The sequence below is a fragment of the Streptomyces sp. NPDC001970 genome (assembly GCF_053594115.1).
In genome coordinates, this window is the sequence record NZ_JBSFDW010000027.1 from 86,950 (window position 1) to 133,062 (window position 46,113).

A 46,113-nucleotide genomic window follows, 5' to 3' on the forward strand; every position below is an offset into this window, starting at 1 on the left:
AAAATTACCCCCTGCCCCCCCGGTGATCCCCATTGCCGTTTGGCCGGGGGGATGTGCTGCTCCAAATTGGGCACCCCCACTTCCGCCAGGACATGACGGGCAAGGTCTAGTGCCAGTTGCTGATCTTGACGTCGTGCGGCGCCGGCTCACCCTTGCCGGTTTCGACCAGCTTCTTGAGGCTCATCAGGAAAGTCGCCCACTTGGTGCTGCAGTGGTACATGAACTCCACCGGCTCCTTCCAGCCTTCGTGCCGGAACAACACGATCGTGAAGCCGTCCTCCTGCTTGAGCTCGAAGCGGATCTGCGTGCCGATCCACTCCTCGGGACCGTCGACGACCTCCCAGAGCACGCGCTCGGCGGGCTGAGCCTCCAGGACCTTCATGTCGAACCCGCCGGGCTCGAAGCGGAACCGGATTACTCCCCCGACATTGCCGTCGCCGTCCGTGTCCTCCGTCCACCAGCTCGCCAGCCCATCGACCGTGGTCAAAGCTGCGTAGACAGCGTCGGGAGACGACATGACTCCGATCCTGTGCAGGATGTCCACCATCTCGATACCTCATTCTCGTGTAAGCGCCCGCATTCGGGCGCGGTTCATCAGCGCCGCCACGGATGCGGCGACGTTCGTTCGTGAGGTGTCAGCCCTCCTGGCTGCGCTGGATTGTTTCGGCGATCTGCTTGATGCGACGCAGCCGGGCGTCCCATGTGGCCCCGACCGACGACAACTGCGCGACCGCGCGGGCGAGCTGGGCCTCGTCCACCTCGTAGAGGCGCTCGCGTCCGGATGGCGTGACGTGGACCAGCCCGACCCGGCCGAGTACGCCGAGGTGTTTGGCGACCGCCTGCCGTGTGACCGGCAACTGCTCGCTCAGCGTGGTTGCCGTCCCGCCGCCCGCCAGCAGCAGGTCGAGCATCCGCCGCCGGACGGGGTCCCCCACCGCCGACCAGAGCTCGTCGTCGATGGTGACGCTCATGGCGTCGACACCAGCCGAGCGACATACGTGACGAGGCGGGGCAGGAAGTAGTCCCAGCCGGTGACGTGCTCGCGGTACTGCTCCTCGAGCACGGCCGCCTCCCAGCCCTTCTCCCGGAACCCCTCCTCGGTGAAGCGCAGCAGCGTGCCCGCACCCGACGGGACCAGCTCGAAGGTCACCAGGAGCGAGTTGGCCGACGTCGCGGCCTCACCCTCGTCGTACACCCACCGGAAGGAGAACCGCCGGGGCGGGTCGGCCTCCACCACCGTGACTGGTGCGACCTGCGCCTCCGGCGTAGTCCTGTCGCCAAACGAGATGACCCCGGTGGCGCCGGGCACCGGCTCGAGTTCTGCTTCGTCCGGCCACCACTCCCGCAGGTGTTCGGGCTTGCTGATGACCTCGTAGACCACCTCGGGCGTGGCCTCGACGTGGATCTCCCGCTCGATGCTGCCGTACTCCATCCCACTCCCCTCCTCGTGCAACCTTTGGTTGCGTATTACCGTATGGCATTCCTCCAGCATGCGCAACCATTGGCTGCTCTAAGGATTCCCCAGCAGCAGATCAACCATCTGCGTCGCCGCGCCGTCGCTGCTCCTCATACTCGACACGCGCCTCGATGGCCGCCTCGCGAATCTGGTCCAGCGCGACCCCGCCGCGCTGGACCCGCATCCAGGGCGTCCGAACAGCGAGCGCGACACCCTTGCGCACGCCGGGTGCCGGAACAAGTCGGACTCGGTGAGGCGGTCCTGGCGCGTCCGCACCGGAGCCCGATGCGAACGCGGCCACCTCGTCGAACACCCCGAGCTCATCGCCGCCTGATCAGAACTCAACAGATCCACAGGTCTTGATGCGATGAAGGGGCGGGGCCTTTGCCCCCGCGGGGCGGGTACATACCCGGTGTTCACGTTCGTCATGGCGAAGGAGGCCTCTGATGAGCGAGTACGACGGACATCAGTACGTCGGCATCGACCTGCATCGCAGGCGCTCCGTGATCGTGCGTCAGACCGCGGACGGCACGCAGCTGAGCGCAGTGCGTATCGCCAACGACCCTGTCGCGCTGGGCCTGCAGATCGAGCAGGCCGGCAGTCGCCCGGACGTGGTCGTGGAGGCTACCTACGGCTGGTACTGGGCAGTTGACGTGCTTCAGGCCGCCGGGGCCGAAGTCCACCTGGCCCACCCGTTGGGTGTGAAGGGCTTCGCCTACCGGCGCGTCAAGAACGAAAGCAAGGACGCCTCAGACCTCGCCGACCTGCTGCGCATGGGGCGCCTTCCGGAGTCCTGGATCGCCCCGCCCGACCTGAGGGAGTTGCGCGAACTGGTCCGCTACCGGGCCAAACTGGTGGCTCTGCGCAGTGGACTGAAGGCCCAGGTGCACGCGGTGCTCGCGAAGGCCGGGGTCCTCATCGCCGTCTCCGACTTGTTCGGGACCGACGGCCGCCGCCGGTTGGGGCAGACCACGCTGTCCGGTGCCTACGCCCAGCGCGTGGTCTCGCTGCTGAAGCTGATCGACATCCTCGACGCCGAGGAAGCCGTCTTCAACACCCGGATCGCCGAGCGGCTTCGTGGCCACGCCGGCTGTGGGGCCATCCGGTGCCTGCCCGACATCGGACCGGTCCTGGCCGCCGTGCTGGTCGCCGAGATCGGCGACGTGCACCGGTTCCCCTCCGCCGACCGGTTGTGCTCCTGGGCCGGACTGACCCCGCGCCACTACGAATCCGACACCGTCGTGCGCCGCGGGCACGTCACCAAGCAGGGCAGCAAGCTCGTGCGCTGGGCCGTCGTGGAGGCCATCCAATGCGCCACCACACCCAAGATCGCCGAAGACCGGGCACGGATCGAGGCCCGCCGCGGCAGGAACATCGCGAAGGTCGCCGCGGCCCGCAAACTGCTCACGCTGGTCTACTACGGGCTGCGCGACGGACACATCCGCGCCCTGGCCCGCCAGGCCGCGTGAGCAGCTCGGTGGCGGCAGGCGCGCGGCCGGGCAATTGTCTGGCCCCTCAACGGCGCGGCCGTGGATTTGATTGGCCCCGCCTGCCCCACGTCGTATCGCTCCATGCGGCCCAGCGTCGCGAAGGAATGACCGGCAGCCGAGTACGGCCCTGCCCTCCCGCATCGCGGGCTGGAGAACAGCGACACCCACAACAGCATGCTCACACCTCCTCGGACCACACTCCCGGCCACGAGTCGGTCAGCCTTGCCCGATACCGCCAACAACCAGCAGAAACACCACCGTTGACAGAACCCGCCCCTTCAGGAATGACAATTACTCGCCGTCTCCTTCACGCGACGTTGCTCGACACCTCGAAGCGTGAAGAACGGCCGTCCTAACTGTCTCAGGAAGACGCCAAGATCAGCAGGTCAGGTGACCTGGCGAGGCTAAACAGAAAGCTCAGTCGCGGATCCCGACGACGCCCACACCCGCGCCCTGCAGGTCGCCCATGTCCTCGCGGAGGTCGTTGAACGGCTCGGGGAAGACAGCGGCCGCCACAAGCAGTTCGTAGCGACGACGCGGTGGGTCCTGAGGGAGATGGGCCGGTGGTGAGCGGTGCAGGATCGCGGTGGCGCCGGGTGGTTCGGGGAGCATGAGGTGGTCGGGCAGGAACACGGTGTCGGCGACGAGGGTGTTGCTTCCTGTGGCGGTCAGGCCGGCTACGTACCAGGTGTCTTTGATCGTCAGTGCGGTCATCGGCAGGCATGCGGCGCCTGTTTTCGGGCCGTCGTCGTCACCGTCGATGCGGACGGCGAGGATGGCCTGGTCGGCGTGGAGGCAGCCTGATGCGAACCCCCACGAGCCGGTGACGAGGTATCCGCTGTCCACCCGCTGCGCCTGACCGCCCAGGCTGTTGACGCCACACGCCACAGGCAGACGCGTCGAGCCGCCGAACACCTCCTCGATGCCCTGCTCGGGCAGGAGCGCCAAGAGCCCGGTTGCTCCGGACAGGACACTGCGGACCCATGCTGTCGAGGTGCAGCCATGGGCGAGTGCCGCTGATATCTCCATTTCGCTGAGCATGTCGATTCCACCACCGCCCAGGTGAGGCGGCAGTTGCGTGTGGACGAACCCCGCCTCGGCCAGCTCCGCCACGGTCTCGTCGGTCAGCCGCCGGTCGGACTCAGCCTGAGCTTGCCGCTCGACGAGCCCCGGGGCCATCCGGGCGGCTGCTGACTTGAGGTCCTCGGCGGTGGGTGCGCTGGTGCTCACGAAACCCTCCTCGGGTGCTTGACCGGATAACGCCTTGTCCATCGGTCGGAAACAGGTGCGTAAGAGTATTGACGCACTTGAAAAATTGGTGCAACCATTCCGGCACCCGCAACCGCGGACCGGTCGAGGCCCCCTCCCACACGATCAGCGTTCGGACAGCACGGGCCACCGGAAGCCATGACCCGAGGAGACAAGAGACCCGATGGGCAGCAAACTCGTCGAAGAGATCGTCAAGGCCACCGAGCCGAGCGCAGAGTTCCGCAGCATCTGGACCGATCTGCGCAACGTGGCGTTCGAGCAGGGCTGGCTCGACGTCAAGGGCACGAAGATCCGCTACCTGCGTTCCGGAGCCGGTAAACCACGGAAGATCATCATGCTGCCGGGCACCGGCGGTCACGCGGAGACCTTCGCGCCGAACCTCGGTCCCCTGGGTGAGCAGTTCGAGTGCTGGGCCATCGACATACCCGGCTGTGGCTACAGCGACAAGCCTGACGTTCCCTCATACGACAGTCGGTACATCGCCGCGTTCCTGAAGGACATGGCCGAGGTGATCGGCGCCGAACAGGTCGACCTGGTCGGTTGTTCGGTCGGCTCGTGGGCGGCCCTCCAGGCTGCGCACCTCTACCCGGAACTGGTGCGTCGGTTGATCATCGTTTCGCCGGGCGGCGGCCCGGTGCCCGACGAGAACGACGAGTGGTACGAGTTCTGGAACCTGCCCGACATCGTCGGCACGATGGGCGGCAGCGAAGGCGAGGCCCGCCGAGACATCGTCAAGCACCCGACGTGGGAAGCAGCCGAGACCATCCTCACCGGTCTCATGCCCGACCGGCGCCGGCTGCCCGACGACATGATCGCGTCGAGGCTCGACGTCAACCGCCAGCCCGGCGCCGCCGACGTATACCCGAAGGTGAACTGGTGGGTCGACTACGACCTGCGCCAGGCCAACGGCCTCACCCGCGACGACCTCCGCAACATCCAGCAACCCGTCCTGGGCATGTGCGAACTCGACGACCGGGTCCTCGTCATCATCCAGGCCATGTTCGAGGCCCTACCCGACAGCAAGCTCTACCGCCTCGAAGGCGTCGGCCACTGGCCTCAGTACGAAACACCCGACCAGTTCAACACCTGGGCACTCGAACACCTCACGGCGTGACCGCGACGACCACCACCGCGCCGAACCGACCAGCTTGACTGCAATCCCGTTCCGACCGGCCTGCTCGCCTGATGACGGGCAGGCCGCTATCCCGATCAATTACACAGGAGGTAAGGATCATGACCACCGGAAGCGACGTTGAGGGTATCTGGGAGTTCGTCGCGCAAACGCCCAGGGGGCCGCAGCGGTGCACCTTGTCCGTGCTGGCGGACGGCGACCGCTTCACCGGGACGGTGAATGGCGACTTCGGCGAGCTCGAGGTGACCGACGGGCAGATCGAGGACGGCCCGGTCCCGGTTCTGCGCTGGGCGATGAAGCTCAAGGATCCTCTTCCCCTCACCGTCAAGTGCAACGTCGAACTGGCCGGCGACGAACTCAAGGGCACGATCACCGCCTTCGGCATCGGTAGCTTCCCGGTGGTCGGCGGGCGGGCCTCCTGAAGCGCTTCGCGAGCCCCTGTCCCCTCGAGTAGAGACGGTTTCCATGAAGCTAGCTTCCTACGTCCGGTCCGGTGCCCCGTCCTACGGGATCTACACCGATGCGGGACTCGTCGACATCGGTCAGCGTCCCGATCGCCCCGCGGAAACTCTGAAAGACGCCCTGGGCGAGCTGAGCGCCTTGGCGGCGTTCTCCACGCAGGCGCCCACCATCGGCCTCGACGAGGTCGAGTTCCTGCCACCCGTCTGGAACTCCGACCGCATCATCTGCGCCGGCCTGAACTACAAGGAACACATCCGGGAGCTCGGCTTTCCCGAGCCTGAGGTGCCGATGCTGTTCGTGCGGTTCGCCGACAGCCTGGTCGGCCACGGTCAGCCGATCGTAAGACCTACCGCTTCCGTGGAGTTTGACTTCGAGGGCGAACTCGCAGTCGTCATCGGAGTCGGCGGCCGCCACATCGCCGCGGACCGGGCATCGCACCACATCGCGGGATACTCGTGCTTCAACGACGGCTCGTTGCGGGACTTCCAAACGCGTGGCATGCAGTTCCTGCCCGGCAAGAGCTTCTGGCGGTCGGGGGCGTTCGGCCCGTGGCTGGTCACGCCGGACGAGGCCGGCGATATCAGCCAGGCGAGCCTTGTGACCACGGTCAATGGCGTCGAGAAGCAGCGTGCCAGGCTCGATGACCTTCTTTTCGGTGTCGACCGCCTTATCGAGTTCATCTCCACCTTCATGCCGCTGCGGCCAGGAGACATCATTGCGACCGGCACGCCCGGCGGCGTCGCGGCGGCCGGCAGACCCCCCACATGGCTGGTGCCCGGCGACCTCGTCGAGATCGCCATCGACGGCATCGGGGTACTGCGCAACACGGTCACCGACGAATCCCCGATGCACACTCACCACAGCACGGAGTCGACGCCATGACAAAGACAGATCCCCGCGTGAAGATCTTCGATGTCCTCTTTCCCCGGCTCGCCGTTCCCGACCTGGGTTTGGCAGAGGAGTTCCTGAGCGCACTCGGCCTGGTCACGGTGGAGCGGACCGAGCGTCAGCTGTTCCTGCGCGGTACCGGCTCCGCCAACCACATCTATGTGGCGGAGCTCGGCGAGCCGCGGTTCATCGGTATGGCGTTCACCGTCACCGACGAGGAGGACCTGCATCGGCTGGCCAAGCTGCCGGAGGCCAGCGCCGTACACGAGCTGGACGAACCAGGCGGTGGGCGCCGGGTGACGCTGACCGAGCCGAACGGCTACCAGATCGAGGTCATACACGGAATGGCGCCCCGCGAGCCGCTGGTGGTCCCGCCGCTGCTGTCCAACTCAGCGCTGGTGCCGGCGCAGCGCATCGGTGTCGGACCCTGGGGCCCCGATCAGCCGCCGCACGCCTGGCGGTTCGGCCACGCCGTGCAGAAGACGGAGAAGTTCGCCGAAACCACGGCGTGGTACCAGAATACCCTCGGCCTGGTGCCGTCGGAGTTCGGCGACGACGGCGAGGGCGAGATCAACGGCGTCTTCTTCTGCCCCGACGGCGGCGAGCGCTGGGTCGACCACCACTGCCTGCAGATCGCCGCGATCCCGCAATCGGGATGGCACCACGTCTCCTTCGAGGTGCAGAACTGGAGCGAGGTGTTCGAAGGCGCCGCTTACCTCGCCAAGCAGGGCCGCTACAAGGTGTGGGGAAGCCCGCAGCGTCACCTCGTCGGCGGCCAGGTGGGCATCTACGTCTCCGATCCGTGGGGACGGCTGCACGAGTTCTGGTCCGACGGCGACCGGGTCGACAACACGCACAAGCCGCGCACCTGGAAGATGGCAGACATGATCGACGGTCCACTCTGGGGCGAGGCGCCTGACTTCGAATTCTTTATGCAGGTGGCGCAATGACCGCCAGGCCGGCATTCAACCACGTGGGGATCTTCGTCCGTGAACTCGCGCCGATGATGTCGTTCTACCGCGACGCACTCGGCATGGTGGTCACCGACCGCGGCAAGACGTTCGACCGTGACGTCGCGTTCCTCAGCTCCGATTCCGCACACCACCACCAACTCGTGCTTGCGGAGGGGCGTGGCCAGGGGTACGTGAGCCAGCCACACGCCGAACGGCTCGACCTGGACATGTCCCACGAAGAGATCTGGGCGGCCACCGATGCTATGTGCCGCCAAGATCCGACGTTCAAGTCGATGCAGGCGTGGGACGACGAACTGGCGCTGGCCACAGGTCGTCAGCTGCAGGCCTGACGTAGGTTCCTCGTCCCGGCGCGGTTGGGACGACGCACATGTCCACCACCAGGGGTCACGAACGGAAAGGTTCCGCGACATGCGCAGCACGATGATGGACAACCCACTGCAGGTCTCGCGGCTTCTGGAGCACGGCCGTACAGTACACGGCGCTTCCGAGGTCGTGACCTGGACCGCCGAAGGAGCCCGCCGGGCCACCTTCGCCGAGGTCGGCTCCCAGGCGGCGAGGCTGGCACATGCCCTACGGACCGACCTCGGCGTCACCGGGGATGAGCGGGTCGCCACGCTCATGTGGAACAACGCCGAGCACATGGTCGCCTATCTGGCCGTCCCCAGCATGGGGGCAGTCCTGCACACGCTGAACCCGCGCCTGTTCCCCGAGCAGTTGGCCTACATCGTCAACCACGCCGAGGACCGGGTGATCATTGTCGACTCGACCCTGATCCCGCTGCTCGCTAACGTGCTGCCGCAGCTGACCACGCTGCACCACGTCATCGTCGTCGGCGATGGCGACACGAACAACCTCGTCCGCGACGGACTGACGGTGCACCGCTACGACCACCTGATAGCTGGGAAGTCCGATCACTTCCCATGGCCCGAGGCAGACGAGCGCGACGCCGCGGCTCTGTGCTACACGTCCGGCACCACCGGCGACCCGAAGGGCGTCGCCTACAGCCACCGCTCCATCTACCTGCACTCAATGCAGATCTGCTTGGCGGAGGCGTTCGGCATCGGCCCAGCGAGCAAGGTGCTTGCCGTGGTGCCGATGTTCCACGCGATGGCGTGGGGCCTGCCGTACGCCGCCTTCATGTCGGGCGGATCGCTGCTGATGCCTGACCGGTTTCTGCAGGGGGCCCCACTCGCGGCAATGATTGCCGCGGAGCGGCCCACGCTGGCTGGCGCGGTGCCGACGATCTGGACCGACCTGCTCGCCCACCTCGACGCGAATCCGACCGATGTCTCGTCGATGAAAGAGGTGATCGTGGGTGGGTCGGCCTGTCCACCCTCGCTCATGCACGCCTTCTCCGAGCGCTACGGCGTCGAGGTCATCCACGCCTGGGGCATGACCGAGACGTCGCCGCTGGGCTCGGTTGCGCGCGCCCCGGCCGGGTTGGCCGGTCCCGAGGCATGGGCTTACCGCTATACACAGGGCCGCGTGCCGGCGAGCGTCGAAGCCCGCATCGTCGGCCCGGCAGGCGAGGTCATGCCCGCGGACGGTAAGGCCGTCGGCGAACTCGAGGTACGTGGCCCGTGGGTCACTGGTACGTACGTCGGGGACAGCGAGCCGGACCCGGAGAAGTTCCACGACGGTTGGCTGCGCACCGGCGACGTGGGCAGCCTGTCACCCAACGGATATCTGACCCTCACCGACAGGGCAAAGGACGTCATCAAGTCCGGCGGTGAGTGGATCAGTTCGGTGGAGCTGGAAAACCTGCTCATGGGACACCCGGCGGTGTTGGAGGCGTGCGTCGTAGGCGTGCCCGACGAGCGCTGGGGTGAGCGTCCACTCGCGACGGTCGTGCTCCACGACGGGGCGACGGCGACCGCCGCCGTGCTACGCGACTACCTCGCCGGCTCGATTGCGCGCTGGCAACTGCCGGAGCGGTGGGCCTTCATCGAGGCCGTTCCGAAGACCTCGGTGGGCAAGTTCGACAAGAAGCGGGTGCGGGCACAGCACGCCGATGGCTCAATCACTGTCATCACCGTGTCCTCGTGACCCCGAGTCAGCCAGCCGAACACCTCGGGTAGGCATCGAGGCCGATGCAAGCAGGCGGGCACCAGCTCAAGCTCGTGCGGCCTTCGACGGGACCCCGCGCCCGACATCCGCCAGCTACCTCTTCACCACTGACTTGGCGTCCTCGGGTCGCCGCCGGCGGCTCGGCATTCGCAGGAGAGTCACCACCAGCACCCCCGCAGAAAGAGGTACCACAATGACTCAGCAGAGGCGCGGCAAAGCCGCCAGTCGGGCGGCCATCGTGGTCGCGGCGTCCGTCGCGCTCACCATGACCGGATGTGCCAGCAGCGACGACACCGGCAACACCGACCGCGCTGCTGCGGCGATCGCCGCAGTCCCAGCCTCCTTCGCCGGCAAGGCCGCCACCGGCAGTCCGGTCAAGATCGGGCTGCTCAACCCTGAAGGAAGCGCCGCCGCCAACTTCCCGGAAAGCCGCGTTGCAGCCGAAGCGGTGGTCGCCTACGCCAACGAACACCTGGGCGGACTCGCCGGACACAAAATCGAACTGGTCCGCTGCGATCTCGTCGCGGAGGACCCGTCCACGATGACCGCCTGCGCGAATCAGATGGTTCAGGACCAGGTCGCCGCCGTCGTCGCGACCACGGGTGGCAACGGGGAACTCATGGCTCCCATCATCACCAAGGCCGGCATCGCCTACACGAACTTCCAGGGCACCAGCGCCACCGAGTTCTCCGGGCCGAACGCCTTCTTGTGGAACGGCGGCGTCGCCGCCACGACCCTAAATATGGCGAAGTTCGCCGCGAAGGCCGGGGTGAAGAACATAACCATGTACGTCACAGCGGTCGGTGACATTCCCGCGCATATCGGGGCGGCCACGCCGATCCTCAAGGCGATGGGCGTTGACAGCAAGATCGTCCCGATTCCGCCAGGCTCGCCGGACGTCACTGGCCAGGTCCAGGCGGGCCTGAAGGACAAACCAGGTGCGATCACCGTCCTCGGTGACGTCTCGACCTGTATCGCCACACTCAAGGGTCTGAAGCTCCTTAACGCGGACGTCGATCGCTACCTCACCCAGAAGTGCGCGGACCCCGCGGTTTACGAAGCCGTGCCGGATGCCCTCGACGGCGCGTACCTGTTCACCACCGCGGAGGGGACCAGCGATCACGATGAGGCCAAGATCTACCGCGCCGTGATGGCCAAGTACGCCCCCGCCGATGCGAACCTCGGTGGCAACGCCACCGCCGGCTACCAGACCATGCTGGCCATCACCCGGATGGTCAACGCCGGCATCGGCACCAATGAGCCGACTGCGCCCAACATCATCGCCGCGCTCAAGGCGGCCAAGGCAGTCCCGCTTCCCGTCGGCCACGGAATCACGCTGACCTGCGATGGCAAGGCCCTCCCCAAGCTGCCCAACGTCTGCTCGGTCGGGGGCCTCGTCGGCGAGATCAAGCAGGGAACGGCCAACAAGTTCAACGTTCTTTAGTGACCGAGCCAGGACCGGACGAATGGTTCGTCCGGTCCCGGCTCGAATCCGTCAGGCAAAGGAAGCGCACATGACCGCCCATTTCACCTTCCTCCTGCTCGGCCTGGGTAGCGGCGCGGTCTATGCCGCGCTCGCGATGGGCCTTGTTGTCACCTTCCGCAGCTCCGGCGTAGTGAACCTCAGCACCGGCGCGATCGCGCTCTACATCGCCTACACCTTCGCCTACCTCCGTCGCGGTGAGCTGATCAGTCCGATTCCATTCACGCCGACAACGGTCGACCTCGGTGGGCCGATGGCCGTCCTGCCGGCGATGATCCTGGCTCTCGCGATCGCGGTCGTGCTGGGGCTCGCGCTCTACGGGCTGGTGTTTCGCCCGCTGCGTTCGGCTTCCCCGGTGGCCAAGGCGGTGGCCAGCATCGGCCTCATGCTCATGATCCAGAGCCTGCTGTCCGCTCGACTGGGCAACAGCCCGGCGATCGTCCGGTCCATCCTGCCCTCTGGAACCATCACGGTAGGCGGCACCAACCTCGCCGAGGACCGGCTCTGGTTCGCCGGCATCATCGTCGTGGTGGGCCTGGCGCTTGGCGCGTTGGTGCGGTTCACCCGGTTCGGCCTCGCCACCCGCGCGGTTGCGGAGTCCGAGCGGGGCGCACTGGTCAGCGGGCTCTCCCCGGATCGGATCGCCGCCGTGAACTGGGCGCTGTCCGCGGTGGTGGCCGGCCTGGCGGGCATCCTGATCGCACCGATCGTGGCGCCCTCTCCCAGCGCGTACACGCTGTTCATCGTGCCGGCGCTGGCCGCTGCCCTGGTCGGCGGCCTGGCCCGGCTCGGCCCCGCGATCGCCGCCGGCCTGGCGATCGGAATGCTGCAGTCCGAGGCGGCCAACCTCCAGGCCACGGTCCCGCACTTTCCGAAATCCGGCGTCGACACCCTCGTTCCGCTCTTCCTGATCCTCGCGGTGCTGCTCTTCCGCGGCGGGAGCATCCCGCAACGCGCTTCGATCGCCCAGCAGTCCCTGGGGCGGGCGCCGCTGCCGCGCAATCTTCCGCTGGCGGTCGGGATCGGCGTTGTCGTCGGGCTGGTCGCGCTGCTGACCACCAGTGGGAACTGGCGAGCAGCCGTCATCACCTCGATGGTCCTCGGCATTCTCGCTCTGTCCTATGTAGTTGTGACGGGGTACGCCGGGCAGGTCTCCCTCGCCCAGCTGGCCCTGGCCGGTTGCTCGGCCTTCCTGCTGGCTCGGCTCGCCACCGACCTGCACATCCCCTTCCCCCTCGCGCCGCTGCTCGCTGCGTCGGCCGTGACGGTCCTGGGCGTCATAATCGGCCTCCCGGCAATGCGGCTGCGTGGACTCCCGGTAGCCGCTGTCACACTCGCCTTCGCCGCGGCGGCGGAGATGATCTGGTTCCAGAACCCGCAGATCAACGGCGGCACCGCGGGCGCTCCGATCGGTGCTCCTAGTCTCTTCGGCCTTGACCTCGGTATCGGCGAGGGCATGGCCTACCCGCGAATGGCGTTCGGTGTCATGGTCCTCGCCGTGCTCGCGATCACCGGCACCGGGGTCGCGTTGCTGCGCCGTAGCCGGCTCGGCGCGTCGATGCTGGCCGTACGAACCAACGAGCGCTCGGCCGCCGCCTCCGGCATCGACGTGCGCCGAGTGAAGATCGCCGCTTTCGCCATCGGCGCCTTCATCGCCGGCTGGGGTGGCGCACTGATGGGCTACCAGCAGCAGGTGGCCTCCGCATCTACGTACGCGACGCTCACCGGTGTCGCGGTGTTTGCCGCCGTATGCCTGGCCGGGGTCACCTCGGTATTCGGTGGCCTGGCCGCCGGCGTGGCCGGCACTGGTGGCCTGTTCTACTACGCGCTCACCAACTGGATCGACCTGCATCAGTATTGGGCGGTCATCAGCGGACTGGCGCTGGTACTGACCGTTATCAAGTACCCAGAGGGAATGACCGGTCCGATCCAGGAACTCCTACGGCGTCGGCATAACCGGCACAAGGCCCCGGTCAGCGACGACGAGGTGATGTCCACGGCTCGTGCGGTTGACGAGCGTACCGCGCACCCGATCGGCGAGACGATTCTCCAGGTGGACTCGGTCGCGGTCCGATACGGCGGTGTAGTCGCCGTCGATGACGTCAGCCTCACGGTCCGCGACGGCGAGATCCTCGGAATCATCGGCCCCAACGGCGCGGGCAAGACCACCCTGCTCGACGCCCTGGGCGGCTTCGTCGGCAACGCCTCCGGCGTGGTCGCGCTCGACGGTGTGAGCCTCGATGGCCGGCCGGCCTTCCAGCGGGTCCGCGCCGGGCTTGGTCGCACCTTCCAGGCGGTGGAGCTCTACGAGGACCTCACCGTCGAGGAGAACGTCACGGTGGGCACCGTCGGCACCGGCGCCCGTCGACCACTACGTCGACCAGAACTTCGCGCGATCTTCGATGTGCTCGGCCTATCCGTCGTCGCCGACCGCCCAGTCTCGGAACTCTCCCACGGACAGCGGCAACTGGTCTCCGTCGCCCGGGCGTTGGCCACCAGACCACGAGTGCTTCTCCTCGACGAGCCCGCCGCCGGCCTCGACTCAACCGAGAGCCTCTGGCTCGGCGAGCGGCTCAAGGCGGTCCGCGACGCCGGCACCACCATCGTGATGATCGATCACGACATGGGCCTCGTCCTCCAGACCTGCGACCGGATCGTCGTACTCGACCGAGGCAAGAAGATCGCCGACGGCAGCCCCGAGGAGGTCCGCAACGACCCGGCCGTGATCACGGCGTATCTCGGCGCCACCCACGACGGCGCTCAGCCAGTCCCAGCCCAACCCGCGCCACGCCAACCGGACCGGCCTACCATCCCTGCAAGCCATGAGGTCGTGAAATGAGCGCCACCCCCGCACTCGAGGTCACCGCCCTGGCCGCCGGCTACGTCGGCAGCCCGGTGATCCGGGATCTCTCATTCGCCCTCGCCCCCGGCGAGGTGCTCTGCCTGCTCGGCCCCAACGGCGCCGGCAAGACCACAACCCTGCTAGCACTGTCCGGGCTCCTTGCGCGGTCGGCCGGCACCGTCACAGTGAACGGCGTCGCGTTGCCCGCCGGCCGACCCCGTACGGCCGCCCGGGCCGGCCTGGCATTCGTGCCCGACGACCGGTCGCTCTTCCGCACCCTCACGGTCGCGGAGAACCTCGCCCTGGCCGCCACCTCGAAAAGCCGGATCGCCGACGTGCTCGACCTCTTCCCCCTGCTCAGAGAGCGGCTCAACGTGCACGCCGGGCTGCTGTCGGGCGGTGAGCAACAGCAACTCGCGTTGGGTCGGGCCTTGGTCCAGGACCCAAAAGTGCTGATGGTCGACGAACTTTCGATGGGACTGGCGCCCGTCATCGTCGAGCACCTGCTACCGGTGATCCGACAGGTCGCCGACGAGACCGGCACCGCGGTCATCCTCGTCGAGCAGCACTTCCGGCTTGCGCTGGGCATCAGCGACCAGGCGATCGTGCTCGCCCACGGCGCCGAGGTCCTTCGTGGTGCGCCAAGCGAACTGCTGGCCAAGCCCGAACAGATCGAGGCGGCCTACCTGGGCGGCAAGGCGGCCTGAAACGGCAGAGAGAAAGAGAACTGAACAGCTGCAGGAGCGAGCGGCGTCCTGCCGCACGCCAGCGGTAACTCGACGATCGATGAGGCCTGTCCGCCACAGCGCCATGCACGGGACGCGCGGCCAGGCTACCCGGGACCGCAACGAAGGTGAGGCAACGCAGTATGAGCAACAGTGCTCGGGCGGCCGGGCGCCCTCCTGAGCCGGCAGAGTTCCGGGCCGCACTGGCGCACTGTCCGACCGGCGTGGCAGTGGTGACCACTTACCTGCCCGGCACCAGACGGGTCGGCATGGTCGTCGGGACCTTCACCTCGGTTTCGCTCGACCCCACACTGGTTGGTTGGCCGGCTACTCAAGTTCTCCAGATCGGTCGCCGCCTTGGCAATGGCCGAGTGAGAACGCGCACCACACGCCCGGCGGCACAATTCACCCCTTCACCTGGCTCGTCATGGTCCTCGCCTGAGAGGGCGACAGGCCTCAATGGGCTTCTCAACGATTACGGAGACGATGAACGATGAATGTCCTCACCTGGGTGCTGCAGGCCCTCATGGCCGCTCTGTTCCTGGTCCATGGGGCGCTAATGATAGCGCCGCCCGAGTGGCTCGTGCGCCGGATGCGCGAGCGGGGCCGCGAGCCCAGCTGGCCCCACAGCCTGCTCGTCTTCACCGGCATCGCCGAGGTGTTGGCCGCGGTCGGCCTGATCCTTCCCGCGGCCACCGGGATCCTTCCCGTCCTGACCCCGCTGGCCGCTGTAGGCCTGGCGATCGTGATGGTGGGCGGCACCGTCTACCACCTGCAGCGGCGCGAGGGCTCGCTCGCGACGGTGGTCCTTGGCCTGATCTGCGTGGCAATCGCGGTCCTTCGCTGGACTGTGGTCCCGCTGTGACGAGGAGGCGCAGTGCGCCGGCATCGCCACAATGGTCCGCCACCAGATAGCCGTGCAGGTGGCATAAACCGACCGGCACCTCGATCCCACGGCGCACAAGACCGCACCCTCAACCCAGCCGGGTTTCCGAACGACACAGGGCGCAGCGCGACCCGCTGACGCTCGGGCCTGGCCTGGATATCCGGAGCAGCCCTGTTCTCCGCGCGTCGCCTGACCTCAATCCGTTTCCGTGCATCCGCTGCATGCTTGGAGGCCGGGACGCGGGTGAGGAGAACTTGCAACGTGCGGATCTCGTCGGCACCGCGTACGCCGGGCCCGGCAAGACCGACGAGGACCTCGCCGACGCCGTCGCCGCCGGGGTGGACCGCATCCACGTCGAGTCGCCGGCCGAGCTGCGACGACTCGGCGCGCTGGCGGTCTCCGCAGGCACGTCGGCCCGGGTGCTGCTCCGGGTGAACCTGCCAACTTGCAGTCGCGGTCTCGGATCAGGAGCCGGAACACGTGTGCCCGCTCACCGAGGTCGACGATCAGTACGTGACACGAGGTACGTGAGATGAGATACGTGAGCAGAGCACTGCGCGAGGTCTACTCCTCGCTGACCGCCGCGGGGTGGGTCTGGATCGGATTCCCCCCGATGGGGCCACCGCAGCCCATGGCCGCGCCGCGACTGGAAGAACCACCACAGGGCCATCCGGAGCGGCTCTGTCCGGACGTTCCACTGACCAGTACCGAACGCGCGCTCCAACGACAGCTCGTCACACCGATCGAGGAGAGGGAGTGAAGGAGATTCGTCGCCTGGACCGGGTGATCATGCGCTTCGCGGGTGATTCCGGTGACGGTATGGCCAGGTCGTCGTCCCCGAAATGAACCTCGGCCGGGGAACGACAGCTGGACCGTCGTCGGCTGACCGGCGGTCCAGCGCCGTGCGAGCCGCGGTCGAGGGACGCGTCCGCGAGTGGTGTGTCCGCGCTCGTACCGGGGGCGCGAACGACGAAGACGAAGGGTTACGCACCGTGCCGCACCGATCAAGCCCTGCTCCGACCCGGGTTTCGGGCGATCTCCAGGTGGGGGTGCGGGCCTTCTACGCGGCCCAGCTCCCGCTCCTCGAAGACCGCGGCATAGAGGAGTTCGCCGCGATGACCGGGGCGATCCCTTACGTCGGCGACAAGGTGTTCCGGCAGTGGTTCGACGAGTTCGTGATCGAGCAGGTGAGCGAGGACGAGATCAGCGTGGTCTTCCGCTCGCCGAGGAACCGTTCACGACTGGGCCACAAGGTGCGCTACGCGCTGAGCCACCCGCAGCGCGTGGTGCCGTATCTGCGACGGGCCGGCCGGGACGGGTGGCTGCGGCTGCGGCACCGCGGGAGTCATATCGCGTACTACCGGCCGGTGATGGCATCGGACACCGCGTCCACGTGGAAGAAGTCGGTGGCCAGCAGCCGGTGCGCCTGGGTGCGGAGGAAGCGTCTCCAACTGGTGTCCACACCGCGCGGCGCCGGTCCTGTCCGGGTGCGGGCCAGGATCCGGCGGATCGTGCCGGCACCGACCCGATACCCGAGGCCAACCAGCTCGCCTTGGATGCGGCGGTGTCCCCAGCTCGGGTTCTCCCGAGCATGCCGCAGGACCAGATCCCGGACGTCGGCGCTGATCGGCGGCCGACCTGGCCGGATCGGGTAGGTGCACCGGCGTTGGACCAGACGGCGGTGCCAAGCCAGCAGCGTGGCCGGTGTAACAAGGCGATGCTGGCGTAGCCTGCCGGGGAGGAGCCGCGCCAGCGCGGACAGCACCGCCCGGTCCGGCCAGGAGGGTCGCGGCCGGCCGACCTGCCGGCGCAGCACGGCGATCTCGTGCCGCAGGACCAGCAGCTCCGCGGTCTTGGCTGCGTCGCTGCGCGACAGCCGCGCAAGCCAGCCGAACACCTGAACCATGATCAGATACAGCAGCCGGGACAGCATCGTCCAAGCACGCGTCCGATGGGCGAAGCCCCAGCTCACAACCCGTACGACGAGTTATGGCACGGCATAGGTATGCGAACGATCGTGATCGACGGCGGAGTCGCAGGATCTGCTGTCGCGCTGGCGTTGCGGCACATCGGTGCCGAGGTGACCGTCTACGAGGCGTACGAGGATCCGGCCGGCGACGTCGGCTCGTTCGTCAGCCTGGCCAGCAACGGGGTGCGGGGGGCCTGGACGCACTCGGCTGCCTAAAACAGGTCCAGGTCGCTGGAGTCGACATCCCCAGGCAGCGGATGTGGTCGGCCGGTGGCCACCTGCTAGGTGACGTCCCACGCGGCAGGCGCAGCAGCGACCCGCTGCACAACATCACGCTGATGCGCGGCCGGCTCGTGACGGCCCTGCGGCAAGCGGCCCGCGACGCTGGGGCGAAGATCGTGACCGGTGAACGCCTCGTCGACGTAACCGAGACGCCAGAGGCGGTAACCGCACAGTTCGCCGGCACGGGGCGAGACAGTGCCGACCTGCTCGTGGCCGCCGACGGCATCTGGTCGACCGTACGCGGGTTGCTCGACCCGGCGGCGCCCCGCCCTCAGTACGCCGGTCTCTACGCGATCTCAGGCATCTCCCACATGGAGCGCGCGGAGCCTGGAGTGTTCAACCTGACCTTCGCCCGCAACGGCGCGTTCATCCACCTGGCCGCACACGACGGCGAGGTGTGGTGGTCAGCGCAGATCGCCGACCCGGTCGAGCCGGACCTCGACGTGTCAGCGACGCGGACTGGCTGCTCCGCACCGCCGACCTGTATCGCGACGAGGTTGTGCCATCGGCGGTCATCGCGGCCACCACCCGGCTGCACCCGGCCGTGATCATGCACGCGGTCGACCCGATCCCGACCTGGCACAGCAACCGCATCGTCTTGGTCGGCGCCGCCGCCCACCCCGGCGGCGCAGGACAGGGCGCCTCGCTGGCCATCGAAGACGCCCTCGCCCTCGCCGCTGCGCTCCAGGCCGAGCCCACCACCACCGCGGCGCTGGAGACATACGATGCCGAACGGCGCCCGCGCGTCGTCAAGCTCCTCGGCACCGCAGAGGACAACCGCGGCGTCAAGAAGGTCGGCCCGGTCAAACGACGCCAACAGGCGCTGCTAATGGGCGTGTTCGTGCCGCTGTTCTACGAAAAGGCCACCGCGTGGCTGTACAGCTACGAACCCAGCCGACCCCGCGACCACCGGCAGCGTTGACCTCGCCTCGTCCCCCGGGCACCGTAGCTTCACCAGCAACCCAAGGCTCCACATGGGAAAAATCACCCAGATGACAGTCCCGGTTTCTCGTGAGGCCACTTGGGTTCGCGGGAACTGACGGAATTTTGCCAGAACAGCGCGGGCTCCTCCAGCGACCAGCGGCGCAGGCTTTCGTAGTCGCGAGCGCCGGCTCTCCCCCGCTCGTCGAGCCACCGGGCGAAGTCCCCGACCCGTGAAGCCTCCCAGGTTCCTTCCGGCGGCGTCCAGAGGACCCGCGGTCGCGTGCCGGCTGGAGCATCCCGGCCCTCGCCCGAGAGCGTCTGCGGCGCGGCGTGCCGCGTGACGTCGGACATCGTCCTCCTGCCTCCCGTCGCTACTCGGGGAGGCCGGACTTCATGAGCTCGGCGAGGAACTCGGCGTGCCGAGGATGCGGCATGAGGATCTCCGACTCCGGCTCACCGGACTCCACGCGGGCGCACAGCGCCTCGGGGTCGATGAAGACACCGAGAGGGTTGACGTCGAACAGCCCCGTCGAGAACCACGTGTTCAGCTCTGCCGCGGACTTGAACGCACCGACGCTCAGCTCGATCTGGTTGTCGTCGGGGTCCCGGTAGTACAGGGACGTTGCCACGCCGTGGTTGATGCAGCGTTCGGGGACGATGCCCTTCGCCTTGAGGTCGCGGTAGTGGCCGGTCAGCTCCTTGAGCGAACCGACCTCGAAGGCGGCGTGGTCCATCCCGGTCGTCTTCCTCGTCGACGGCACGGCTCCCTGGGTGGGCAGGATCGCCAGCCGGTCCTGCGACTCGTCCCACGTCAGAAAGATGATCAGCGGGTGTCTCATGACGACCTGCATGCCGAGCACGGTGCAGTACCAGTCGACGAGGGCGTCGGGTTGTGCGGTGCGCAGCACGATGTGGGCGTACTCGGCGGGCCGGAAGCCACCGCGAGCTTGCGGAACGTGCGCTTCGACGTTGGTCATCGTGGTACCTCTCTGGTTCGTCGGACGTGATGGGTCGACAGGTAGGCCGGTGTGCTCCTGCGTGGGGCGTCAGCGGGGAACGTGACCGGTGCACAGACGGAGAACGAGATTGCCAGGGTGAGCCCGACGGGACCGGCCCCGACCACGACGACCCCTGGGCCGCCGTCGGTCGGGTACTCACTGCTCACGGTCATGCTCGTCGACCTCCTTGTCGTCACCGCCGGTCGGCTCGTTCTCGACCCGGTTGCGCAGCACGCCGACGCCGGAGACCGCGATCTCCACGCGGTCCCCGGCGCGTAGCCACGTGCTCGTGAGGGCCCCGATCCCGGCCGGCGAGCCGGTGAGGACGACGTCCCCCGGCTGGAGCGCGAAGACGGTCGAGATGTAGGAGACCAGCTCGGCGTGGCTGAAGATCAGGTCGCCCGGTTCCAGACGCTGACGCACCTCGCCGTTGACCCGCGTCTCCAGGGTCAGCGAGGAAGGGTCGGGCACGTCGGAGCTGGTGGTGATCCACGGGCCGAAGGCTGCGCTCGCGGGGAAGTTCTTCCCGGCGGTGACCTGGTTGGAGTGCGTCTGGAAGTCCCGGACACTCCCGTCGTTGTAGCAGGCGTACCCGGCGACACAGTCCATGGCCCGGTCGGGAGCGACACGCCGACCGGACCGGCCGATGACGAGGGCGATCTCGCCCTCGTAGTCCAGGCACGGTGACACCGCGGGCACCAGGACGGCGGCTTCGTGCCCGACGTGGCTGAGCGGGCTGCGCATGAACAAGCGGGGGTACCGGTGGTAGTCACCCGGCTGCCGGCGCATGAGGGAAGCTGTCTCCTCGAAGTGGCTCTTCGTGTTGAGCCCCACTCCGATGACATGGGTGGGGTTGGTGACGGGTGGCAGCCACGTCACGTCGTCGAACGACCAGTCGGCCGGCGCGTCAGCGAACCGTTCGAGGGCGTCGACGCCTCGGGCGAGAGCGGTCCTCAGGTCCGGGGCGCTCGTGCGTTCGGACACGTCGACCAGACCCGACGGCGCGACGATGCCGAAGCGGTCCTTGCCGGCGGCGCGGAAGCTCGCAAGGCGCATGTCCGTCTCCGTATCCCGCTGTCGTGAGAGCCGTCCAGGCATCGGCCTGCCGGGACCGCCTCGTCGGGGATCGGTCGCGACAGCGAGGTCGGCCGGCCACGTGGCGGGTGGCACATCATAAACACATAGGTTTATGATGTGCCAATGAGTCCGCGTCCACCTCATGCCGGCGGCGCCGGCAGCACCGCAGCCCGCGTCCGCTTCGACGCGAGCGTCCCGTTGCACCACCAGGTCTATCTCGAGCTTCGCCGCGACATCGCGGACGGCCTGTGGGAGGGAAGGTCCGACTTCCCCGGCGAGAAGGAGCTCGCGGAACGCCTCGGAATCAGCGTGATCACCAGTCGTGCAGCGCTGGATCGCCTGGTCGGCGACGGATGGATCGAACGGCGGCGCGGTCGACGCCCGCGGGTGCTGCACCGGCCGGAAGCGGCCGCGAAGGACGACAGGCCGGGCATCCTGGAGTTCGGGTCCCTGCGTGCCTACACCTACACGGTGCTCGAGGCGGGGACCTCCATCGCGCCCGTCGAGGCGTGCGCCGCGTTCGGGCTCCCGCCGGGCGAGTATCTCTGGCAGTGCATGAGGCTGCGCCACCACAAGGGTGCCGCGCACAGCGTGACCCACAACGTCCAGCGGCCCGCCGTCGGCGAGCGGCACACGATGCGCCAGCTGGAGAAGGAGTCGATGGCCCGGATCCTTGCGCAGCAAGGGCACTCCATCGCGCACATCCGCCGACGCATGGGGATCACCCATGCCCCCACCGTGGTGACCGAGGCACTGGGGCTCACGGTCGCCGAGCGCGTGCTGGTGTCGACCTTCACCCTGCACGACCCGAGCGACGAGGTGCTCGAGTGGGTACGCATCTTCCTGCACCCAGACCACGACACTCCCGAGGAAACGTTCGACCTCGCGACGGGCACCTGGTCGACGGAGGACGTCATGTAACGCCCTACCATCCATCGGCCAGGTGATCGACGAGGGTCCGGTCTTCGCAGGTTCGAAGGATTCGAACGATGTCCGTTGTCGACGTGTGGATGCAGCACCCGACGCTTCGCCACTCACAGGACGAGATGTTCGACTCGGTTCGTCGGTGGACGGGGAGGGAAGCTCCTCGGGAAGAGCTGCCGGTGTCTGCCACGATCGCGGCAATGGACGAGGGCGTGGGTCTCCACGGGCCTGATCAGCGCCTGGCACGGCCCGCATGGCGTACTGATCAGCAACGACGAGGTGGCCGGGTTCGTGGATCAGGCTCCGGGGCGGCTTCTGGGGCTTGCCGGGGCCGACTTGATGAGACCCCAGGAGGCTGTCCGGGAACTGCGCCGCGCGGTGCGCGAACTCGGCTTCGTGGGGCTGCGACTGGTGCCGTGGCTGTGGGGGCTGCCCGCTCCTGACCCGGCGCCACCGGAATCCGTGGCTCCGGAAACCACAGATCGCACTGCGTGAGCTGCCCCGGCTCGTAAACAACCCGATCAACCGGATCCACACCGGTGTACTCGGGCCGGATCACCTGCAACCGCTTCTTCAACGGCGAGATCGAATACGGCCAGCCGATCCGCTGCGCGATGACCGGCGCCGGCATCCGCGGATACTCCTTCAACAACGCCCGGATCGCCGGCTGGAACCCACCGACCCCCGCGGCGATCGCACGTACTTCGGTGGGCGATCCGACGCCAACGCCGACCGCACCGTGTTCCGAGCCACCCCGAGCCGACGAGCGATCTCCTTGATCGGCACACCCTCAGCCCGGTGCAACCGCCGGATCTCCGCCCAGTCCTCCATCTTGATCACACCCTCCACATCGGTCACGGAGGGGGTCAACTTTCGGAGAACCCCACGGGGTCAGTCTTCAGGATCTGGCCCACTTTTGTTGATCGAGACTGGTCCCTCTGGCGGTCAGGTAGCGACGAGGACTCGCTTACGGAAGCAGGTCGGCCCGTGCTGCGACGAGCACATCGATCGCTTCGTTGCGTGGCTGCGCCTGCCACCGGCGGCCCGCGACGGACGGGATCCCGGCCCTGCCGTCCGCCGAGGGCTGATCCGCTGCGGCTACGGCCGGAAGAGCCGTTGTTGTTCCAGTCCCCGGGACTACTCCTCCGGCGTTCGTCATGCCTGTCGCTGGGGGTGGTCGTCCCCTGGCGTTCCGTGGTCTGTGGTCGCTGGGGCCTGTGCTGTAGCGCTGGGACGGTGGCCTGGTGCGAGGATGCCCATCATGAGTGTCCGAAGTTGCTGCAGTGCGCTGTCCATGGCCCGGCGAGCGTCGTCGTGATCGCGTCGCTCGATGGCATCCACGAGGCTGCGGTAGGCGCCAGAGCTGAGCGGGGGAAGGATCTCGCTTATCCACCGTCGCTGAAGGTTGTGCTCGGGATCAATGGTGGTCTCGAACATCTTCACGTACGTATTGAGGAGTAGCTCGACTGCGACGGAGTGGCCGCTGCGGCACAGGGTTCGTAGGAATGTCCGTTGGGCCGCAACCATCGAGTTACTGTCCCCGGAACGCAACTCCTCGTCGAGGACGCCGAGCCGCTCCCGCATCAGCGCGATGTCGTTGGCATCCGCGTGCATCATGGCCAGCTCGACAAAGCTTCTGAAGATGATGGCACCGACGTCCACGACCGACTCCGCAATCTGGACGTCTGCCTCGCCGCTGCGGTAGAGCAGGTACGGTAGCAGCTCCGTGGAGCCCTTCTCTCGGAAGTCGGTTACCTTGCATCCGGAGCCCTGACGACGTTCGAGCAGGCCGAGCAGCTCCAGCTCAAGCAGCGCGGATCGGAGCGTGTGTCGGTCCACGCCGAACTGGACGGCAAGGTCGCGTTCCGACGGCAGGTAGTCGCCGGGTTTGTAGGCACCCCGCAGGATGGCCGTGCGTAGCTGGCTCGCGACATGTTCGCCGAGAGACCGCCGGGCGACGGCGACAAACCGGTGGTCCGTCGTCTCGTGATTCGAACTCATGGGGGTCCGTCTTCTCCGCATCAGGTGCTGGTCCAGCGCGGATGGAGAGCGCACTCCACCACAAGACGCCCCACGGGAATGGTTGCACCAATCCCGAGGGCCTGTCAACAGCTGGGATACCTCTGAAAATTATACGAGGTATTGGGCGTCTGGTCCCCAGAGCGGGCTGTTGGAGGGTTCGCCGGCAAGGGTTCGGCCGTGGAGGCTCTTACCCCAGCTGAAGACAGACGGCTGGAGATCGGCGTATCAACTCGGATTCGTCGGCCATGTGACTTTGATGCTCGGCGCCTGCCTCGCGGGGCTCGCGCTGAGAAGGAGCGGGGCCGTTCACTTCGAGCTCTGGCGGCCAACGAACCTGCTGACCCGGGCCATGGCCATCCTGGCTGAGGCGGGCGCGATCGCTGGCGCGTTGGCCCTGTCCCACGAGGGCTACGGTCGTCACGCCCCTCTGGATTGGTACCTGGCATCGGCCACGGTGCTGCATGTGGTTCTTCTTGCAGGGGTACCGCTTTCCAGATCTCGGTGACCGGCTCCTCCAGGACGTTGCCGATGTTCAGCCACAGGTCCGGGGCGTCGTACACCGGCCAGGCACGGGCAACGCCGTTCGGCTCGATGCAGATCATGTGACCTTCGTTGTCCGGCGTCCAGGTGGTCAGCCGCAGGGCCGGACTCCACCGGTGCGTGGTGCGCTCGGCGACGAGCCGGTCAGAGGCCTGCTCGGCTTCCTCGTTGCTGATGAACTCGTGCTCGGGGAGCTTGAGGGCATTGCCCTTCCGCAGCGGCATGATGAACTTGATCTTGCCCGCGTCAAGGACGTCGGCGATCTGCGTCACGTACGGCATTGACGGCAGGTAGGAGCGGGTGACGACCGCGGACAGCGAGATCGGGATGCCGCGCTCCTGGAAGGCGCGGATGCCGGCCATCGTCAGGTCGTACTCCTGGCCGCGGATGCGCTGGAACGCAGCGCGGGGGCCCCTTGAACCCGACGTTGGCGTACGCGATCTTCCCGGCGATGTTCTTGGCGTGCTCCATGCCGTGGGTGGCGTTCGTGGGCACGGCGAGGATCGCATCCTTGTGCCACATTTCGACGATGTCGCTGAAGTCCTTGCGCATCATCGGTTCGCCGCCGGAGAGGAACACTCGGGCCACGTCGCTGAGGTTTTCGCGCATCGTGTCGAGCTGGTCGATCGTCGGGTCGGGCATCTGGAGGATCTCGGAGCACATGTTGCAGTCGAAGTTGCAGCGCTTCGTGACCTGCACGATCACCGACAGCGGGACCGCCGCGGCGTCGGCGAGGGCATGAACGTCGAGGTCGACCGGCGCCTCGAAGTAATGGCCGGTATTCGAGAACTCGACTCCGCTGCCCACTGGCCGCCGGGTCTGGGTAGGAACGACGGGGATGCCGAGGTTCGTCATGCGGAACTCCATCCAATGAGGTGTGGATAGTGCTGGTGACGTGGGGGATGTGCCGCTCGGGGCGGTGGTCGGGCGGTCGTGCGGGGTCTTGTCGACGGGCGCTGCTCACCGTCAGTTGACGGGCTCCGAGAGAGCCGAGGCGGTGTGTTCACGTCGTCGTCGAGGCCCCAGCGGGCGGTGTTCCGCAGGCCTCGGCGCAGTTCCTCGATGGCCGCGTCGGTGTAGCCGCGGCGCACCGGGCGGCTGGGCCGGCACGCCGCGGGGCTCGGCGCGGGCCGGGCCGGAGAGGGAGTCTGTGGCAGCCGCTCACAGCTCGGTGTCCTCGACCAGGAACTCCAACACGTCCTGTACGGCGAGGGCGAGAAGTCGAAGGTGCCCGCGTGCCCGTACGAACTCAGGAGGCGGCTTCTCTTTTCCCAGTGCTCGCGCACGGGCGACGGCTGCCGTGACGTCCTCGCTGGTCTTGTCGCAGCCTGGCTCCGCAGCAAGGTCGGCGAGCTGGGGAATCAAGCCGCGCAGCTTCTGCGCCAGCCCGTCAATCTCGGGCTCATCCAGCCGTGCCTGCTCGCCGAGCACAGCGTCAAGGACGTCGAAAGTGGTATCGATGGGCAGCTCGGCCCGGAGCCGTTCCACAACGCGCTCGAGCGTCGCGGTGTCGACGGACCACACGCCCGCGGGCTCCATGCTGGACTCGTCGAGCGTGCACCGGGTAGAGGCCTGCTGAGCCATGGTGCGGGGCATGCGAGGTCTCCATAGGTAAGTGGGCGGTGGGGTGTTGGCAGTTAGGCAGTCGGTGAATCCGCGGCCGCCTGCGGGTGAAGTAGGGAGATCCACACGTCCTTGCCCGTCCGGTTGGGCGAGATGCCGAAACCGTCGGAGATGGCGCGCACCAGGACCAGGCCGCGGCCGCTTTACGGTGTCCGAGGGAGTGAGGAGCGCGGGCTCTCGTGGGTCGTTGTCGCGAATGTTGATGCAGATTCCGCCTGGGATCCTCTGTACGAGGAGGCACGCGCTTCGTCGGCCGCTCGGGTCGCCTACGGTGTGCTCGCAGACGTTGGTCAGCAGCTCGCTCACGGCGAGGAGAGCCCGGTCTGTGAGCGCGTCCAAGCCGTCACCCCACAGCTGCAGGTGGCTGGACACGATGCGCCGAACCAGGGCGATGGCACTCGGCGTCACGTCGAGAGCCATCTCCAACTGCCCAGGAATGCTGGCTGTCAGAGCGCGACCGACAGCATCCCTTGCAGGTGCTTCAGCGTGTTGATGCATCACAGTTCCGTTCGTTCGGCCAGAACCCCGTCCAAGAGCCCTAGTTGCGGTGTGTACTGGTTCCATCCCGTTCCGCAACTATTGAGGCAGCACGGAGAGCAAACGTGCGGTGTCTGATGCCGACACCTCCAGGAATCGGCATCACAGACCCCGAGAGGGCGAAGGAATGCCGCAGCCGGAGAAGCAGCTCAACCCGGGGGAGTACCCCCGAAGCCTGGTTCGGCAGCGAGTTGCGTCACCGCCGGAAACTCAAAGGCATGTCGGCCCGTCAACTGGGCCGGTTAGCGCAGGTCAGCGATGATGTGATCCTTGCGATCGAGAAGGGCAAATACCCCAGCTGTCAGCAGCCGCTCGCCGTCCAGCTCGACGCGGTCCTGAACACCGGAGGCGTCTTCGAGCGGGCCTGGCCAATGGTCTTCGGTGATGCCGATAAGAAGCGGCGCGATGCCGATAAGCGAGCAGATACACCCGAGGAACGAAGTGCCGAGGTCACTCAAGGCCGCATCCTGGGCAGAGATGTATCGCCACTTCTGACCGGGAGTCCTGCGCCCGTGGACCGTCGCCACTTCCTCGCCGCCAGCAGTCTCGCTGCGTTCGTCCCCATAGACCTCGTCCAACTCGTCTCACCCTCCGCCCCCGCTCAACAGCCCGGCACCATCACGCCCCTCGACATCGAACAAGTCCTCGGCGTGGCCTCGAGCATCAGCCGCTGGGACAACTCGTACGGCGGGGGCGGGATGGTCGCAGACATCTCCAGCCGCGCCATGCAGTGGGCGGCCGGCCTGCTGTACGCGGACTGCCCGGACGTACTGCGGCCCGACCTGTTCGCGGCCGTCTCCCGCCTCGGGATCGCCGTGGGCGCGACCGCGTTCGACTCGTACGCCCACGACGATGCCCGGCGGACATGGAAGTTCGCAGCGGACTGCTCCGAGGAAGCCGGCGACTGGCACCTGCGAGCCAAGACGTACAGCCTCCTGGCGCGCCAGGCCGTATGGGTGGGCGAGCCTGACGAGGGCTTGACCCATGCCGAGAAGGGCCTGGTCCGTTCCGACCGGCTGACGGCCACCGAACGGGCCATGCTCCACACAGCACGCGCCAGGGCTTTCGCCAGGATGAAGAACGTAAAGGACACCCTCGCCGCGGTGGGACAGGCCGACGAAGCCTTCGCCGATCGCGACACCTCCGAAGACCCTCCGTGGATGGCCTACTACGACGAATCGCAACACGCCGGCGATACCGCCCACGCGCTCTTCGACCTGCGGTCCTCGCCGGTCAGGACCCGGGAAAGGCTGGAGAACGGTTCTGGGCAGCAGTTCAAGGGCACGACCCCGCGTTTGCCCGGTCTCGAGCGATGTCCAGGACCAAACTGGCGTCCCTGATGATGGCGAAGGGCGACCCCCGGCAGGCCGCTGTGATCGGCCATGACGCCCTGAACGAGGTAGGGCGACTCACCTCACGGCACGCTGCCGACGGTCTCCGTCAGCTCGGCCGGTTCGCCGCCTCTCACCCCAAGCTCAGCGACGCCAAAGACCTGCAGGAGCGGATCGCCGCTACCGTGCGGGCATGACGACGTCTGCCGCCGCACCCGCTCGCCTTGCCCTGGAACAGGCATGTTCCACCGTTGGTCTCGACGCCCGCGATGCCGTCCCCGTCCGGATCGCCGAGAACCAGATATGGCGACTTCCCGGGCGGGGCGTGATCGTGCGGATCGCCCGGCCTGGCCAAGCCGCGGCCGCCCGCCGAGAGATCCACGTCGCCCGATGGCTTGCCCAGAACGACGTCCCCGCCGTACGTCCGATCGACGTTGAGCAGCCTGTCGAAGCCGACGGCCGCCCGGTGACCTTCTGGGCAGAGCTCCCTGCACACGAGCACGGGACCGAGACCGACGTGGCGCTGCTGCTGAAACAGCTGCACGCCCTGCCGACGCCGGACTTCGACATCGGGTACCTCGACCCGTTCGTACGCGTCGCCGAGCGACTGCAGGCGGCCTCGACGCTGAACGAGGATGACCGGCGCTGGCTCCAAGACCTTCACCAAGTCCTCGCGGCAGCGTGGGAGGAGCGGCCGACGGGACTGCCGGATTGCGTGATCCATGGCGACGCGTGGCCGGGGAACCTGGTCCGCACGGGCACCGGGAGGCTGATGATGGACCTCGAGCGGCTCTCCGCCGGCCCGCCGGAATGGGACCTGGTCTCGACAGCCGTGCGCATGACGACGACAGGCGCGGTCACCCCGCAGCAGTACGCCACATACTGCGAGGCCTACGGCATAGATGTCACAGCCTGGCCCGGGTACCGGATCCTCGCCGGGGCTCGCGAGCTGCGCATGGTCACCTACGCGGCCCAACACGCCGCCAGCAACTCGGAGTGGGCGCCACGGGCTCAGCATCGCGTCGACTGCCTACGCGGCCGCGGCGGTCCCCGGCCGTGGAACTGGAAAGGGATCATGTAGCGGCCGGAGCTGCCACGATTGGAGCAGCTCGGCGATCTCGTCGTCGGTGTTCGGTACAGAGGTGGAGAAACGGATCCGCGAACTCGTCCGTCCCGACGTCCTCATCCTCGGCGACTTCGCGATGCGCCAGCTCAATGCCACCCAGGCCGACGACCTCTACGAACTCGTCTCCGAGCGGCAGGGACGGTCTCTGATCACCACCAGCAATCGGGCGCCCAGTGACTGGTATCCCCTCTTCCCCACCCCGGTCGTCGCCGAGTCCCGATCTACGCAGAGCCCTACCAGGTCGGAGACGACTGGCTGGTACGGACGGTCGACAACGACCAGAACATCCACACCTACTTGCTGAGCAACGGCAACGCGGCGGGTTTCGTTCCGCTCCCCGCCGACCTGACGACCGGCATCGCGGTCGACGTCAACGGAGACGGCCGGGCTTCATCCCAAGACTGCCCGTCGCGCCGATTCAAGAAGTAGATGTCATAGCTCACCGCGCGATCGTAGACACACGCACGTTCTGAGGTCAGGGCTTGAGGTCGATGGCCGCTGGTGACTCGGCTCACGGCATCAGCTTGGGAAGCTGCGATCATTTGCGGCCGGGTTGGTCGCTGACCTGGGCGAACGGCCGGTGCAGGGCCTTGTCGGGCTCGGCTGTTTTCACCGTGATTCCCCGCTGTTCCCCGTCTTGCCGCGGCCTCCTCGATTGCCCCCTGTTTGGCCCCCGGGTGGCAGTCATCTCAGGCTGCCACTTCCCAGGGAGTGAGGCGTGATCGCCTGGTCTCAACTCTCGCGCTTCGCCATGGTGTTGATGGCGCATGCCGGGCCACCAGACGGTAGGGGACCTCGCTCAAGGGACTCAGTGGACGACCTGCGTCCACGGGGTGAGAGATGGTCCCTTTCCGGGCGGACTTCTGGGCGTGATTCGGGGGCTTCGAGGGCAGACGTGACCTAGAGCACGTACGAAACGGTTTCGTTTCGATAGATCTAGGGGCTAAGCTTGCCTCTGTACGAAACCGTTTCGTTCGATGAGGAGTGGATGAGCATGGCTGATGCCGCAACGGGGCGCCGCAGCCGGATCACGCCCGAGCGCGAGGCTGAGCTCTACGCGGCCGTGCTCGATCTGCTTCGGGAGGTCGGCTACGACGCCCTGACCATGGACGCCGTGGCCGCCCGCACCCGGTCCAGTAAGGCCACCCTCTACCGCCAGTGGGGGAGCAAGCCGGAGCTGGTCGTCAAGGCGCTCAGGCACCAGAAGCCGGTGACGATAGGCGAGATCGACACCGGGAGCCTGCCCGGCGACTTCCACGCGATGGTCTCGCAGTCCGACGACTGCCAGATGGAGCGGGACACCTCGCTGATGCGGGGCCTGGCCATGGCGGTGCACGAGAACGCCGATCTTCTGCGCGCCCTGCGTGAGCTGCTGTTCGAGCCGGAGATGACCGGCCTCGACCGGATGCTGAGGCGGGCCGTGGAGCGGGGCGAGATCCGCGCGGACAACCCCACGCTGGAGTACGTACCGCACATGCTGGTCGGCGCCCTTGTCGTCCGGGGGCTGATCGACAACCAGCCGCCCACGAAGGCCTTCCTCACCTCGTACATCGACGCCGTGGTCCTCCCCGCCCTCGGCGCCTGACACCCGGGGCCCCGCACCCCTCTCACAGCACCTGACGCGGCCGCTCACGTCGTCCGCCGATGACACCTGCCCATAAGACCCCACGACCTGACCCGGGAGTACCTCCTCGTGGCCACATTGCTCTACAAACTGGGCCGGCTCTCCTTCCGGCGGCGACATTTCATCGCCCTCATCTGGGTGGCTCTGCTGACCCTTGCGGGTGCGGGCGCCGCACAGGCGCCCGCGGCGGGCTCCACCTCCTTCTCGATCCCCGGAACTGAGGCGCAGAAGGCCTTCGATCTACTCGAGGATCGTTTCCCCAGCGCCAGCGCCGACGGAGCCACCGCGCGCGTCGTCTTCAAGGCGCCAGACGGCGAGAAGATCACCTCCTCCGACAACAAGGCCGTCGTCAAGGAGGCTGTCAAGGAGCTCGGCTCGGGCTCCGAGGTCGCCGCCGTCACCGACCCGTTCCAGGTCAAGGCCGTCAGCCAGGACGGTACGACCGCGTACGCGCAGGCGTCGTACAAGGTCTCCGGCAGGGAGCTGGAGGACTCCTCGCGTGACGCGCTCGAGGACACGGCACAGGAGGCGCGGAACGCGGGGCTGACCGTCGAGATCGGCGGTGACGCGCTCGAGACGGTCCCCGAGACGGGCGCCACCGAGGTCATCGGCATCGGCGTCGCCGCGGTCGTGCTGGTGATCACCTTCGGTTCGCTGATCGCGGCTGGACTGCCGCTGCTCACCGCACTGATCGGCGTCGGCATCGGTATCTCCACGATCACCGCGCTGGCGAACACGCTCGAGCTGGGCTCCACCACCTCCACCCTCGCGATGATGATCGGCCTCGCCGTCGGCATCGACTACGCCCTCTTCATCGTCTCCCGCTACCGCGCCGAGCTCGCCGAGGGCCGTGAGCGCGAGGAGGCGGCGGGACGGGCCGTCGGCACCGCGGGCTCCGCGGTGGTCTTCGCCGGTCTCACAGTCGTGATCGCGCTGGTGGGCCTCTCCGTCGTCAACATCCCCGTGCTCACCAAGATGGGCATCGCGGCCGCCGGCACCGTCGTCATCGCGGTCCTCATCGCGCTCACCCTCATCCCGGCGCTCCTCGGATACGCGGGCAGGAAGGTGCGGCCCGCGGGCGTGAAGAGCAAGCTGCTCGGCGGCGGCCGCAAGAAGGCCAAGGGCGAGTCCGGCGGGCACAGCGCGGAGAAGCCCAACATGGGCACGCGGTGGGCGCGCTTCGTCGTCCGCCGCCCCGTCGCGGTGCTGCTCCTCGGCGTCGTGGGCCTGGGTGCCGCCGCGGTCCCGGCCACCTCGCTCGAGCTCGGTCTGCCGGACGACGGTACGCAGCCGACCAGCACCACGCAGCGCAAGGCGTACGACCTGCTCTCCGAGGGGTTCGGGCCCGGCTTCAACGGGCCGCTGATGGTCGTCGTCGACGCGAAGTCCAGCGACGCCCCGAAGACGGCCGTCAAGGAAGTGGCCACGACCATCAAGGGCCTCGACGGCGTGGCCGCGGTGACCCCGGCGACGTACAACAAGGCCGGCGACACCGCGATGATCACCGTGGTGCCGGACTCCAAGCCGTCCTCGGCCGGGACCGAGGACCTGGTGCACGCCATCCGCGACGCGGGCACGGACATCAAGGCCGACACCGACGCGAAGGTGCTGGTCACCGGCTCCACCGCGATGAACATCGACGTCTCGCAGAAGCTCAACGACGCGCTGCTCCCGTATCTGGCGCTGGTCGTCGGTCTGGCCTTCGTGCTGCTGATCGTCGTCTTCCGCTCGATTCTGGTGCCGCTCAAGGCCGCGCTCGGCTTCCTGCTCTCCGTGATGGCCGCGCTCGGCGCCGTCGTCGCGGTCTTCCAGTGGGGCTGGCTCGCCGATCTCATGGGCGTCGAGGAGACCGGCCCGGTGATGTCGACGATGCCGATCTTCATGGTGGGCGTCGTCTTCGGCCTGGCGATGGACTACGAGGTCTTCCTGGTCACGCGTATGCGAGAGGCGTACGTGCACGGGGAGCGGCCCGGTCAGGCCATCGTGACCGGATTCCGGCACGGGGCCCGGGTGGTCACCGCCGCGGCCGTCATCATGATCGCGGTGTTCGCCGGCTTCATCGGCTCCAGCGAGTCGATGGTCAAGATGATCGGCTTCGGTCTCGCGATCGCCGTTTTCTTCGACGCGTTCATCGTGCGGATGGCCATCGTCCCGGCGGTCCTGGCGCTGCTCGGCAGGGCGGCCTGGTGGCTGCCGAAGTGGCTCGACCGCGCGCTGCCGAACGTCGACGTGGAGGGCGAGGGCCTGCGAGACACCCACGACACCTCGAAGAACCCCGACCCGGAGCCCATGGGCACGGCCCTCCCGGCCTCCGGCGACACCGTGCCCGTCGCCGTGAGCGAGCCGGTGGCCGTGGGGGTGGCCGTGTCCGGATCCGATGCCGGGCTCGCGCCGGTGCAGGAGCTCCAGGGGCAGGCCCTGGCCAGTACGGCAGCCGGTTCGGGTGAGGGGCCTTACGGGTCGAACGGCTCTGGCATTCGCGGCACTGTCCGCAACGCGAGCGGTGTGGCCGTCGCGGGTGCCGCAGTGACGCTGATCTCGCCGAGTGGACGGCAGTTGGGCCGCTCTGTGGCGCAGGCTGACGGCTCGTACGCGGTGAATGCCCCCGGGTCCGGCAGTTACGTGGTGATCGTGGCGGCCGAGGGGCACCAGCCGCACGCGTCCACGATCGCTGTGGGCGAGGAGGTGCTGCACGACATCGTGCTCTCCGGGGCGAGCGGTCCGGCGGGCGGGTCGGTGCGGGGCATCGTGTGTGCGGGCTCGGGCGCGGAGAGCCGGCCGCTGCCGGATGCACGGGTCACGCTGGTGGACGCGGCGGGTCATGTGGTCGCCACCGCCACCACCGGTAAGGGCGGCGCGTACGCCTTCACCGACCTGGTCGCCGGTGAATACTCGATCGTCGCCAGCGGCTACCCGCCGGCGGCGAGCGCGCTGCAGGTCGACGGGGCCGGAGTGGACGGCTTCGACATCCGCCTGCACCACGCGGACGAGTAGTCCACCTCACCACCTGAGGGCACATGGTCTCCGAGTCCGCCGAGAGCGGGGTGGACCCCGGGCGCGCCGCCCGTGAGGACGGGGCAGGCGCAAGGGGAAGGGCCCGGCGGCAGCGCGAGCGGCGCTGCCGCCGGGCACACGCGCGCGTGGACGTCCGGACCCCGCCCCGGAGTCCGACTCCGGTGCTCCCACCGTCCGCCGCTCAGTGCGTGATCGGACCCGTGGCCATGTAGGCGTCCGGCACGGCGCTTTGGGCGAGGAATGTTGGGGGCGGGTGCGGGCGTGACGCGGCTTCGGGGATGAGATGAGGCGTGGGGAGTTTGCGCGTCGGCTGAGCCGCCGCGCTCCGGCCGCTGTGTGGGCGGCCAGTAGCAGGCGGCGGTTTCGGGACCGGGGGACGACCGGACGGGGTTCTCACCGTTGCGGACCGTCTGCTCGAACAGCTCCTTCGCCCGCTCCGGGCCGGCCCCGGCGGCCTCGGCGATCCCGGCGGCGGTCGCGCCCATTGCGTCCGCGTCCTCCAGCCACCGCTCGCCCGGATCGAGCTCGTCTCGACGGCGGAAATCGATCGGGCGCAGCAGGCGAGCCGCATCCAGCACATCCGCGAGGGGGCTCTGGCCCGGGTCGGCGTGGCGCACGGCGTTCGACAGCACCGCCGGGCACGGCGAGCCGGTCGCTCAGCGGCAGGGGCTCGCGCAAACCGGCGGTCCGCCCCCTTCTGAGAATCGTTTGTGACACGTCCGGGGCATGACGGACCCTCAAGAGCCTTCCCCGGCCGACGCGGACGACGTCGAGCGCCACCCGTGCCCCCGGTGCACGGCCGAGCCCGGCTCGCCGTGCCGCTCGCGCGGTCGCCGGGATCTACCACACCGGCCCGGTCAAGAAGGTGCCCCGGCTCGCCAAGAGGCTCCGGGTGCCGACTCCGGCCGAGCGGGGACCGGGGCAGCCGTGACGGCCCGGCACCCCGCCCCGGCACCCATCGCCCCGGACACCTCGAGCGCCGACATCCGCATCGGGTACGCGAGATGCTCGACCCTCACCCAGGAACTCCAGTCGCAGCTCGACGCGCTCGTGGGGCGCGGCATCCCGCGAGACAAGATCTTCAGGGAGAAGATCAGCACCCGGGTCCGCGTGCGCCCGCGGTTCGAGGCCGCGCTCAAGGCCGCCCGCGAGATCAAGGCCCAGGCCCCGCACTGCCGGGTCATCTTCACGGTGTACGAGATGAAGCGGCTCGGCCGCGACGCCGCCGAACTGACCGCGCTCGCCGACCATCTGGCCGCCCACGGCCTGGTCCTGGAGATGCTGGCCGGACCGCTCCAGGGGATGCACGACCCGAGCGGGCACGGCAGGCTGCTGTTCGCGTTCTTCGCGGCGATGGCGGAGACCGAGCGGGAGAACATCCGCGAATCGACGCTGGAAGGGCTCGACGCCGCGGCCCGCAAGGGCAAGCACGGCGGCCGGCCCCAGGTCATCACCGACGACAGGCTGCACAGCGTGCTCCGCCGGAAGGCGAACGGCGAGTCGTGGCGCAGCATGGTGAGGCACGGCCTGGGCGCGACTGCGGCTCGACCCGCCCGTGACGAGAAGGCTCCGGTCAGAGGGGACACTCGATGAGCTGTTCGGACCAGATCGTCTTGCGGTTCTGGCCATGGCGGCAGCCCCAGCGCGTGCCGAGTTGCGCGACGAGGAACAAACCGCGTCCTCCCTCGTCGGTGGTGCGGGCGCGCCGCAGGCGAGGCTGGGTGCTGCTGGAGTCGGTGACCTCGCAGACCAGAACGTCGTGGCGGATGAGCCGCAGCTCTGCTGGTGCACGACCGTAGCGGATGGCGTTGGTGACCAGTTCGCTGACGATGAGTTCGGTGGCGAAGAGGAGGTCCTCCAGCCCCCACGTGGTGAGTTGACGGGTTGTCCATTCTCGGGCCTTGGAGACGGCGGCAAGGTCGGCCGGGATTTCCCAGTGAGCGGTATCCTCCGCCGGGACGGCGCGGGTGCGGGCCAGCAGCAGCGTTGCGTCGTCGCGCGGCGCTCGGTCTGTCAGGTCGGCGAGGAGAGCCCGGCCGGTTTCGTCCAGAGCGCGATCCGGACGGCAGGACGCGGCGAGGGCATCCGTCAGGCGCCGCAGGCCTTGGTCGATGTCGCGGTCGCGCTGTTCGACCAGGCCGTCGGTGTAGAGGGCGAGGACGCTGCCCGGCTCGAGGTCGATCATGGTGGTCTCGTACGGCATTCCGCAGACGGCGAGTGGTGGCCCCGGGGAGATCGCGACGACTTCGGCGGTCCCGTCGGGCCGGACCAGGACGGGTGGCGGGTGCCCGGCACTGGCTATGGCGCATCGTCGGGTGACCGGGTCGTAGACCGCGTACAGGCATGTGCCGCCGACGATGTCGTGGTGGCCGAGTGGGGCTTCGGCCGCAAGGCGCTGGACCAGGTCCGCGATCCGGGTGAGCAACTCGTCCGGTTCGAGTTCCAGGTCCGCGAGCGTCTGGATGGCGGCGCGCAGGCGGCTCACGGTGGCGCTTGCGGGTATGCCATGTCCGACCACGTCTCCGGCGACAAGGGCCAGCCGGAGAGAGGGCAGAGCAATGGCGTCGTACCAGTCGCCGCTGATTTCGGCTCCGCCGCCTGCGGGCAGGTAGGCGCTGGCGGTCTCGGCTGCCGGAGTGTCGGTCGTGGCGGGTGGAAGGAGGAGCTGCTGCAGTGCTACGGCCGCCCTGTGCTCGCGCGTGTAACGGCGGGCGTTGTCGATGGCGAGCGCCCCTCTGGAGGCGATCTGCGTCATGAGATCCGCCTCGTCCTCGGTGAAGGGGTCGGATCGGCCGCAGCGCCAGGCCGTTATGGCGCCGAGCGTGAGCCCGCGGGCATGCAACGGTGCCACCATCACCGAATGGGCGTCCTTCGGGACGAGATACTCGACCACCTGCGGGTCGCCGACCATGGCGATGAAGTCGTCAAGGCCGAAGACGAGTGTCTCGCCGTGTCGGAAGCTGCGCAGGAGGGGGTGGTCGGGAAAGGTCGGGACGGGGTCGCCGCGCTTGATGCCGGCCGGCCACACTGCGGTGGCCGGCGCAAGGGCCGCGTTGCCCATGTCTCCACCGCCCAGCCGCCTCGAAGGTTCTTCCCCGTCGAAAACGGAGTGCGCAAGGTCGACTGCGGCGAGATCCCCGAACGCGGGTACGAGAACGTCCGCAAGGTCCTGGGCAGTGCGCACGACATCCAGGGATCCTCCCACCTGCTCGGCCACCTCGCGGGCGAGATCCAGATGACGGCGGGCACGTTCGTCGGCGCTGTCGATGTACAGGGCTGCGACCCCCGTGGGGCGTCCTCGCACGTCCTCCAGACGAAAGGCGGACAGCGACAGCGTGTGCCGCCGCGCCGAATTGTGCCGCCAGCTCACTTGCTGGGTTCTGCGGACCACCGGGACACCCGTCTCGAGCACCTGGCGCAGTACTGCCTCCAGGTTCTCGGCGTCGTCGGCGCACAGCACGTCGCTCAGCCGAGTGCCGGGCTGTACCGGGCGGCCGTCGAGAGGGTCCGGCGTGGCGTTCGTCTGCACCGTGGTGAGATCCGTGTCGTGCAGAGCGATCGTGATCCGGTTCTGTGCGGACAGTGCGCGCAGGAGCGCTGTGCCCTGCTCGTGGTCGGCGACGTGGTGTGTAGGTGCCATCAGGACGAGGACCTCCGCCGAGCCCTCCACCCTTGTGGTCCGGAAAGTGACATCGATGGTGACGCCGCACTGGTGCCACAGCCGTACCCGGCCGGATTCCGGTATCTCCGTGGCGCCGCGCAGGTCGTCCGGGAGGTCGGCCACCAGTTCCTGCACGGGGCGGCCGCAGACCTCCTCGGCGCGGAACCCCGTCAATTCCTCTGCCGTCCCGGTCCACCCCACCACCGCGCCTCGCTCGTCGACCACGGCGGCTGCCAGACAGTCGAAGGCGTACAACCTGCCGCTGGGACCGGAACCGAAGACGCCCGTCGATCCTTGGGAGGCGCCTGCCGAGTAGGCGTTCTTGACATTCTCTATATCCATCTCTGGCTTCCTTTGCGAGGGCCTGCGGCTCGAGAGATCGGCATGCTGTGGCGGCCGTCGGCCGCCCGGTCGGCAGCGCGTCACACCGCAACGGCTTTGGAGGGCAGGTCTTGTTCGGCCCAGACGACCTTGCCGTCCGTTGCGGCGCGGGAGCCCCACCTGCGGGACAGCTGAGCGACGAGGAAAAGACCGCGGCCGTTCTCGTCGACGACGTGGGGATGACGGGGGCGTGGGTGGCTGGTGTTGTTGTCGGAGACTTCGCACGTCAAGACCTCGTGCTGGATGAGCCGTAGGCGGATCGGCCCGTCGCCGTAGCGGACGGCGTTGGTGACCAGTTCACTGACGACCAGCTCCACGGTGGTCACCAGATGCTCAAGCCCCCATTCGCTGAGCTGACGGGCGGCTGCCTGCCGGGCGATGCGGACGGCGGTCGGCTCGTTCGGCAGTTCCCAGGAGGCGACCTGGGCCGGTTCGAGTCCGCGAGTGCGCGCGAGGAGCAAGGTGACATCGTCGGCCGGGGCCTGAGTCGGCAAGGTCTCGATCACCTGAGAGCACAGGTCTTCCAGGGACGAACCGGTCTCTGCCAGGACGGCACCCAGGCGGCGCATGCCGACGTCGAGGTCGTCGTCGCGGGACTCGACCAGGCCGTCGGTGTAGAGCGCGAGGACACTTCCCTCGGACAGTTCCATGTCTGTGGACTCGAAGGGGACCATCCCGAGGCCGAGGCCGAGCGGGGCTCCGGCGGGCAGATCGGGGAAGGTGACATGGCCCTGCGGATCGATGATCGCGGGCGGGGGGTGCCCGGCCCGCGCCAGCGAGCACCGCCGGGTGACAGGGTCGTAGACGGCGTACAGGCAGGTGGCACCCACCACCCTGGGCGCCGTGTCCTGGGCTTCGGCGTCTTCCTCGCTCTCATCGTTCAGCCGCCGGACCGTGTCATCGAGGTGCGCCAGCAGTTCGTGGGGAGGCAGTTCCAGGTCCGCGAGCGTGCGGACGGCGGTGCGCAATCGGCCCATGGTCGCGGCGGCGTTGATGCCGTGTCCGACCACATCTCCGACGACGAGGGCCACCCGCGCGCCGGACAGCTTGATCACGTCGAACCAGTCGCCCCCCACGCCGTGGTCCATGTCAGCCGGCACATAACGCGAGGCCACATCGAGGGCGGCGCCGCCTCCCACATGGTGGGGGAGCAGGTCGCGTTGGAGCGTCAGGGCCGCGGTGCGTTGGCGAGCGTACTGGAGAGCGTTGTCCAGGCTGAGCGCGGCCCGGGTGACGAGCTCCTCGGCGAGGAGGAGGTCGTCCTCCTGGAACGGCGTCGGCTCCTCGGAGCGGCCGAACACCGCCAGTCCCAGCACACAGCGCCGCGCACGGATGGGTACGACCATCAAGGAGTGGACGCCGCTGTCACGGACCTGCTGCGTCCGCACCGGGTCCTGGTTGACCCAGGGGGCTGAACGGGTGTTCAGCACCGGTTCCAGGTAAGACCTGCCCGTGCGCAGGGCGGTGTCGAACAGCGAGTCCGGGAAGGGGTGGATCACCTCTTCACGCATCCAGGGCAACTCCAGGAGGCCCAGGTCGATGGTGGCCAGACCGGCACGGCGCATCACATGGGGGCGGCCGCTCGCCTTGCTGATCCCTGTCGAGGGCTCCATGCCGAACGGAATCGACTCCACCAGGTCGACGAGGGCGTGGTCGGCCAGCAGGGGCACGGCAAGCTCGGCCAGTTCCTGCCCGGTCTGCATGAGGTCGAGGGTGCTGCCGATGCGCGTGCCGGCTTCGCTGAGGATGGCAAGGCGCTCGCGCGCCCGCCGGTTGCCGGTGACGTCCACGCTCATGGAGCACACCGCCAGTGCCGTGCCGTCCGCGTCCTGGAGGCAGAAGAACGAGGCCGAGTACGCGTGCTCCCGGCGCCGGTCCGTCGACGACCACGCCCGGTACTCGTGGACCATGGTGGTGCCGCTCTCCAACACCTGCCGCATCACCACCTCGAGCGCTTCGGCCTCGATGGCGGGCAGTGAGTCCCGCAGGCGGCGTCCGAACCGTCGCTCACGAGGAGTGCCGTCGTGGCGCTCCATGACGTCGTTGACCCAGGTACAGCGCAGCTGCGGGTCATAGACGGCGATGCCGATCGGTGCGTGGGCCAGGAGCGACTCCCGCACAGCTCCGTTGGACGCCCCCGAGGACAGGGTGCCTATGTCGGTCACGGACACCAGCCACCGGGTGCCGGCGTCCTGCCCCCGCAGCAGCGCGATCCGCAGCGTCATGTTGATGGCGTGGCCGTCGCGGTGGCGGACCGTCACGGTGCCGGACCAACCATCCTGGGCATGGCACTGCTCGGCGAACGCTGAAGCGCTCGGGGCGTCCTCGGCGGGCGGCACCACGTGTGCGGCGGACCGGCCCACCACTTCCCCGGCCGAGTACCCGACAAGCTGCTCAGCGGCGTGCGTCCACCCCACCACGGTCCCCTCCGCATCGAGCATCGCTATTGCCGCATCGGGTATCTCTCGGGGGCTCACCGGCTCGGCGAGTGGCGTGCGGTCGGTCATCGTCATCCGGTTCTTCCCATCGGTGCGGAGGTGTGAGACAGCGTCGGCATGTGCGGCGTCGGCCCGATCTGCGATGGAGCGCGCAACCTCGCCGACGGTTGAGCGGCCACCGGCGCGACATCTGCCAACCTTGGACGACTTCGTCCACTTCTGATGAAATAGTCAGATACGACCGCTTCATCGTCAAGTCGCCCGAATTGGATCAAATTGCCAGATGTGACCGTACGCTCGTAGGCCGTCGCGTCACGCAACCGCGGCGTCGGGATTGGTGGGCGAGGGTGGACAGTCGGGGCGGGCAGTGCAATGATGAATTGATCAGAACTGCTGCTCTTATTCATGGAGCATGCCGATGCCAGCTCCACGCAGGAACCGATTCGAACGCCGTCGTGCCGAGACCCGCCAGGCACTCGTCCGCTCCGCGCGGCAGATCCTGGCCGAGTCCGGTGGCGCCAGCGCCAGCATTCATGCCATCGCGGAGCGCGCGGACGTTGGCCTCGGCTCCTTCTACAACCACTTCACGGGCAAGCCGGACCTGTTCGACGCGGCCGTGGCCGATGCACTGGAGGAGTTCGCCCGAGCCGTCGACGAACGCCTGCACGGCGTCGATGATCCCGCCGAGCGCCTCGCTGGGGGCATGCGGCTCAGCGCGCGCATGGCCGAGTCATATCCGGAGATCATGCAGATCCTGTGCCACAGCCAGCTCGGTCGGATATGCGCCGGCGACGGACTGGCTCCGCGCGCGAAGCGTGACGTGGAGCAGGGCATGGCCGCAGGCCGGTTCGCCGTGGCCGACCCGGTGATCGCCCTGACCGTGCTGAACGGCAGCCTGCTGGCGCTCCTGGAGCTGTGGTGCAACCAGCCCGAGGCCGACAGCGACCAGGCCGCAGGCACGATGGCCGAGATGATGCTGCACATGCTCGGCGTCTCCCCGGATGAGGCCCGAGACCTCGCCCGGCGGCCCCTTCCCGCTGCAGCGTGAAGAGGATCCTGTCGCGCACCGGCCGACCGGCGCGGACTGCGCACCGCTTCCCGCGGCCAGCGTGATGTACCGGGGTGGCTGTTCTCTCGCCTGCTGTCGCCGCCCCGCAGCCTCAGAGCTGGATGGGCAGGTGGCGGGGTCCGCGGAGCATGGCGTTCTGCCGGTAGGGGGGCGGATCCTGGACCAGGCGTGCCGTGCCGAGGCGGGGGAGCAGCGCGCCCAGTGCGGCCTGGGCTTCGATGCGGGCGAGGGGGGCGCCGTAGCAGAGGTGGATGCCGCTGCCGAAGCCGAGGTGCTGGTTGTCCGGGCGGGTGGGGTCGAACCGGTCGGGCTCGTGGAACCGCTGGGGGTCGCGGTTGCCCGAGGCCAGCGCCAGGACGACGGACGTGCCTTCGGGGATCGTGGTGCCGGCGACGTCGATGTCGGCGAGGGGGATGCGCTCGCGCATATGGACCGGGGGCTCGTAGCGCAGTAGTTCCTCCACGGCTTGCGGCAGCAGGTCGGGGTCGCGGCGCAGATGGTCCAGGTGCTCGGGTTGGCGCAGCAGGGTGAGCACTCCGTTGGCGATCAGGTTGACCGTGGTCTCGTGTCCGGCGATGAGCAGCAGTACGGCGGTTTCCGCGAGTTCCTCCTGGCTGAGCCGCAGGGCCGGGTCCAGCTCGTTGACGAAGGCGGAGAGCATGTCGTCGCTCGGCCTGCCACGGCGCTGCTCGGCGAGGTTCACCAGGTACCCGCCCATCTCGATCCGCGCCTGGTCACCGGCCTTGTCCGTCTCGGTGGTGTCCTCTCCGGGCCTGACGTCGGCGGCTGCGACCAGAGCGTCGGACCAGGCCCGGAACAGCGGCTCGTCCTCGCGCGGTACGCCGAGCAGGCGGCAGATCACCGTGACGGGGAGCGGGTAGGCGAAATCGTCGACGACGTCGATCTGCCGGCCCGCCTCGAAGGGCCCCATCAGTTCCTTGGTGATCTGGTCGATCTCGCCGCGCATGGCATCGACCCGGCCCGGGCTGTGCGGCGGGCCGAAGGGCCGCATGGCCAGGGTGCGCAGCCTGTGGTGCTCGGGGTCGTCGAGCCGCAGGAACGGCGGCTTGTGTGTCGCCTCGCCGCGGGTGCGGGGATCGACGCTCATCCGCGGGTCGTGGAGCAGAGCGGCGATCTCGTGGTAGGTGCCGACCAGGTAGCTGCCGTCTGCCTGCTGCACCACGAGACCGGCCTCGCGGAGTTCCGCGTACAGCGGGTAGGGGTTGGGACGGTTGGCGTAGTCAGTGATCCGTGACAGGAGGGTGTCGGCGGTCATGCGTAGGCCTCCTCGTGGTGAGGCGGGACGTGGGTCAGCCGGTGGGCTGCACCACGGTCAGTCGGCGGTCGGGCAGGTAACCGGTGAGCGCCACGGTGGGGCCGTGGGACAGCCCCTTCGGATCCGGCACGTCGGACGGGATCGGGATGTCGGCCGCGATCGCACGGTCCTGGGCGCCGAGCGGAGGCGGGAACGGAGCAGCCGTCTCGATCAGGTGCCGGTAGTAGTCGAGCGACTTGGCCATGTCGACGGTGACCGCGGCGGTGACCCGCCCCTGGTAGCCGTAGACCATCGCCAGACGGCGCGCCTCCAGGGAACCCTGGGCGATGACCACGTGGTCGGAGAACGTGGGCACGCCCACCGACTTGATGTTGAGCCCGAACTGGGTCGACCAGAACGACGGGACGGCCAGGTGCGGGCGCTGCAGGGGCCCCGGATTGACCATGTTGTGTGCCGCCACCTCGGCCTGCTCGACCGCGTTTCCCCAGTGTTCCAGGGAGAGCATCTGGTAGCCGAACAGCGGGTGGGGGAAGCGGGAGACGTCACCGGCCACGAAGACGTCGTCGGTGACGATCCCGTACATGTTGAAGGCCCGGCATCCGGCGTCGCAGGCGATCCCGCGCGGGCCCGCCGCCAGCCCGGACTCCGCAAGCCACTCGACGTTGCGTACCGCACCCAGCGCCACGACGCAGACGTCGGCATCGACGCGGCTGCCGTCGGACAGCTCCGCACCGGTGAAGCTGCCGTTCCCGCGCAGGGCGGTGACCGTCACCCCGGTGCGCAGGTCCACGCCGTGGTTGCGCTGCATGACGGCCGCGAGCTTCGACAGGGTCCCACCCAGCGCGCCCACCAGGGGTGCGGGGCCGCGTTCGGCGACCGTGACCTCCAGGCCCCGTTCCCGGCAGGCCGAGGCGATCTCCGAGCCGGTGAAACCGCCGCCGATCACCAGCACGCGCTCCGGCCCGGCGGCCAGCCGCTGGGCCAGTCCCCCGGCGTCCTCGCGGGTGCGCAGGGTGAACACCCCGTCCAGGGCGGCTTCCTCCGGGTTGGGCCAGGGCCGCGCGCGGGTCCCGGTGGCGATCAGCAGCCGGTCGTACGGCAGTGACTCGCCGTCCTCCAGCAGCACCTGTTTCCCGAGCAGGTCCACGCCGGTGGCGCGCACGCCCAGCCGCCAGTCGGCGTTCGGGTCCTGGCGCATCGGCAGCCCGGTGGTGTCCGCCGTCGCCTGGCCGAGCAGCACCTGCTTGGACAGCGGCGGCCGGTCGTAGGGCGGGTGGGGCTCGTCCCCGACCACGGTCAGTGAGCCGGTGAAGCCCTCCTCGCGCAGCGCCTCCGCGGCCCTCAGCCCCGCCAGCGACGCGCCGACGATGACGATACGGCCGTCCTTGAGGTCACCGGGCACCGGCGCTCACCTCCTCACCGAGGAGGATCGCCTGCACCGGGCACGCTGCCGCGGCCTGGCGCACGCGCTCGACCTGGTCGTCGGGGACGGCCGTGGCGTACAGCAACCCCTCCTCCCCGTGCAGCTGGAACACCTCCGGCGCGAGGAACACGCACTGCGCATAGCCCTGGCAGCGCGTGAGATCCACAACGGTCTGCATCCCCACCACTCCCTCCGTTGTCTCACCCCCTCGTTTCCAGCATGGGGCCGGGCCCGGGCGCCCGCATGCCACGGCTCCGGAGACGGAAATCCGGGGCAGCTCGTCCCTCAGGGGCGAGGGCTCACCCAGGACGTGGTCGAGTCGGAAGGCCGCGCCGATGAGGGACTGGTGGGTGAACCTCCGGGAACAGCTTTCCGGTTGCTTGCCGGTGTGGCTGATCTCCTCGGAGCAGAAACCGAAATGGTCGGTGCAGGTGAGCATCTTCTCCAAGGCCAGGCGGACTTCGTCCAGGCGGCCGACGCGGTCTCGGCGAGGACGTCGAGCTGTTCATGCCGCTGCCGGCCGTGTGGGCCATTTTCGCAGCCTCGACAGTTCCATACGTCGTATGGTAATCCTGAGAGGGCACTTCCGTACGTCGTATGGAAGAGTTTGCTCGGACCACGCCAGGCGCCGCACATCGCCTGCATGCAGTCGATGGTGCAGGTCGCACCCATCGGGAAGGAAAGATCATGAAGAAGCTCACGAGGCGTGTTGCCGTCACCGCTGCCTCCGTGGCGGTCGCGGGTGTCGCCGTTCTCGGTGCCGGGGGCACCGCTTCGGCCGCGACTTCTGCATCCGCGCACGTCCAGCGCCCGGCCGTCAGCGTCAACGCCGGCGACTACCGCTGGGACCACGGTGTCGGCTACCTGCTCTTCGTGCAGGGCTACTCCTGGGACGAGATCCGTGGCTGGGACCACGACGGCCGGGACGAGATCAGCGTTCGCTGACGCCGCCCAGGCGGCCGGCGCTCCGGCGCCCGGGCCCTGCTGTAACGCCTCTTCCTTCGTTGCCTCTTCGCTGCCGGCCCAGCGGCGGTCCGGCGGCGGGGCGCAGCCGAGGCAGAGACACCTTGGAGTGAAGTCGATGGAGTCTTTGAAGACCCTGATGCATGGGGTGGACGTGCAGGTTGTCATCTCGCGCACCTACTCGCTGTCCATGTGCATGAGCCTGCGGTACGAGCCCACTGATCCCTATGTCGTCCGTGCCGCCTTTTCTGCCGACACTGACGAGCCGGTCGAATGGGTCCTGGGGCGTGATCTTCTGGCCGATGGCCTGGGGGGTTCCGCAGGCTGTGGGGACGTCCGGGTCTGGCCGGCGGTCGGCCGTGGTGACCAAGTGATGTACATCGTCCTCGGGTCTCCCGCGGGCACCGCCTTGCTCGAGGTTCCCGTGCAGGACGTCAGGACCTTCCTGGAGAACACGGAGGCGCTGGTGCCACGGGGTACCGAGTCCGGACACATCGACTGGGACCTCGAACTGGCGAACCTGTTGGCAAAAGGCTGAGAGAAGTCTCCCAACCGCCGTGCCGCTGGGGATCTTTGCCCGGCGGCAGAAGAGAAGGAAAGAGTGTTCATGTCCCAGTACCAGCTTCGTGTCTACACACTGCGCAGCCCTGAGGCGCTCGTCGCCTACGAGAACATCTGGTGCAAGCACATTCCCGGTATGGCCAAGCACAGGATCACCACGCACGGCGTCTGGACGGTGCCTGCGGCCCCCGGGAGTGCGGAGCGCCGGCTGTACGCCCTCGTTTCCTATCGGGACGCCGACGACGTTCAGGAGCGGCTGGAGGCGTACCTGTCCAGCCCCGAATTCCGCGCGGACATGGAGGGCTTCGACATGAGCCAGATCGTCGGCGTCGCCGAGTCCGTGCTGACGCCCACCGCCGACTCACCCTTGCGGTGACAGGTACCGAGCCACTCGAAGTCTGCGGCGACCTTCTCGTTCGTGCCGGAACGCCGCGCAACTCCGCCACGGCGCTCGCCGGACGGCAACCGGCATGGACGAGATCGGCGAGGTCGGGGGGACGGTTGCAGTTGCCGAAGACCCGGTTGAGTGCCCGTCGGTACGGGCGCCCGGCGCCCGGTGACATGGAGGCCCAGCCGACCGGGGGGGTGCCTCTATGTCTTTCGTCAAGCCCGATCTGGTCATGCGTGGGCGGGTTCGGGACCGCGTGCCTCGTAGAAGGTCCCGTCGCGGAGCAT

Annotated in this window: 45 protein-coding genes and 4 pseudogenes; 31 read left to right on the forward strand and 18 right to left on the reverse strand. The window is 68.3% G+C overall.

Going from position 1 to position 46,113, the window contains the following annotated elements; genetic code table 11:
* Nucleotides 1-106: 106 nt before the first annotated feature.
* From ACWCP0_RS28395 to ACWCP0_RS28410, 4 genes are all read right to left on the reverse strand, one after another.
* A complete protein-coding gene (locus ACWCP0_RS28395) occupies nt 107-517 on the reverse strand; it encodes an SRPBCC family protein (protein ID WP_351232719.1) in 411 nt (136 codons plus the stop codon).
* 118 nt (nt 518-635) lie between these two features.
* Nucleotides 636-971 (reverse strand): ArsR/SmtB family transcription factor, encoded by a 336-nt coding sequence (locus tag ACWCP0_RS28400; protein ID WP_351232717.1) that lies wholly within the window; start codon nt 969-971, stop codon nt 636-638.
* Nucleotides 968-1,432: an SRPBCC family protein gene (locus ACWCP0_RS28405; RefSeq protein ID WP_351232715.1), complete on the reverse strand. Its 465-nt coding sequence runs from the start codon at nt 1,430-1,432 to the stop codon at nt 968-970. The genes ACWCP0_RS28400 and ACWCP0_RS28405 overlap by 4 nt, the downstream gene beginning before the upstream one ends.
* A gap of 100 nt (nt 1,433-1,532) precedes the next feature.
* Nucleotides 1,533-1,769, reverse strand: coding sequence for a hypothetical protein (locus tag ACWCP0_RS28410; protein ID WP_451081615.1), 237 nt, complete (start codon nt 1,767-1,769; stop codon nt 1,533-1,535).
* A gap of 133 nt (nt 1,770-1,902) precedes the next feature.
* Here ACWCP0_RS28410 and ACWCP0_RS28415 point away from each other — a divergent pair, with 133 nt between their 5' ends.
* On the forward strand, nt 1,903-2,925 hold the full coding sequence (locus tag ACWCP0_RS28415; RefSeq protein ID WP_451081616.1) for an IS110 family transposase: 1,023 nt from the start codon (nt 1,903-1,905) through the stop codon (nt 2,923-2,925).
* A gap of 438 nt (nt 2,926-3,363) precedes the next feature.
* Here the strand turns inward: ACWCP0_RS28415 and ACWCP0_RS28420 are convergent, their stop codons facing one another.
* Entirely contained in the window at nt 3,364-4,176 is an 813-nt protein-coding gene (locus tag ACWCP0_RS28420; RefSeq protein ID WP_451081617.1) for an acyl-CoA dehydrogenase family protein, read from the reverse strand.
* Between the two features lie 202 nt (nt 4,177-4,378).
* Between ACWCP0_RS28420 and ACWCP0_RS28425 the strand changes: the two genes are divergently transcribed.
* The 12 genes from ACWCP0_RS28425 to ACWCP0_RS28480 all read left to right on the forward strand — a co-directional run bounded on the left by ACWCP0_RS28425 (nt 4,379) and on the right by ACWCP0_RS28480 (nt 16,434).
* A complete protein-coding gene (locus ACWCP0_RS28425) occupies nt 4,379-5,329 on the forward strand; it encodes an alpha/beta fold hydrolase (RefSeq protein WP_451081618.1) in 951 nt (316 codons plus the stop codon).
* 119 nt (nt 5,330-5,448) lie between these two features.
* Complete coding sequence (locus ACWCP0_RS28430; protein WP_451081619.1) at nt 5,449-5,769, forward strand: hypothetical protein; 321 nt, start codon at nt 5,449-5,451, stop codon at nt 5,767-5,769.
* 43 nt (nt 5,770-5,812) lie between these two features.
* Nucleotides 5,813-6,691 carry a fumarylacetoacetate hydrolase family protein gene (locus tag ACWCP0_RS28435; protein WP_451081620.1) on the forward strand — a complete coding sequence of 293 codons (879 nt, stop codon included), beginning with the start codon at nt 5,813-5,815 and terminating at the stop codon, nt 6,689-6,691.
* Nucleotides 6,688-7,647: a VOC family protein gene (locus ACWCP0_RS28440; protein ID WP_451081621.1), complete on the forward strand. Its 960-nt coding sequence runs from the start codon at nt 6,688-6,690 to the stop codon at nt 7,645-7,647. The genes ACWCP0_RS28435 and ACWCP0_RS28440 overlap by 4 nt, the downstream gene beginning before the upstream one ends.
* Nucleotides 7,644-8,000 (forward strand): VOC family protein, encoded by a 357-nt coding sequence (locus tag ACWCP0_RS28445; protein ID WP_451081622.1) that lies wholly within the window; start codon nt 7,644-7,646, stop codon nt 7,998-8,000. Before ACWCP0_RS28440 ends, ACWCP0_RS28445 begins: the two co-directional genes overlap by 4 nt.
* Nucleotides 8,001-8,079: 79 nt before the next feature.
* Nucleotides 8,080-9,717, forward strand: coding sequence for a long-chain fatty acid--CoA ligase (locus ACWCP0_RS28450; RefSeq protein WP_451081623.1), 1,638 nt, complete (start codon nt 8,080-8,082; stop codon nt 9,715-9,717).
* Nucleotides 9,718-9,931: 214 nt separating this feature from the next.
* Nucleotides 9,932-11,182: an ABC transporter substrate-binding protein gene (locus tag ACWCP0_RS28455; protein ID WP_451081624.1), complete on the forward strand. Its 1,251-nt coding sequence runs from the start codon at nt 9,932-9,934 to the stop codon at nt 11,180-11,182.
* Between the two features lie 70 nt (nt 11,183-11,252).
* Nucleotides 11,253-14,060, forward strand: a complete 2,808-nt coding sequence (locus ACWCP0_RS28460; RefSeq protein ID WP_451081625.1) for an ABC transporter permease subunit — start codon at nt 11,253-11,255, stop codon at nt 14,058-14,060.
* On the forward strand, nt 14,057-14,770 hold the full coding sequence (locus ACWCP0_RS28465; RefSeq protein WP_451081626.1) for an ABC transporter ATP-binding protein: 714 nt from the start codon (nt 14,057-14,059) through the stop codon (nt 14,768-14,770). Before ACWCP0_RS28460 ends, ACWCP0_RS28465 begins: the two co-directional genes overlap by 4 nt.
* Before the next feature lie 161 nt (nt 14,771-14,931).
* Complete coding sequence (locus ACWCP0_RS28470; protein WP_451081627.1) at nt 14,932-15,285, forward strand: flavin reductase family protein; 354 nt, start codon at nt 14,932-14,934, stop codon at nt 15,283-15,285.
* On the forward strand, nt 15,282-15,653 hold the full coding sequence (locus ACWCP0_RS28475) for a DoxX family protein (RefSeq protein ID WP_451081628.1): 372 nt from the start codon (nt 15,282-15,284) through the stop codon (nt 15,651-15,653). The genes ACWCP0_RS28470 and ACWCP0_RS28475 overlap by 4 nt, the downstream gene beginning before the upstream one ends.
* A gap of 562 nt (nt 15,654-16,215) precedes the next feature.
* Nucleotides 16,216-16,434, forward strand: coding sequence for a DUF6059 family protein (locus ACWCP0_RS28480; protein ID WP_451081629.1), 219 nt, complete (start codon nt 16,216-16,218; stop codon nt 16,432-16,434).
* 597 nt (nt 16,435-17,031) lie between these two features.
* On the opposite strand, the gene ACWCP0_RS28485 is transcribed toward ACWCP0_RS28480, so the two are convergent.
* Nucleotides 17,032-17,607 (reverse strand): helix-turn-helix domain-containing protein, encoded by a 576-nt coding sequence (locus ACWCP0_RS28485; protein WP_451081630.1) that lies wholly within the window; start codon nt 17,605-17,607, stop codon nt 17,032-17,034.
* Nucleotides 17,608-17,679: 72 nt separating this feature from the next.
* On the opposite strand from ACWCP0_RS28485, the gene ACWCP0_RS28490 reads away from it, so the two are divergent.
* The 3 genes from ACWCP0_RS28490 to ACWCP0_RS28500 all read left to right on the forward strand — a co-directional run bounded on the left by ACWCP0_RS28490 (nt 17,680) and on the right by ACWCP0_RS28500 (nt 18,847).
* Nucleotides 17,680-17,859, forward strand: coding sequence for an NAD(P)-binding protein (locus tag ACWCP0_RS28490; protein WP_451081631.1), 180 nt, complete (start codon nt 17,680-17,682; stop codon nt 17,857-17,859).
* A gap of 122 nt (nt 17,860-17,981) precedes the next feature.
* Complete coding sequence (locus ACWCP0_RS28495; protein ID WP_451081632.1) at nt 17,982-18,473, forward strand: FAD-dependent oxidoreductase; 492 nt, start codon at nt 17,982-17,984, stop codon at nt 18,471-18,473.
* A 2-nt stretch (nt 18,474-18,475) separates the two neighbouring features.
* Complete coding sequence (locus ACWCP0_RS28500; RefSeq protein ID WP_451081657.1) at nt 18,476-18,847, forward strand: FAD-dependent monooxygenase; 372 nt, start codon at nt 18,476-18,478, stop codon at nt 18,845-18,847.
* A gap of 373 nt (nt 18,848-19,220) precedes the next feature.
* On the opposite strand, the gene ACWCP0_RS28505 is transcribed toward ACWCP0_RS28500, so the two are convergent.
* A complete protein-coding gene (locus ACWCP0_RS28505; protein WP_451081633.1) occupies nt 19,221-19,826 on the reverse strand; it encodes a VOC family protein in 606 nt (201 codons plus the stop codon).
* 177 nt (nt 19,827-20,003) lie between these two features.
* Entirely contained in the window at nt 20,004-20,903 is a 900-nt protein-coding gene (locus tag ACWCP0_RS28510; protein ID WP_451081634.1) for a fumarylacetoacetate hydrolase family protein, read from the reverse strand.
* A gap of 144 nt (nt 20,904-21,047) precedes the next feature.
* On the opposite strand from ACWCP0_RS28510, the gene ACWCP0_RS28515 reads away from it, so the two are divergent.
* Nucleotides 21,048-21,845 (forward strand): GntR family transcriptional regulator, encoded by a 798-nt coding sequence (locus ACWCP0_RS28515; RefSeq protein ID WP_451081635.1) that lies wholly within the window; start codon nt 21,048-21,050, stop codon nt 21,843-21,845.
* A gap of 282 nt (nt 21,846-22,127) precedes the next feature.
* Nucleotides 22,128-22,343, forward strand: coding sequence for an amidohydrolase family protein (locus tag ACWCP0_RS28520; protein WP_451081636.1), 216 nt, complete (start codon nt 22,128-22,130; stop codon nt 22,341-22,343).
* On the opposite strand, the pseudogene ACWCP0_RS28525 reads toward ACWCP0_RS28520, so the two are convergent.
* Nucleotides 22,243-22,688, reverse strand: a pseudogene (locus tag ACWCP0_RS28525) (helix-turn-helix domain-containing protein); the annotation flags it as partial. The gene ACWCP0_RS28520 and the pseudogene ACWCP0_RS28525 sit on opposite strands and share 101 nt — an antisense overlap.
* Nucleotides 22,689-23,003: 315 nt before the next feature.
* Nucleotides 23,004-23,849, reverse strand: coding sequence for a FadR/GntR family transcriptional regulator (locus ACWCP0_RS28530; RefSeq protein ID WP_451081637.1), 846 nt, complete (start codon nt 23,847-23,849; stop codon nt 23,004-23,006).
* A gap of 482 nt (nt 23,850-24,331) precedes the next feature.
* On the opposite strand from ACWCP0_RS28530, the gene ACWCP0_RS28535 reads away from it, so the two are divergent.
* Entirely contained in the window at nt 24,332-24,694 is a 363-nt protein-coding gene (locus ACWCP0_RS28535) for a hypothetical protein (RefSeq protein WP_451081638.1), read from the forward strand.
* Here the strand turns inward: ACWCP0_RS28535 and ACWCP0_RS28540 are convergent.
* Together ACWCP0_RS28540 and ACWCP0_RS28545 are read right to left on the reverse strand one after the other, a co-directional pair.
* On the reverse strand, nt 24,657-25,265 hold the full coding sequence (locus ACWCP0_RS28540; RefSeq protein ID WP_451081639.1) for a radical SAM protein: 609 nt from the start codon (nt 25,263-25,265) through the stop codon (nt 24,657-24,659). The genes ACWCP0_RS28535 and ACWCP0_RS28540 overlap by 38 nt on opposite strands.
* A gap of 306 nt (nt 25,266-25,571) precedes the next feature.
* Nucleotides 25,572-25,994 (reverse strand): DUF6415 family natural product biosynthesis protein, encoded by a 423-nt coding sequence (locus ACWCP0_RS28545; RefSeq protein ID WP_451081640.1) that lies wholly within the window; start codon nt 25,992-25,994, stop codon nt 25,572-25,574.
* 794 nt (nt 25,995-26,788) lie between these two features.
* Here ACWCP0_RS28545 and ACWCP0_RS28550 point away from each other — a divergent pair.
* The 7 genes and pseudogenes from ACWCP0_RS28550 to ACWCP0_RS28580 all read left to right on the forward strand — a co-directional run bounded on the left by ACWCP0_RS28550 (nt 26,789) and on the right by ACWCP0_RS28580 (nt 33,645).
* Complete coding sequence (locus ACWCP0_RS28550; RefSeq protein ID WP_451081641.1) at nt 26,789-27,910, forward strand: XRE family transcriptional regulator; 1,122 nt, start codon at nt 26,789-26,791, stop codon at nt 27,908-27,910.
* Nucleotides 27,883-28,098 (forward strand): hypothetical protein, encoded by a 216-nt coding sequence (locus tag ACWCP0_RS28555; RefSeq protein ID WP_451081642.1) that lies wholly within the window; start codon nt 27,883-27,885, stop codon nt 28,096-28,098. Before ACWCP0_RS28550 ends, ACWCP0_RS28555 begins: the two co-directional genes overlap by 28 nt.
* Nucleotides 28,095-28,982, forward strand: coding sequence for an aminoglycoside phosphotransferase family protein (locus ACWCP0_RS28560; protein WP_451081643.1), 888 nt, complete (start codon nt 28,095-28,097; stop codon nt 28,980-28,982). The genes ACWCP0_RS28555 and ACWCP0_RS28560 overlap by 4 nt, the downstream gene beginning before the upstream one ends.
* A 64-nt stretch (nt 28,983-29,046) precedes the next feature.
* Nucleotides 29,047-29,244 (forward strand): annotated as a pseudogene (locus tag ACWCP0_RS28565) (ATP-binding protein); the annotation flags it as partial.
* 777 nt (nt 29,245-30,021) lie between these two features.
* Nucleotides 30,022-30,612, forward strand: a complete 591-nt coding sequence (locus tag ACWCP0_RS28570; RefSeq protein ID WP_451081644.1) for a TetR/AcrR family transcriptional regulator — start codon at nt 30,022-30,024, stop codon at nt 30,610-30,612.
* A 108-nt stretch (nt 30,613-30,720) separates the two neighbouring features.
* Nucleotides 30,721-32,937 (forward strand): annotated as a pseudogene (locus ACWCP0_RS28575) (MMPL family transporter); the annotation flags it as partial.
* Between the two features lie 3 nt (nt 32,938-32,940).
* Entirely contained in the window at nt 32,941-33,645 is a 705-nt protein-coding gene (locus ACWCP0_RS28580; protein WP_451081658.1) for an MSCRAMM family protein, read from the forward strand.
* Between the two features lie 413 nt (nt 33,646-34,058).
* On the opposite strand, the pseudogene ACWCP0_RS28585 reads toward ACWCP0_RS28580, so the two are convergent.
* Nucleotides 34,059-34,304: pseudogene (locus tag ACWCP0_RS28585) on the reverse strand (hypothetical protein); the annotation flags it as partial.
* Nucleotides 34,305-34,593: 289 nt separating this feature from the next.
* Between ACWCP0_RS28585 and ACWCP0_RS28590 the strand changes: the two are divergent.
* Nucleotides 34,594-35,259 (forward strand): recombinase family protein, encoded by a 666-nt coding sequence (locus tag ACWCP0_RS28590; RefSeq protein ID WP_451081645.1) that lies wholly within the window; start codon nt 34,594-34,596, stop codon nt 35,257-35,259.
* Here ACWCP0_RS28590 and ACWCP0_RS28595 read toward each other — a convergent pair.
* Nucleotides 35,240-37,669 carry a SpoIIE family protein phosphatase gene (locus tag ACWCP0_RS28595; RefSeq protein ID WP_451081646.1) on the reverse strand — a complete coding sequence of 810 codons (2,430 nt, stop codon included), beginning with the start codon at nt 37,667-37,669 and terminating at the stop codon, nt 35,240-35,242. The genes ACWCP0_RS28590 and ACWCP0_RS28595 overlap by 20 nt on opposite strands.
* An 80-nt stretch (nt 37,670-37,749) precedes the next feature.
* Nucleotides 37,750-40,221 (reverse strand): SpoIIE family protein phosphatase, encoded by a 2,472-nt coding sequence (locus ACWCP0_RS28600; protein WP_451081647.1) that lies wholly within the window; start codon nt 40,219-40,221, stop codon nt 37,750-37,752.
* A 337-nt stretch (nt 40,222-40,558) separates the two neighbouring features.
* Between ACWCP0_RS28600 and ACWCP0_RS28605 the strand changes: the two genes are divergently transcribed.
* Nucleotides 40,559-41,194, forward strand: a complete 636-nt coding sequence (locus tag ACWCP0_RS28605) for a TetR/AcrR family transcriptional regulator (protein WP_451081648.1) — start codon at nt 40,559-40,561, stop codon at nt 41,192-41,194.
* 112 nt (nt 41,195-41,306) lie between these two features.
* Here ACWCP0_RS28605 and ACWCP0_RS28610 read toward each other — a convergent pair whose 3' ends face one another.
* From ACWCP0_RS28610 to ACWCP0_RS28620, 3 genes are read right to left on the reverse strand one after another with little or no spacing between them, the layout of a single operon-like run.
* Nucleotides 41,307-42,491 carry a cytochrome P450 gene (locus ACWCP0_RS28610; RefSeq protein ID WP_451081649.1) on the reverse strand — a complete coding sequence of 395 codons (1,185 nt, stop codon included), beginning with the start codon at nt 42,489-42,491 and terminating at the stop codon, nt 41,307-41,309.
* Between the two features lie 34 nt (nt 42,492-42,525).
* Nucleotides 42,526-43,893, reverse strand: coding sequence for an NAD(P)/FAD-dependent oxidoreductase (locus ACWCP0_RS28615; protein ID WP_451081650.1), 1,368 nt, complete (start codon nt 43,891-43,893; stop codon nt 42,526-42,528).
* Nucleotides 43,883-44,092, reverse strand: coding sequence for a ferredoxin (locus ACWCP0_RS28620; RefSeq protein WP_010982020.1), 210 nt, complete (start codon nt 44,090-44,092; stop codon nt 43,883-43,885). The genes ACWCP0_RS28615 and ACWCP0_RS28620 overlap by 11 nt, the downstream gene beginning before the upstream one ends.
* A gap of 509 nt (nt 44,093-44,601) precedes the next feature.
* Between ACWCP0_RS28620 and ACWCP0_RS28625 the strand changes: the two genes are divergently transcribed.
* From ACWCP0_RS28625 to ACWCP0_RS28635, 3 genes are all read left to right on the forward strand, one after another.
* Nucleotides 44,602-44,859, forward strand: a complete 258-nt coding sequence (locus ACWCP0_RS28625) for a hypothetical protein (protein WP_451081651.1) — start codon at nt 44,602-44,604, stop codon at nt 44,857-44,859.
* 136 nt (nt 44,860-44,995) lie between these two features.
* The gene (locus ACWCP0_RS28630) at nt 44,996-45,415 is read left to right on the forward strand and encodes an SsgA family sporulation/cell division regulator (RefSeq protein WP_451081659.1); all 420 of its coding nucleotides are present in this window, start codon (nt 44,996-44,998) and stop codon (nt 45,413-45,415) included.
* 69 nt (nt 45,416-45,484) lie between these two features.
* Entirely contained in the window at nt 45,485-45,814 is a 330-nt protein-coding gene (locus ACWCP0_RS28635; RefSeq protein WP_451081652.1) for an NIPSNAP family protein, read from the forward strand.
* The last annotated feature ends 299 nt before the right edge of the window (nt 45,815-46,113 follow it).

What these genes read in the sequence shown, in the direction of transcription:
- ACWCP0_RS28625 (WP_451081651.1), top strand. Translation starts at nt 44,602, where the DNA reads ATGAAGAAGCTCACGAGGCGTGTTGCCGTCACCGCTGCCTCCGTGGCG.
- ACWCP0_RS28635 (WP_451081652.1), top strand. Translation starts at nt 45,485, where the DNA reads ATGTCCCAGTACCAGCTTCGTGTCTACACACTGCGCAGCCCTGAGGCG.
- ACWCP0_RS28405 (WP_351232715.1), bottom strand. Translation starts at nt 1,432, where the DNA reads ATGGAGTACGGCAGCATCGAGCGGGAGATCCACGTCGAGGCCACGCCC.
- ACWCP0_RS28515 (WP_451081635.1), top strand. Translation starts at nt 21,048, where the DNA reads ATGAGTCCGCGTCCACCTCATGCCGGCGGCGCCGGCAGCACCGCAGCC.
- ACWCP0_RS28560 (WP_451081643.1), top strand. Translation starts at nt 28,095, where the DNA reads ATGACGACGTCTGCCGCCGCACCCGCTCGCCTTGCCCTGGAACAGGCA.
- ACWCP0_RS28430 (WP_451081619.1), top strand. Translation starts at nt 5,449, where the DNA reads ATGACCACCGGAAGCGACGTTGAGGGTATCTGGGAGTTCGTCGCGCAA.
- ACWCP0_RS28620 (WP_010982020.1), bottom strand. Translation starts at nt 44,092, where the DNA reads ATGCAGACCGTTGTGGATCTCACGCGCTGCCAGGGCTATGCGCAGTGC.
- ACWCP0_RS28535 (WP_451081638.1), top strand. Translation starts at nt 24,332, where the DNA reads ATGTGGTTCTTCTTGCAGGGGTACCGCTTTCCAGATCTCGGTGACCGG.
- ACWCP0_RS28605 (WP_451081648.1), top strand. Translation starts at nt 40,559, where the DNA reads ATGCCGATGCCAGCTCCACGCAGGAACCGATTCGAACGCCGTCGTGCC.
- ACWCP0_RS28400 (WP_351232717.1), bottom strand. Translation starts at nt 971, where the DNA reads ATGAGCGTCACCATCGACGACGAGCTCTGGTCGGCGGTGGGGGACCCC.
- ACWCP0_RS28495 (WP_451081632.1), top strand. Translation starts at nt 17,982, where the DNA reads ATGCGCGGCCGGCTCGTGACGGCCCTGCGGCAAGCGGCCCGCGACGCT.
- ACWCP0_RS28510 (WP_451081634.1), bottom strand. Translation starts at nt 20,903, where the DNA reads ATGCGCCTTGCGAGCTTCCGCGCCGCCGGCAAGGACCGCTTCGGCATC.
- ACWCP0_RS28415 (WP_451081616.1), top strand. Translation starts at nt 1,903, where the DNA reads ATGAGCGAGTACGACGGACATCAGTACGTCGGCATCGACCTGCATCGC.
- ACWCP0_RS28425 (WP_451081618.1), top strand. Translation starts at nt 4,379, where the DNA reads ATGGGCAGCAAACTCGTCGAAGAGATCGTCAAGGCCACCGAGCCGAGC.
- ACWCP0_RS28545 (WP_451081640.1), bottom strand. Translation starts at nt 25,994, where the DNA reads ATGGCTCAGCAGGCCTCTACCCGGTGCACGCTCGACGAGTCCAGCATG.
- ACWCP0_RS28600 (WP_451081647.1), bottom strand. Translation starts at nt 40,221, where the DNA reads ATGACGATGACCGACCGCACGCCACTCGCCGAGCCGGTGAGCCCCCGA.
- ACWCP0_RS28500 (WP_451081657.1), top strand. Translation starts at nt 18,476, where the DNA reads ATGCACGCGGTCGACCCGATCCCGACCTGGCACAGCAACCGCATCGTC.
- ACWCP0_RS28455 (WP_451081624.1), top strand. Translation starts at nt 9,932, where the DNA reads ATGACTCAGCAGAGGCGCGGCAAAGCCGCCAGTCGGGCGGCCATCGTG.
- ACWCP0_RS28610 (WP_451081649.1), bottom strand. Translation starts at nt 42,491, where the DNA reads ATGACCGCCGACACCCTCCTGTCACGGATCACTGACTACGCCAACCGT.
- ACWCP0_RS28530 (WP_451081637.1), bottom strand. Translation starts at nt 23,849, where the DNA reads ATGAGTTCGAATCACGAGACGACGGACCACCGGTTTGTCGCCGTCGCC.
- ACWCP0_RS28550 (WP_451081641.1), top strand. Translation starts at nt 26,789, where the DNA reads ATGTCGGCCCGTCAACTGGGCCGGTTAGCGCAGGTCAGCGATGATGTG.
- ACWCP0_RS28580 (WP_451081658.1), top strand. Translation starts at nt 32,941, where the DNA reads ATGGGCACGGCCCTCCCGGCCTCCGGCGACACCGTGCCCGTCGCCGTG.
- ACWCP0_RS28595 (WP_451081646.1), bottom strand. Translation starts at nt 37,669, where the DNA reads ATGGATATAGAGAATGTCAAGAACGCCTACTCGGCAGGCGCCTCCCAA.
- ACWCP0_RS28440 (WP_451081621.1), top strand. Translation starts at nt 6,688, where the DNA reads ATGACAAAGACAGATCCCCGCGTGAAGATCTTCGATGTCCTCTTTCCC.
- ACWCP0_RS28470 (WP_451081627.1), top strand. Translation starts at nt 14,932, where the DNA reads ATGAGCAACAGTGCTCGGGCGGCCGGGCGCCCTCCTGAGCCGGCAGAG.
- ACWCP0_RS28435 (WP_451081620.1), top strand. Translation starts at nt 5,813, where the DNA reads ATGAAGCTAGCTTCCTACGTCCGGTCCGGTGCCCCGTCCTACGGGATC.
- ACWCP0_RS28450 (WP_451081623.1), top strand. Translation starts at nt 8,080, where the DNA reads ATGCGCAGCACGATGATGGACAACCCACTGCAGGTCTCGCGGCTTCTG.
- ACWCP0_RS28555 (WP_451081642.1), top strand. Translation starts at nt 27,883, where the DNA reads ATGTCCAGGACCAAACTGGCGTCCCTGATGATGGCGAAGGGCGACCCC.
- ACWCP0_RS28465 (WP_451081626.1), top strand. Translation starts at nt 14,057, where the DNA reads ATGAGCGCCACCCCCGCACTCGAGGTCACCGCCCTGGCCGCCGGCTAC.
- ACWCP0_RS28540 (WP_451081639.1), bottom strand. Translation starts at nt 25,265, where the DNA reads ATGACGAACCTCGGCATCCCCGTCGTTCCTACCCAGACCCGGCGGCCA.
- ACWCP0_RS28505 (WP_451081633.1), bottom strand. Translation starts at nt 19,826, where the DNA reads ATGACCAACGTCGAAGCGCACGTTCCGCAAGCTCGCGGTGGCTTCCGG.
- ACWCP0_RS28395 (WP_351232719.1), bottom strand. Translation starts at nt 517, where the DNA reads ATGTCGTCTCCCGACGCTGTCTACGCAGCTTTGACCACGGTCGATGGG.
- ACWCP0_RS28570 (WP_451081644.1), top strand. Translation starts at nt 30,022, where the DNA reads ATGGCTGATGCCGCAACGGGGCGCCGCAGCCGGATCACGCCCGAGCGC.
- ACWCP0_RS28460 (WP_451081625.1), top strand. Translation starts at nt 11,253, where the DNA reads ATGACCGCCCATTTCACCTTCCTCCTGCTCGGCCTGGGTAGCGGCGCG.
- ACWCP0_RS28490 (WP_451081631.1), top strand. Translation starts at nt 17,680, where the DNA reads ATGCGAACGATCGTGATCGACGGCGGAGTCGCAGGATCTGCTGTCGCG.
- ACWCP0_RS28475 (WP_451081628.1), top strand. Translation starts at nt 15,282, where the DNA reads ATGAATGTCCTCACCTGGGTGCTGCAGGCCCTCATGGCCGCTCTGTTC.
- ACWCP0_RS28485 (WP_451081630.1), bottom strand. Translation starts at nt 17,607, where the DNA reads ATGCTGTCCCGGCTGCTGTATCTGATCATGGTTCAGGTGTTCGGCTGG.
- ACWCP0_RS28630 (WP_451081659.1), top strand. Translation starts at nt 44,996, where the DNA reads ATGGAGTCTTTGAAGACCCTGATGCATGGGGTGGACGTGCAGGTTGTC.
- ACWCP0_RS28445 (WP_451081622.1), top strand. Translation starts at nt 7,644, where the DNA reads ATGACCGCCAGGCCGGCATTCAACCACGTGGGGATCTTCGTCCGTGAA.